This is a genomic window from Planctomycetota bacterium (assembly GCA_018242585.1).
GTDB lineage: Bacteria > Planctomycetota > Planctomycetia > Pirellulales > PNKZ01 > JAFEBQ01.
The window spans coordinates 1-57,671 of record JAFEBQ010000051.1; the positions used below are offsets into that span (position 1 = coordinate 1).

General features: G+C 62.7%; 44 protein-coding genes (1 of these 44 running past the window's edge). 16 read left to right on the forward strand and 28 right to left on the reverse strand.

Translation table 11 applies throughout. From position 1 onward, the window contains the following. The 4 genes from JSS27_21170 to JSS27_21185 form a co-directional block, all read right to left on the reverse strand. The coding region (locus tag JSS27_21170) for a methionine adenosyltransferase (protein ID MBS0211461.1) at positions 1–767 on the reverse strand (767 nt) is incomplete at its 3' end. Between the two features lie 125 nt (positions 768–892). Next, positions 893–1,987 carry a bifunctional diaminohydroxyphosphoribosylaminopyrimidine deaminase/5-amino-6-(5-phosphoribosylamino)uracil reductase RibD gene (gene ribD, locus JSS27_21175; GenBank protein MBS0211462.1) on the reverse strand — a complete coding sequence of 365 codons (1,095 nt, stop codon included), beginning with the start codon at positions 1,985–1,987 and terminating at the stop codon, positions 893–895. Positions 1,988–2,052: 65 nt separating this feature from the next. Then, positions 2,053–4,191, reverse strand: a complete 2,139-nt coding sequence (locus tag JSS27_21180; protein ID MBS0211463.1) for an SEC-C domain-containing protein — start codon at positions 4,189–4,191, stop codon at positions 2,053–2,055. 110 nt (positions 4,192–4,301) lie between these two features. Further along, positions 4,302–5,363 carry a transaldolase gene (locus JSS27_21185; protein MBS0211464.1) on the reverse strand — a complete coding sequence of 354 codons (1,062 nt, stop codon included), beginning with the start codon at positions 5,361–5,363 and terminating at the stop codon, positions 4,302–4,304. Between the two features lie 180 nt (positions 5,364–5,543). Here JSS27_21185 and JSS27_21190 point away from each other — a divergent pair, with 180 nt between their 5' ends. Genes JSS27_21190 through JSS27_21200 form a run of 3 tightly spaced genes read left to right on the forward strand, consistent with a single transcriptional unit; the run spans position 5,544 to position 10,761 of the window. Then, positions 5,544–7,769 carry a hypothetical protein gene (locus JSS27_21190; GenBank protein MBS0211465.1) on the forward strand — a complete coding sequence of 742 codons (2,226 nt, stop codon included), beginning with the start codon at positions 5,544–5,546 and terminating at the stop codon, positions 7,767–7,769. 17 nt (positions 7,770–7,786) lie between these two features. Next, positions 7,787–8,806, forward strand: a complete 1,020-nt coding sequence (locus tag JSS27_21195) for a trypsin-like peptidase domain-containing protein (protein ID MBS0211466.1) — start codon at positions 7,787–7,789, stop codon at positions 8,804–8,806. Beyond that, positions 8,803–10,761, forward strand: coding sequence for a hypothetical protein (locus JSS27_21200; GenBank protein MBS0211467.1), 1,959 nt, complete (start codon positions 8,803–8,805; stop codon positions 10,759–10,761). Before JSS27_21195 ends, JSS27_21200 begins: the two co-directional genes overlap by 4 nt. 273 nt (positions 10,762–11,034) lie before the next feature. Here the strand turns inward: JSS27_21200 and JSS27_21205 are convergent, their stop codons facing one another. The 6 genes from JSS27_21205 to JSS27_21230 form a co-directional block, all read right to left on the reverse strand. Continuing rightward, the gene (locus JSS27_21205; GenBank protein MBS0211468.1) at positions 11,035–12,003 is read right to left on the reverse strand and encodes a TIM barrel protein; all 969 of its coding nucleotides are present in this window, start codon (positions 12,001–12,003) and stop codon (positions 11,035–11,037) included. A 60-nt stretch (positions 12,004–12,063) separates the two neighbouring features. Next, a complete protein-coding gene (locus JSS27_21210; protein MBS0211469.1) occupies positions 12,064–13,569 on the reverse strand; it encodes a sulfatase in 1,506 nt (501 codons plus the stop codon). 355 nt (positions 13,570–13,924) lie between these two features. Next, positions 13,925–14,620, reverse strand: coding sequence for a serine/threonine protein phosphatase (locus JSS27_21215; protein MBS0211470.1), 696 nt, complete (start codon positions 14,618–14,620; stop codon positions 13,925–13,927). A 66-nt stretch (positions 14,621–14,686) separates the two neighbouring features. Next, positions 14,687–15,580: a succinate dehydrogenase iron-sulfur subunit gene (gene sdhB, locus JSS27_21220; protein ID MBS0211471.1), complete on the reverse strand. Its 894-nt coding sequence runs from the start codon at positions 15,578–15,580 to the stop codon at positions 14,687–14,689. 88 nt (positions 15,581–15,668) lie between these two features. Continuing rightward, positions 15,669–17,681 (reverse strand): succinate dehydrogenase flavoprotein subunit, encoded by a 2,013-nt coding sequence (sdhA, locus tag JSS27_21225; protein ID MBS0211472.1) that lies wholly within the window; start codon positions 17,679–17,681, stop codon positions 15,669–15,671. Positions 17,682–17,690: 9 nt separating this feature from the next. After that, positions 17,691–18,584 carry a succinate dehydrogenase gene (locus JSS27_21230; protein ID MBS0211473.1) on the reverse strand — a complete coding sequence of 298 codons (894 nt, stop codon included), beginning with the start codon at positions 18,582–18,584 and terminating at the stop codon, positions 17,691–17,693. 462 nt (positions 18,585–19,046) lie between these two features. Between JSS27_21230 and JSS27_21235 the strand changes: the two genes are divergently transcribed. Continuing rightward, positions 19,047–19,454, forward strand: coding sequence for a response regulator (locus tag JSS27_21235; protein ID MBS0211474.1), 408 nt, complete (start codon positions 19,047–19,049; stop codon positions 19,452–19,454). 39 nt (positions 19,455–19,493) lie between these two features. On the opposite strand, the gene JSS27_21240 is transcribed toward JSS27_21235, so the two are convergent. The 3 genes from JSS27_21240 to efp form a co-directional block, all read right to left on the reverse strand. Beyond that, a complete protein-coding gene (locus JSS27_21240; protein ID MBS0211475.1) occupies positions 19,494–23,618 on the reverse strand; it encodes a DUF1080 domain-containing protein in 4,125 nt (1,374 codons plus the stop codon). Between the two features lie 280 nt (positions 23,619–23,898). Further along, positions 23,899–24,882, reverse strand: coding sequence for an EF-P lysine aminoacylase GenX (gene genX, locus JSS27_21245; GenBank protein ID MBS0211476.1), 984 nt, complete (start codon positions 24,880–24,882; stop codon positions 23,899–23,901). A gap of 261 nt (positions 24,883–25,143) precedes the next feature. Further along, positions 25,144–25,713: an elongation factor P gene (gene efp, locus JSS27_21250; GenBank protein MBS0211477.1), complete on the reverse strand. Its 570-nt coding sequence runs from the start codon at positions 25,711–25,713 to the stop codon at positions 25,144–25,146. Positions 25,714–25,819: 106 nt separating this feature from the next. Here efp and epmB point away from each other — a divergent pair, with 106 nt between their 5' ends. Then, a complete protein-coding gene (gene epmB, locus JSS27_21255; protein ID MBS0211478.1) occupies positions 25,820–26,872 on the forward strand; it encodes an EF-P beta-lysylation protein EpmB in 1,053 nt (350 codons plus the stop codon). Between the two features lie 91 nt (positions 26,873–26,963). On the opposite strand, the gene gap is transcribed toward epmB, so the two are convergent. Then, positions 26,964–28,016 (reverse strand): type I glyceraldehyde-3-phosphate dehydrogenase, encoded by a 1,053-nt coding sequence (gap, locus tag JSS27_21260; GenBank protein ID MBS0211479.1) that lies wholly within the window; start codon positions 28,014–28,016, stop codon positions 26,964–26,966. Positions 28,017–28,220: 204 nt separating this feature from the next. Here gap and JSS27_21265 point away from each other — a divergent pair, with 204 nt between their 5' ends. Beyond that, a complete protein-coding gene (locus tag JSS27_21265) occupies positions 28,221–29,054 on the forward strand; it encodes a methyltransferase domain-containing protein (protein ID MBS0211480.1) in 834 nt (277 codons plus the stop codon). Between the two features lie 295 nt (positions 29,055–29,349). On the opposite strand, the gene JSS27_21270 is transcribed toward JSS27_21265, so the two are convergent. Next, complete coding sequence (locus JSS27_21270; protein MBS0211481.1) at positions 29,350–29,970, reverse strand: thioredoxin family protein; 621 nt, start codon at positions 29,968–29,970, stop codon at positions 29,350–29,352. Between the two features lie 221 nt (positions 29,971–30,191). On the opposite strand from JSS27_21270, the gene JSS27_21275 reads away from it, so the two are divergent. Next, entirely contained in the window at positions 30,192–30,722 is a 531-nt protein-coding gene (locus JSS27_21275; protein MBS0211482.1) for a hypothetical protein, read from the forward strand. 126 nt (positions 30,723–30,848) lie between these two features. Here the strand turns inward: JSS27_21275 and JSS27_21280 are convergent, their stop codons facing one another. From JSS27_21280 to JSS27_21290, 3 genes are read right to left on the reverse strand one after another with little or no spacing between them, the layout of a single operon-like run. After that, a complete protein-coding gene (locus JSS27_21280) occupies positions 30,849–31,109 on the reverse strand; it encodes a hypothetical protein (protein MBS0211483.1) in 261 nt (86 codons plus the stop codon). Continuing rightward, positions 31,102–31,623 carry a hypothetical protein gene (locus tag JSS27_21285; GenBank protein MBS0211484.1) on the reverse strand — a complete coding sequence of 174 codons (522 nt, stop codon included), beginning with the start codon at positions 31,621–31,623 and terminating at the stop codon, positions 31,102–31,104. Before JSS27_21285 ends, JSS27_21280 begins: the two co-directional genes overlap by 8 nt. Then, positions 31,556–32,248, reverse strand: coding sequence for a DUF433 domain-containing protein (locus JSS27_21290; GenBank protein MBS0211485.1), 693 nt, complete (start codon positions 32,246–32,248; stop codon positions 31,556–31,558). The genes JSS27_21285 and JSS27_21290 overlap by 68 nt, the downstream gene beginning before the upstream one ends. A 476-nt stretch (positions 32,249–32,724) precedes the next feature. Between JSS27_21290 and JSS27_21295 the strand changes: the two genes are divergently transcribed. The 4 genes from JSS27_21295 to JSS27_21310 all read left to right on the forward strand — a co-directional run bounded on the left by JSS27_21295 (position 32,725) and on the right by JSS27_21310 (position 40,200). Beyond that, complete coding sequence (locus JSS27_21295) at positions 32,725–33,024, forward strand: small basic protein (protein ID MBS0211486.1); 300 nt, start codon at positions 32,725–32,727, stop codon at positions 33,022–33,024. 281 nt (positions 33,025–33,305) lie between these two features. Beyond that, positions 33,306–34,358, forward strand: a complete 1,053-nt coding sequence (gene lpxD, locus JSS27_21300) for a UDP-3-O-(3-hydroxymyristoyl)glucosamine N-acyltransferase (protein MBS0211487.1) — start codon at positions 33,306–33,308, stop codon at positions 34,356–34,358. A gap of 73 nt (positions 34,359–34,431) precedes the next feature. Further along, positions 34,432–35,358, forward strand: a complete 927-nt coding sequence (lpxI, locus tag JSS27_21305; protein MBS0211488.1) for a UDP-2,3-diacylglucosamine diphosphatase LpxI — start codon at positions 34,432–34,434, stop codon at positions 35,356–35,358. Between the two features lie 288 nt (positions 35,359–35,646). Continuing rightward, positions 35,647–40,200, forward strand: coding sequence for a protein kinase (locus tag JSS27_21310; GenBank protein MBS0211489.1), 4,554 nt, complete (start codon positions 35,647–35,649; stop codon positions 40,198–40,200). A gap of 183 nt (positions 40,201–40,383) precedes the next feature. On the opposite strand, the gene JSS27_21315 is transcribed toward JSS27_21310, so the two are convergent. Together JSS27_21315 and JSS27_21320 are read right to left on the reverse strand one after the other, a co-directional pair. Further along, positions 40,384–41,196, reverse strand: a complete 813-nt coding sequence (locus JSS27_21315) for a hypothetical protein (protein MBS0211490.1) — start codon at positions 41,194–41,196, stop codon at positions 40,384–40,386. A gap of 103 nt (positions 41,197–41,299) precedes the next feature. Next, positions 41,300–42,034 carry a YebC/PmpR family DNA-binding transcriptional regulator gene (locus tag JSS27_21320; GenBank protein MBS0211491.1) on the reverse strand — a complete coding sequence of 245 codons (735 nt, stop codon included), beginning with the start codon at positions 42,032–42,034 and terminating at the stop codon, positions 41,300–41,302. An 18-nt stretch (positions 42,035–42,052) separates the two neighbouring features. Here JSS27_21320 and JSS27_21325 point away from each other — a divergent pair, with 18 nt between their 5' ends. After that, positions 42,053–43,288 carry a DUF1080 domain-containing protein gene (locus JSS27_21325; GenBank protein ID MBS0211492.1) on the forward strand — a complete coding sequence of 412 codons (1,236 nt, stop codon included), beginning with the start codon at positions 42,053–42,055 and terminating at the stop codon, positions 43,286–43,288. On the opposite strand, the gene JSS27_21330 is transcribed toward JSS27_21325, so the two are convergent. The 7 genes from JSS27_21330 to JSS27_21360 form a co-directional block, all read right to left on the reverse strand. Next, the gene (locus JSS27_21330; GenBank protein MBS0211493.1) at positions 43,275–43,472 is read right to left on the reverse strand and encodes a hypothetical protein; all 198 of its coding nucleotides are present in this window, start codon (positions 43,470–43,472) and stop codon (positions 43,275–43,277) included. The genes JSS27_21325 and JSS27_21330 overlap by 14 nt on opposite strands. A gap of 297 nt (positions 43,473–43,769) precedes the next feature. Beyond that, complete coding sequence (locus JSS27_21335) at positions 43,770–46,040, reverse strand: hypothetical protein (protein MBS0211494.1); 2,271 nt, start codon at positions 46,038–46,040, stop codon at positions 43,770–43,772. Next, positions 46,024–47,022 carry a glycosyltransferase family 2 protein gene (locus tag JSS27_21340; protein MBS0211495.1) on the reverse strand — a complete coding sequence of 333 codons (999 nt, stop codon included), beginning with the start codon at positions 47,020–47,022 and terminating at the stop codon, positions 46,024–46,026. Before JSS27_21340 ends, JSS27_21335 begins: the two co-directional genes overlap by 17 nt. A 172-nt stretch (positions 47,023–47,194) precedes the next feature. Then, positions 47,195–47,926: a YdcF family protein gene (locus JSS27_21345; GenBank protein MBS0211496.1), complete on the reverse strand. Its 732-nt coding sequence runs from the start codon at positions 47,924–47,926 to the stop codon at positions 47,195–47,197. Then, a complete protein-coding gene (locus JSS27_21350) occupies positions 47,913–48,605 on the reverse strand; it encodes a hypothetical protein (GenBank protein MBS0211497.1) in 693 nt (230 codons plus the stop codon). The genes JSS27_21345 and JSS27_21350 overlap by 14 nt, the downstream gene beginning before the upstream one ends. Before the next feature lie 79 nt (positions 48,606–48,684). Then, positions 48,685–49,788, reverse strand: a complete 1,104-nt coding sequence (locus tag JSS27_21355) for a tetratricopeptide repeat protein (protein ID MBS0211498.1) — start codon at positions 49,786–49,788, stop codon at positions 48,685–48,687. Next, the gene (locus JSS27_21360) at positions 49,775–52,084 is read right to left on the reverse strand and encodes a polysaccharide biosynthesis tyrosine autokinase (GenBank protein ID MBS0211499.1); all 2,310 of its coding nucleotides are present in this window, start codon (positions 52,082–52,084) and stop codon (positions 49,775–49,777) included. Before JSS27_21360 ends, JSS27_21355 begins: the two co-directional genes overlap by 14 nt. 621 nt (positions 52,085–52,705) lie before the next feature. Between JSS27_21360 and JSS27_21365 the strand changes: the two genes are divergently transcribed. Continuing rightward, positions 52,706–53,638, forward strand: a complete 933-nt coding sequence (locus JSS27_21365; GenBank protein MBS0211500.1) for a hypothetical protein — start codon at positions 52,706–52,708, stop codon at positions 53,636–53,638. 67 nt (positions 53,639–53,705) lie between these two features. Here JSS27_21365 and JSS27_21370 read toward each other — a convergent pair whose 3' ends face one another. Next, on the reverse strand, positions 53,706–54,359 hold the full coding sequence (locus tag JSS27_21370; protein MBS0211501.1) for a peptidylprolyl isomerase: 654 nt from the start codon (positions 54,357–54,359) through the stop codon (positions 53,706–53,708). 358 nt (positions 54,360–54,717) lie between these two features. Between JSS27_21370 and JSS27_21375 the strand changes: the two genes are divergently transcribed. The 3 genes in view from JSS27_21375 to JSS27_21385 are tightly spaced (at most 51 nt apart) and all read left to right on the forward strand, a layout consistent with a single transcriptional unit that may run on beyond the window. Continuing rightward, on the forward strand, positions 54,718–55,686 hold the full coding sequence (locus JSS27_21375) for a hypothetical protein (GenBank protein MBS0211502.1): 969 nt from the start codon (positions 54,718–54,720) through the stop codon (positions 55,684–55,686). Between the two features lie 51 nt (positions 55,687–55,737). Continuing rightward, positions 55,738–56,529, forward strand: a complete 792-nt coding sequence (locus JSS27_21380; GenBank protein MBS0211503.1) for an ABC transporter ATP-binding protein — start codon at positions 55,738–55,740, stop codon at positions 56,527–56,529. 11 nt (positions 56,530–56,540) lie between these two features. Next, on the forward strand, positions 56,541–57,671 hold the 5' portion of the coding sequence (locus tag JSS27_21385; GenBank protein ID MBS0211504.1) for a hypothetical protein. The gene runs 666 nt beyond the window's last position; only the first 1,131 of its 1,797 coding nucleotides appear in the window; the start codon lies at positions 56,541–56,543; the stop codon falls past the right edge of the window.

The window sequence follows — 57,671 nt, forward strand, 5'->3', positions numbered from 1 at the left end:
TAGGTGTCGACGATGATCTTGCGACCCGTCAGACCGCAATCGCCGTGCGGGCCGCCGACCACGAACCGGCCCGTCGGGTTGATGTGATACTTGATCTTGCTGGTGGTCAGCCCCTCGGGCAGCAACGGCTTGATGATCTCGTTCTTGACCACGCGGCTGATCTCTTCGTTCGACACGTCCGGATCGTGCTGCGTCGAGACCACAATCGTGTCGATGGCCACGGCCCGGTTGCCGTCGTACTGAACGGTGACCTGGCTCTTGCTGTCCGGACGCAGCCAGGCGACGCGGCCGCTGCGGCGGGCTTCGGTCAGGGCGTTGGTAATGCGGTGCGACAGGGCGATCGGCAGCGGCATCAGCTCGGGCGTGTCGTTGCACGCATAGCCGAACATCATCCCCTGGTCGCCGGCGCCAATGTCCTTCCCCTTGGTCTGGTCTTCGTTCACGCCGACGGCGATGTCCGGGCTTTGCCGGTCCAAGCAGACCATCACGGCGCAGGTGTTGTAGCAGATGCCCTTGTGGTCGTCGTCGTAACCGACGTCCTTGATCACTTCGCGGACGACGTCGGTGTAGTTGATCGCCGCCTTGGTGGTGATCTCGCCGGCGATCACGGCCACGCCGGTGGTGACCAGGGTTTCACAGCCGACGCGGCTCAACGGGTCTTGGGCCAGCAGCGCATCGAGAATGCCATCGGAAATCTGGTCGGCCAGCTTGTCGGGATGACCCATGCTGACCGATTCGCTGGTGAATAAGTAATTGCCGCTCGCCACGTGGGAACCTCCGTAGTATTGATGCGCGTTCGCCCATTTCGCCCAAAATTATACCGACTATTAACGGGGCGAAAACGGCAAATATGTTGAGAAACGCCGAGGATCGTCAGCCATTTTCGCGCCGTTTATGGCGGCTTGACGCCGGACGGCCCCTGCAAGCGTCCATGCAGGTAGACATCCGGGCCTAGCAGTTCGACTTTCATGGCCGCCAGCCAGCGCGACGCCGCCGGGTCGGCAATGCCGACGCCAGCGATCGGGCTGGCCGCTTTGGCCCCGCCGAACAGCCGTGGAGCAATAAAGGCGTGGACCTCGTCGAGTTCTCCCGAGTCGAACAGCGAGCCCAGCACTTCGCCTCCCCCTTCGACCAGCACGTTGGTCATCCGCCGCCGGCCAAGCTCGTCGAGCAACTCGTGCCAGGCGGCCGTCGGCTCGGCTGACGCCACGCGGAACAATTCACAGCCCGCCCCTTCCAATTGTCGGCAGGCCGAATCGGTCGCGCCGGCGGTCACCACGACCAGCGTTGGCACCTCGCGGGCCGAGGCCACGACCTTGGCCGTCACCGACAGCTTGGCGTGACGATGCAGGATGACGCGCGTCGCCGTCCGCGGCCCCGCCGGACGCGCGGTCAATTCGGGATCGTCGGCGTCAACCGTGCCGCGGCCGACGGCAATCGCGTCGACGCGGCCGCGCAAGGCGTGTACGACGGCGCGCGACGCCTCGCTCGATATCCAACGACTCGCCCCGGTATGCGTGGCGATCTTGCCATCGAGCGTCATCGCCCATTTACCGATCACCCAGGGGCGACCGCGCGTGACCAGCTTCAGATACGGCGCGTTCAACTCGGCGGCCTTGTCGCCGTGGACGCCGCAACTGACTTCGATACCGGCCGCCTGCAACTCGGCGATTCCCTTGCCGGCCACGGCGGGGAACGGATCGAGCTGGGCCACGACCACGCGCGCCACGCCGGCGGCAATGACCGCGCGTGTGCAGGGAGGGGTCTTCCCTTGATGGCAGCAGGGTTCGAGCGTGACGTACATGGTCGCGCCGCGAGCGCGCGGGCCAGCCACGGCTAGAGCTTCGACCTCGGCGTGCGGGCCACCGAACTGGCGGTGCCAGCCTTCGCCGATGATCTCGGCCCCGTGAGCGAGCACACAGCCGACCATCGGGTTCGGCTCGACCAGCCCCTGGCCACGCAGCGCCACGTCGAGCGCCCGTTGCATGTGCCAGGCGTCGAGCGCGGCTCGTTCAGTCAGCACTTGTTCGTCGACATCACCCATCGTGCCGCTTAGTCCATGCCCGGCATCCAAAGGGCTGACTTCTGTTCGCCGCCGGCCGGGGCCGCCGCGGGGCCACCGGGGGTCCACAACTGGTTGGCGGGGGCGGCCGCCGCTTCGGCCGGCGCGGCACCCAAGGGTCCGGCGGCGCGCGTCACCGGGCGGCCATCGGGCCCAATTGCCCCCATTTCGTACAACAACTGCATCAAGGCTTGCCCGACGCCGGGCTCCTGAGCGTGCTTCATCTGCAAGTGCTTGAACAACTCGCTGGCCTGTTGCTCTTCGCCGCGTTGCAGGCGGAGCATCAGCTCCGACATATCGAACCGCGCGCACGACCGGCCGGCTTTGACCGCGGCGGCGCGGGCCTGGCCCAGGTATTCCAGCACCTTTTCCGGCGCTTCTTCCAACTCGGCCAGGATGCCGTACACGCCCGCCATATCAGTTTTCTCGTGGACCTGCGGGCGTTTGAGAATCTCCTGGGCGAACTTCGACAGGGCCAGGCGCATCGACGTGAATCGCGCGCGGCGGAACGAGGTCAGCAAGTCGTCGTCCGACAGCTTCTCGGCGTCCAGGCGCGCCAGCCGGGCCAGCGACAGCCGGTCGAGCACAATGCCCGACGGGTCGATGGGCGCGACAATCGGCAAGCCCAGCCGACCGCGCAGCTCGTCAACGATGGCGGGCGTCGACGGATGTTCCAGCGACATCTCGACCAGCAGCAGTGCCGCTTGGACCTTGAGCTTCAGGTTCGGGTCGGCGGCCGCCGCTTCGGCCGTCTTGCCGCCGAACAGCTTCAGCGGTTGCTTGGGCCAGCGGTTCAACACCGCGTCGCGGCGGCGACGGACCATCAACTGGCGAACTTCGTCCGGCGGCGTATCGGGAGGCAAACGCCAGTCGATCATCAGCGCGCGCTGCCCGGCCGGAATATGGTTGATGACCTCTTCGGCCCCGGGCACGCCAACGGCGTCGCCGGCCAACTCACTCAACAACGCTTGCGAGCCGGCCAAGTGCGGCCGATCGCACTCGCAGACCAACCGCGCCGGCTTGTCGGTCTCGCGACCAAAGACGAACGCCTCGCCCAGCACCGTCGGGACCGCGTCATAGGTGATGCCCGCGCCGGACTTGGGCAGCGGCCGATCGAGCAGGAAGTAGACGGCCCGCGGGGGCACTTCCCCTTCGGGAGCTTGCACCGCTTCGTTCGGAACGCGTTGCAGGCGCGTGTCGCCGGCCAGTCGTTCCAGCACCCGGTCAATGTCATTGATCGGGTATTCCAATCGCAGATCGTCGATCGTGTCCTCGGCCGTGGCCGCGTCGAGCAATTGGGCCTGGGCCTCGGCTTCGATGGCGTCCTGCAATGGCACGCCCGGCACGCTGACCAGCTTGCGTAGCGCGTCGACCGTGCCGGGCACGTTCCCCAAGCGCGCCCGCAACACCGCCAGGTTTTGCCAGATGGGGGCGACGTTGCCAGCGCGGCCACTCACAGCATTCAGCCGCGCCTCGGCCGCGGACCAGTGCATGTGGTCAACGGCGCTCATGGCCGCATCGAATTCACCCTGCCACGGCGCGTCGAACGGCGGGCGCTGCAGCGGCAATTCTTCCTTGAACAAGGCCGGCATCGACGGCAGATTCATCACCCGGGCGATGAACTGGAGCGCCTGTTCATCTTGGGGTTGAAGCTGCAGTTGCATCATCGCGTGGCTGCGCCCCGCCTGCCAATAGCCTTCGGCCAGCAGCATTTCGGCCAGCACGCCCATCGTCTCGTAGACCTGCGGCATTAGCGTGTCGTTGCTGGCTTCGAGCGCGCGTTGCAGCCAACCAATGCCCGTCAGCGAGCCTTCTTGCTGGGCGGCGACAATGGCCTTGTCGGCCAGGGCGATTTGATTGTGCGGGTGCAGGCGGACGAACTCGTTGATTGTGGCGGCCGCTTGCTCGCCCATGCCCAACTGGCTTTGCAGCGTCGCCTTCAATGACAACAAGCAGGCCCGCTCGGGATGCGTCACCAGCAGTCGTTCCACCTGGTCCAGGCAGGCTTGCCGCTGGCCGCCGTCGGCCAGCTTATAGATTTGCTCGAGGTCATGTGCCAGGTCAGCGCAACAGAACTTGAGTTTCTTGCCAGAGCCGCAGGGACACATGGCGTACGGGTCGAGCTGCATGAATCGTTTCGCTTTTCTCTAGGAGTGAAATGAACCCGCGGCGCTGATTGCCGCGCCGCGGGCGTGTTGAACCATAGGATCGCGCGGCCAGTGCGCGACGTGCAACCTGCTTAATGCGCGGCCGCGGTCATTGCCTTGCGCTTCTGCGCCACCAGGGCCAGGAACGCCTTTTGCGGATCGGCGAACTTGACCAGCCCTTCGGACATCAGCGTTTCTTCCAGCTTGACCGGATCGACCAGCCGATCGATCTCGGCCAGCACCTCGGCCGGCGGCAGCTTGTCGACTTGCCGCGTGAAGGTGAGGCCGCTCTTCTCGACGGCGTCGTTGGTGGCCGGCGGGTTGGTTTGAATGTCGCTGCCGGCCAGCGCCTCGACATACTTGGTCGGCGGGTCGGTTGGCTTCTTGGTGCCGGTGCTGGCGAAGATGATCTCCTGGTGCAGCGGCAGCCCCTTGTCGGCCCAGAACTGCTGGTTCTCGGCCCACAACCGCTTGGCGTTGACAATGCCGACCAGGCCTTGCGCGGCTGGCGAAAGTTGTGGCACTGCTTTCTCGGTATAGACGTCCAAGCGCGAGACAAAAATGCTGTACACGCTTTTCAGGCTCTTGGGGTTCGCGCGGCGCTGCGCCCCGCGCCAGACGGCATCGCGCGCCGCCCGATATTGCCGCGCCGAGAAAATCAACGTCACGTTGATCGTCACGCCCGAGGCGGCCAGCTCTTCCAGCGCGTCGAGCCCGGCGGGCGTGGCCGGCACCTTGATCATGCGGTTGGTGTGTCCCTTGGCCCAGCGGCGCCCTTCTTCGATGTAGCGGGCCACGCGCTCGCGGTGGGGCGGGCCGGTCTGCAAGTCTTCGAGCAGCGGGTCGAGTTCAAAGCTGACATAGCCGTCGTCGCCCGCGGTTTGCTGGTTGACGGGCGCAAAGACTTTCTGTGCGTCGGTCACGATCTGGTCGTTCAGCTTCCAGGCCAGGTCATGGTCGTTCAGCCCTTGCTGGATCAGCCGGTCAATGTCCTGGTCAAAGCGACCCGTCTTGATCAGATCGGCGACGATGATCGGGTTCGAGGTGGCGCCGGTGGCGCCAAGCGCGCGATTGCGCGCGACCAGGTCCGGGTCGATCGAATCAAGCCAAACCTTGGTGCCGCATTGGATCAGCGAGCGAATAGGCGAGGTCATGGTGTCGATTTCCTCTGGGTGTGTGGGCGCAGGCTTCCGTCCCCAGTGGCATTCTAGCGATTTTTTGCTGGCATGGTGAGGATTTTCGCATTGCCAAAGCCGGGCACTCTTGGTTGATTTTGCCGGGTAAGGAAAGTAGGCTGAGCCGACGCAACACCCCTTCAGACCAGGATTTCTTGCATGCGATTTCTCTGCGCGCTCGCGGCCTGGCTCGTGCCGGCGGCGCTCTTGGCGGCACTGCCCACCGAGGGGGATGGCTTCCCCGGCTGGCAGGCGCTGCGTGTCATCCATCAACAGGGCAACCCCGACCGGATGTTCGCGGTTGACCTCGACGGCAAAGGTCGACAGGCGGTCGTCGTTGTCAACAAGCGGCAAGGTCGGCTTGATGTCTATCGCTGGACACCCCCCGCCGAACGCGAAGCGGCCAAGCCCGGCGACCCGGCGCGGCCGAACGATTTGCCCATGGCTCCCGACTGGTCACACCACGAAGTGCCGCTCGACGAGCTGCCTTTTGATGCCGTGCCCTATGACTTGGACGGGGACAAGCGGCCCGAGCTGCTGGTCCTGTGCGGCAATCCGATGCGCGTGCTGGCTTTCAAGCAGACCAGCCGCGATCGCTGGGAACGAAACGCCCAATGGCAACTGCTCACCGGCACGCCCGCCGGGCATGACAAGCTGATGCTCGTCCGCCGCCCGGCGGCCGATGCGGCCGAGCTGCTGATCAGCTTTGAGCAAGGGATTCAGGTCGTGCCGCTGGCCGCGCATAGCCGGGCCACCTGGCTATCGCCGCGCGAAAGCCGCAGCCGGTTGAACTGGGGGCTGGTCGATTTGAATGGGGATGGGGCGCTCGACCTGGTCGAATGGTCGGCAACGCCCCATCAAACCATCCGCTGGTTCGAGGCGGTGGCGGGCAAGCTGCTGCCCGCCCAGGTGCTGTACGACCACAACGTACAAGGTTTCGGCGTGTTGCCCCGGTCCAAGGGGGCGGCCGATCTGCTGTTGCTGGGTGGGACGCAAGAAGGACTGCTCCGCCGGTTCGAGCTTTCGCAAGGTGAATCGACCTCGCTCGGTCGCCACGACTCTTTACCCATGCCCGGCGGGACCAAGGCCGCCTGGTGCGGCATCAAGCTCGGCGACCGCGCGGCCATTGTCGCCGCCGACAGTAGCCAGCCGCGCTTGCGCGTACACGACTTAACAGCCAGTGGCTGGCAAACCGAGCAGAGCTTTCCCACGCTGAGCAACGTGAAATCGCTGCTCGCGCCGACAGCTCGGCCGGGCATGCTGCTGTTGTGGATCAAGGACGGCGCCGACCTGCAACAATCGTCGTGGCAGTCGAACCGGTTGAGCTATCCGCAACCCTTCCCGGGCGAGACCGATAGCGACGATCGCAAGATCGTGGCCCTGGAAACGGTTGGGCGGACGACCTGGTGGGCCCAGCGCGTCGGGGCGCACCTCGACTTGTACACTTGGCCCGTCGATCAGGAAAAGCCGACGCGCAAGCGGTTCAGCAACGTCGGCTCAAAGGGAACCGGTTCGTCGTCGGCCAAGATCGAAAAGGTGGTCTGGCTGGGGGGCGCGAAGATCTTGGCCCAGGTCGCCTACGCCACGACGGCCAAGTTGATGAGCGTGGACGACGACGGCAAAGTCACCACGACCGAGCCAGCGAACCTGGCCAAGGTGGACCTGGGCGAGTTCATGCTGTTTGAAAAAGGGGGCAAGCCCGGCGAGTATCAACCGGCCCGGCTTACGGACGGCGTGTTGCAATGGCTGGGGCCGGACTTGAACCCCGTCGATCAGTTGATGTTGCCCGAGGGGCAAAAGCTGGCCGCCTTCGTGCGTCGCGCGGGCGAGACGTCGGGCTGGGCATTGGAACAAGGCGGCGCGTTCATCCACCGGCTCGAACCCGACAAGTCGGGTTTGCTGCGCGTGGCCGAGAGCTTCCGCCCGCCGCACGCCGTGCAGTTGGCCTTTGACGCGGTGCTAGGGTTGGTGCTGATCGACAGCGAGCAGATCATCCGCCTGTCGCCAGGCCGCGCCGTCGAATTGAAGCTGTTGGACAGCATCGACGGCCGCGTCGGTCGTCCCAGTGGCGTGAAAGAGGCGACGATCCATCGCATTCTGGTCGCCGATGTCGAGGGGCGCGGCGAGCCCGACGTGCTGCTGTGCGACGATCGCCGGCATCAATTGACGCTGCTGCGCCGGATGAACAAAGAGTTGAAATCGGTCGCCTCGTGGCAGGTCTTCGACGATCAGGCTTACCCCTACGGTGGCGGTCATGGCGAAGCCCGCGTCACCGAGCCGCGCGCCGTCGTCGGCTTTGATGGCGACGGCGACGGGCAGCAAGACCTGGCCCTGATCTGCCACGACCGAGTGTTGATCTATCTGGCCCGGGAGGGCGTGAAATGAGCATGACTCGTTGGGAAATTATCGCGCGGCATGCGCTGTTCGCGGTTGGGCTGGTGTGGGCATCGCTGCCCGGTGCGGTGGTCGTCGCGGCCGAGCAGGTGACGGTCACGCTGGTCGGCGGGGCCAAGATCACCGCTCCCTTGTTGCGTGAAAACGATGAAGGGGTGGTCCTCGACCTGGGGAACGACGTGCTCCACTTGCCGTCACGGCGCATCTTGGACGTGCAGCGTCAGACCGGCGCGGCCGGCGGCGCGGCAGCCAAGCTCGACGCCGGGCTGTTCACCACCGGCCGGCTCGAAGCGGCCGACGTGCCGACGCTAGTCAAGCGATTTGGCGACGCCGTGGTCCTGGTTCGCAGCCCCGAAGGACTGGGCAGCGGGTTCATCATCAGCAGCGAAGGGCACCTGATCACCAACTATCACGTCGTCGAGCGGCAGACCAAGCTGAGCGTCACGATGTTCCGCCGCACTGCCGCGGGCTACGAAAAGGACGAACTCAAGAAGATCAAGATTCTGGCGCTGCAGCCGCTGCGCGATCTGGCGCTGTTGCAACTGGACCTGACCGAGATGAAAGGACCGGCGCCGCGTCCGGTGGTGATCAACGACCGGGACGATTTGCACGTGGGGAACCTGGTGTTCGCCATTGGCAATCCGCTGGGGCTCGAACGGTCGGTGACGCAAGGGATCGTCAGCTCGACCACGCGGACCATCGGCCACATGCGCTTGATCCAGACCGATGCGGCGATCAACCCCGGCAATAGCGGCGGCCCGATGTTCAATCAGCGCGGCGAGATCGTCGGCGTGGTGTGCGCCGGCGCGACCAGCTTTCAAGGGCTGGCGTTCGGCATCCCCGCCTGTGATTTGATTGATTTCCTGGTCCATCGAGAAAGCTTCCTGTATGACGCCTCGCAGCCGCAAAACGGCGTGACATACCTGCCGCCGCCGTCGTTAAAGTCCGGCAGCCAAGTCGACACGACCGGCGACAAATCAAGATCGAGCCAGCGCGCCACCGAACCCTCGAAGAGAACCAAGCCATGAGCATTCGCCACGATGTTTCCCGACTGATTGTCCGCGCTGGCGTGTTCGTCGCCGGGCTGACCTTGGTGGTGGCCGGCGCGGCCAGCGCCGCGGACCCGTTGCCATCGACGATCGATTGTCTGCCTGAGCGGACGATGGTGGTCGTGCGGATGCCGTCGCCGGCGGCGATGTGGCAGGCGATGAAAGAGCGGACCAAGATCGGCGCTTACATGACCGATCCCGAGCGGCTCGGCAAGCTGACCAAGATCTTTCGCGACGCCATCGGCGACGAATGGGACGAGTTTGTCCAGGACTTGGGAAAGTACCAGCTCAAGGCCGAGGACTTGCCCGGCTTGTTTCATGGCGAATGCTCGCTGGCGGTGATCTATGGCCAGGCCGATGACAAGCTGAGCCACGCGGCGGTGCTGATCACGTTGGAACCGTCGGGGGATGTCGGCGAGCGGTTCGTGTCGGCCATCGAACAGGCCATTGAAGAACAGAAGGAAGACGAAAACCCGATCGCGCGCGTTGACGAGCAATTGGCCGAGCAAAAGGTGATGCGATTGACGCTGCCCGCCGACGCCTTCATCGACAAGGACGACGACGACAAGGCCAAGCGGAACTACATCGACTGGCACGCGTTCATCGCCCGGGTTGGCCCGCGGATTGCCATGCTGTTCACCATGCCGGTCGACATCGACGCCGACGAGTCGAAGCCCGTTGACCAGCGCGCGGCTAGCGAGGCCGAAGCCGAGTTTGGCCGCACGACGCTGGGGCAGTACCTGGCCCAGTTGACCGGCGGGTCGAACCGCGCGTGCAAGCTGTTCAACGCGCCGGGGGCGGCCGAAGTGACGCCCGCCGGCGAGTTGGGGTCGGAATTGGCGATCGATCTGAAGCCGGCCGTCACCTGGCTGACGTCGCTGGCCGCGGAACTCGACAAGCGTGAAAAGGACGAAGACGCGGTCAAGATTTTGCCGGTGGTCAAGGCGGCGGCGCTCGATGGCTTGGGCCCGATTATCTATCGCGCCACGCTCGACGGCGCCGTGGCGCGGGCCGTGGGCTTCGTTTCGGCTCCGTCGCCGCGCGGCGGCGTGCTGTCGGTCCTCGACCAGACTCCGTTGCCCGCGCAACCGGCCGGTTGGGTCGCGGCCGACGTGCTTGACTATGCGCACGTCAGCGCCGACTTGGGCAAGTTGTATCGCGAGGCGAAGAACTCGCTAATCGGCTTGATTGGCGAAAAGGCCAGCGGCGCGTTCGGCGCGATCGAACTGCAATTGCAAGGGGCGCTCAAAACCGACGTCACCACGCTGCTCTCGTCGCTGGGGCAACAGCACGTGCAGGTCAATTTCCCCTTGGAAGGGGGCGCGCCGCCGGCCGGCGATCCGTTCGCCGCCCAGGCGATGAATCGCACGGCCGTGGTCTGGCACGTTAAGGACGAAGACTTGTGGCGGCGCGTACTCGAGACGATTTCCGCGGTCGGCGCCGGCAAGGTGATCGAGGAGCAAGGTTTCACCGGCATCCGCTTTGAACAAGGGGCGCTCAAAGGGGGCGTGTTCGTCGGACAGAACCACTTGGTCGTTGGCGTCGGCTCCGGCGTGCTCGAACCGGTGTTGGCCGGCTTGCGCCGCCCGCCCGAGGGGGCGGACGCACTCGCCGGCAGCGCCGATTACCGCCGGGCGCGCGAACTGCTGCCGGCGCGGAACGGGCTGTTCCTGCAGGTCAGCAACTTGGGGCTACAGTTGCAGAACTCGCGCCAGCAGATGCAGATGGCCGTCGACTTGCTAAAGCACGCCAACCTGGACAAGACCGAAGACGACGCCACGCGCTGGCTGAACGCATACATCGAAGCGATGAAGACGCTGTTGCCGACCGGCGACGAGGCAAAGAACTTGTATGGCCTGCAAGTGATGCAAGGCTCGGCCACCGAACACGGGTTGGTGATTGAAACCGTGCTCGAGATGACGCCGCGCGAGTGATTATTTCCGGCGTCAGGCGCGTTCGGCGCGGTGTTAACCCCTCTCCTCCCGGGAGAGGGTGGCGGCGCTAGCCGCCGGGTGAGGGTCCACGTGGCCCCGTGCGACGCGTTCCACCAGGGCGACGGGGACCCTCATCCGGCCTTCGGCCACCTTCTCCCGAGGGGAGAAGGGTTGCTACGTGCCGTGTGAAGTGAACAAAGCACATATAAAAGAGCCGCCGGCTTGCGCCGGCGGCTCTGGATCGTCTTCAGGCGATGTGGCGCAACTTGCAGTTCACACGTCGCACAGTTGTACGGCCTGCTTCAGGCCGGCTAGCGGGTCGCGGGTGGGAATGAACTCGTGTCCCACGTAGCCTTGGTAGTTGATCTCGACCAGCTTCCGCATGATCGGCGGGAAGAAGATTTCCTGGTGCTCGTCCAACTCGCCGCGGCCCGGGTTGCCGGCCGTGTGAATGTGGCCGATCACGTCCTGGCACTGGTCAATGCGGCGGATCACGTCGCCGTTCATGATCTGGACATGGTAAATGTCAAACAGCAGCTTGGCCCGCGGCGAGCCGACGCGGCGGCAAATGTTCGCCACGTAGTCGATGTCGTCACCCTGGTAGCCGGGGTGACCCTTCATCGGGTGCGACGAGTCGCGCGTGTTGAGGTGCTCGATGCAGACGGTCACCCCCTTCTTCTCGCCGTACAGGGCCAGCTCTTTCAGGCCGCGAACGGTGTTGTCGGCCCCTTCTTCCAAGGAAATCTCGCCGCTCTTGGGGTCTTCGGCGTCGCGCCACTTGTAACCGGTAAAGGCGATCACCGCCGGAAAGCCCGCGTCGGCGCAGTCGTCGATGGTCTTCTTGGTCCGCGCTAGCACTTCTTCGTGATACTTCGGGTTGTTCAGGCCCTTCATGAACGGCGCGCCGGGCATGCCGTTCGGGGCCAGCGCGCAAATGAGCCCGTGCTGCTTCAACACCGACCAATGTTCCGGCGCGATGATCTCGATCGACTTGCAGCCGAGTTGCTTGGAGACCTGGCAGGTCTTTTCCACGTCCCACATCTCGCCGGCGACGTTGAAACACCAGAAGACGACCGAGTGCTTGATGTTCCCCTTCAGCGCAGTCGGACCTTCGGCGGCGTCGGCGTCGCCGGTCAGGGCGGCCGCGCCGATCGAGGCGGCCCCGGCGGCGGCGCCGGCCCGAGCCAGGAAGCTGCGCCGGCTGACATTCGAGCGGCGCGACGATTGCGAACGACGATTCATGACATGTTCCTCGTGGTTGGAAACAAGCTGGTGGTTGATGGCGGCTCGGTGAAATCGAGTTTAGCGAATCTTCTGATCGGGGAGCGTTTGCTTCACTCCTTCGTCCAGCGGCATTACGTCATTGACGATCCCCAGTTGCCCCAGCTGCGCGGCCAGCTCGGCCTGCAGGCGCATGAGTTGCGCCGTGTGCCGCGGGTCGCGGACCAGGTTCTTGCGCTCCTCGGGATCGCTCTTCAGGTCATACAGTTCCGCCAGATGTCGATCGGTCTTTCCGTCGCCGTGCGGGTAGTGCATGTACTTCCAGCGCTCGGTGCGGATGCCGCGGATGTTGGGCGTGTAGGGGAACTGCTTTTCATAGTTGTAATGGTACACGAACGAAGTTCGCCAGGCCGGGTCGGCGTCGCGAACCAGCTTGACCCAGGAGCGGCCGTGAATCTTTTCGAGCGCCGGCGCGTGGCACAACTCCAACAGGCTCGGCGCCATGTCGACCGTCAGCGTCAGCGATTCGACCTGCCGGCCGGGCTTGCCGTTGGTCAGGCCCGCATAGCGGACGATGATCGGAATGCGAATGCTCGGCTCGTGCATGGTCCGCTTGTCGACCATGCCATCCTCGCCGTTCAACAAGCCGTTGTCCCCCATGAAGACGATGATCGTGTTGTCAAGCTGGCCCGTCTTTTCCAGCAGTCCGACCAGCCGCCCCACGCTGTCGTCGACCGAGAGAATCGTTCCCCAATAAGCCCGAGTCATGGCGGCAAAGTCTTTCACCGCGGCGGGGCTGTCGTCGGGAAACTTCTTGCGCCACTCGAACAGCGGGCCATAGATTCCGTGCCAGGTATACAGCCGCTGGCGAATCCAGTCGGGCTTGTCGTCCAACTCGAAGGCGCTCTGGGGGTACCGCACGTCGACCGAATCGAACGTGTGCTCGTACTTCTGCTCGGGCAGGTAAAAGCTGTGCGGCGCTTTGTGACCCAGCATCAACAGCCAGGGGCGGTCGCCGCGCTGCTGGGCGAGCCACTTCTCGGCCAGCTCGGTGACCACCGTGGTGTAGTAGCCGGGCAACGTCCGCCGCGCGCCGTCGACGTTGAACTCGGTGTCGAAGTACTTCCCCTGCCCCTTGTGGGTGACGAAGTAATCGAAGCCAGGGCGCTTCTCGTCGTTCTCCTCACCCATGTGCCACTTGCCGATGTAGGCCGTGGCGTAACCGGTGTCGTGCAGCACGCCCGGGAAATGCTTGAGCGTGTTGGGGAACTCGGTGAAGTTGTTGGTCACGCCGTGGGCGTGGGCATACAGCCCGCCGAGGATCGAGGCCCGGCTGGGCGAGCAGAGGCTCGTCGTGCAAAAGGCGTTGCGGAAGTGGACCCCTTGCTGGGCCAATCGGTCGACGTGCGGCGTCTTCAGGTAAGGGTGCCCGGCGCAGCCGAGCGCATCCCAGCGCAGGTCGTCGCAGAGAATGAACAACACATTCGGCCGCCGCGGCGCATTGGCTGCGGATGCCATTTGCCCGATCGTAAATACGAGCAGTGCGGCGACGAGTGAGAAGACAGTGCGATGAGTTCGATGTGGCATGCAATAACCAGAATTCGATTTCGCAAGGACCGACAAACACCCCTCCCTTTCAGGGAGGGGCTGGGGGAGGGTAAAGACGTAACCAATCAAAGACGCTTCCACCTCACGTCGGCCAGAACCAGCCTTCTCCCCTTGCGGGAGAAGGTGGCCCGAAGGGCCGGATGAGGGGTAAAGAAGTTGTGGGTCGCGCGAGCCTGCGACTTACCCCTCACCCGGTTCGCTACGCGAACCACCCTCTCCCACAAGGGGCGAGGGTAGGGAATGCAGCCGCAATAACCTGTATAGTTGACCGCGCAGGCCGGGGCAACTTGCACGCTCAAGGGGGTCGCATCATCCGCTTAAAGGCGACGAAAGATTACGAACCGCGCCCAACCAGGTGCTCGGCAAGGGTCGAAGTCCGCGTCTCGCCCGCCTGGTTCGCCTGCCAGAACTGTCCGGAGTCGACGTCCAGGCACGTCAGCCAGCCAGCGCCGTAGACCCAAGTGTCAAGGCACACGGCGTGGCCGATGTTCCGCGGCCAGCCCGACGCCTGGTGCGTGTGGCCGCAGATCACCGTCTTGCCCGAGCAGTGGGGCGCCGGGTCGGCGAACTTCATCCACCGCATTGGCGCCACCGGCTGGCGTTCCAGCGGTAGCCGCGGGTCGAGCCCGCCGTGAACGAAGATGAACCGGTCGGTCTCGAACCAATCGGTCAGGTTGGTTTCGAGAAAGTGCCAATGCTCGAGCGGGATGTCTTCAAAGACCGCGCCGCGCTCGCCGGTCTGGTAACTGTCCAGCGTTTCCTGGCCGCCCCACTGAAGCCACTCGTTGATCAAGGTGAAGTTGGTGCGGCATTCGAGCAGCATCTCTTCGTGATTGCCGCGCAGCGGGATCAACTGTCCGCTGGCGTTCAATTCGAGCAATCGCTCGATCACGCCCCGCGTGTCGGGCCCCCGATCGACGTAATCGCCCAGCGTGACGATCCAATCGTCGGGCGTGGGCCGCACCAGGTCCAACAGCGCGTCGAGCGCCCGCGAACAGCCATGAATGTCGCCGATGGCCAGCAAACGAATCGAGTGGCTACCGGACGGCTGCATGGTGCGCTCGGGGCCCTGGATGGCGTGGCGAAGACGATCCGCTTACGACGCGCCAAACCACTTCTTGATCGAGCGCACGGTGGCGGCCCGGCCCACGCGGCCGATCGAATCGGTCAGCGGGATATGCTTGGGGCAGACTTCCACGCAGTTCTGCGCGTTGCCGCAATCCTGAATGCCGCCGGCCAGCATCAGCGCGTCGATCCGCTCGTCGGCGGTCATCGCCCCCGTCGGGTGCGTGTTGAACAGCACGGCCTGGCTGATGGCGTGGGCGCCGACAAACGCCTCGTCGAACTCCTGGCGCTCGCGCGCGGCCAAGGCTTCGTCGGCCTCGCTGGGCTTGCGCTTGACTTCGATCTTGTTGAACTGGGGACAAGCTTCCAGGCAACAGCCGCAGCTCATGCACTCCGACAACGGGTAGCGTTCTTGCTGTTCGGCGGGCGATTGCTTGGGGCCGGGGCCCAGGTTCACATAGCCGTCCACCGGGATCCAGGCCTTGACCTTTTGCAGGGCGCGGAACAGCCGCGAGCGATTGACCATCAAGTCGCGCACGACCGGGAACTTGGTCATGGGGCGGAGTTCGATCTCGCCCGGGTTCTCGGCCAACAACTTGTCGACCAGCGCGCTGCAGGCTTGCCGCACGCGGCCGTTGATCACCATGGTGCAAGCGCCGCAGACCTCTTCCAGGCAGTTCGAGTCCCAGCAGACCGGCGCCACGTGCTCGCCGTCGGCCGTCGTGGCCTGGGCGGCGATCCGCTGCAACACGCTGATCACATTCATGTTCGACTCGCGGGTGACGGTGTGCCGCTCCCAATAGCTGGCGCGGCCCGGCGCGTCTTGCCGCAGAATGCGAACCGCAAAGGTGGTCGGCGCGGCATGCCCATGATCGGCGTGGCCGTGATCTTCGCTGCCGTGATGTCCGTTACTGTGGTGATCCATAGCGAGTAGTTTCGTCCTGAAGCTTGCTGACTCGATGTAGCTGGTGGCAAAGACGATGGTGTGCGGGGAAATCAAATCACGGCGCCGCTTACGACGCGGCACCGGCGGCGGCCGCGTGGGCGCCGGCGCCGTTTGTCGCGCCGCTGCCCTTGGCCTTTTGCTGCCGTTCGTTCCAGACTTCTTCAATCTGCTCGGCGCCGACCAGCCCGTACAGTCGGGGGCGCGGCGTGACGATCGACGTGTCGACCGCTTCGTAGCTCAATTGCGGCGAGCCGTCCGGCGCGAGCGTCGCGATCGTCGTCTTGAGCCACTTGCGGGTGTTCTCTTCAAATCGATCGCACCAGTGCTCGGCTTCGACGCGACGTTCCTGCGGTGTCGCCCCCTTCAGGCCGGGCTCGGCGAAGTCGGGCTTGAAGTGCGCGCCACGGCATTCGTCGCGCTGCAGCGCCCCGAGCAGGATCGTGCGGGCCAGCGGGAACATGTCGATCAGCGCCTTGGTGAAGACCACGTTCTGGTTGGTCCAAGCGCCGGTGTCCGACAGCGAGCACTTGGCGGCCCGCTGTTGCAACTCGCAGACCGTCTGGTACGCCTCGCGCAGCACGTTGTTGTAGCGGACCACCGTGGCGGCCCGGGTCATCACGTCCCCCAGTTGCTGGTGAATCAGGTACGGGTTCTCGCCGCCGGCAGGGCGCTTGAGCAGCGCGTCGTGCGCCGCCTGGTGCTTCTTACGATTTTGCTCGTACAAGGCCGAGGGCTGGTCGCTGGCCGCGCCACCGGGAATGCTCTTGAGCCAGGTTTGAATGCCCGGCGCGGTGACCAGGCCGCTGAAAATGCAGCTCAGCAGTGAATTGGCCCCCAGCCGATTGGCACCGTGGTACTGGTAATCGCATTCGCCAATTGCGTACAGGCCCGGAATGTTGGTGACCTGGTTCTTGGGCGAGCCGATCTGTAAACCGCCGTCGGCCGAGCGCTGATAATCGACCCACAAGCCGCCCATGGTGTAATGGACGGCCGGGAAGATTTTCATCGGGACTTCGCGCGGGTCGACCCCTTGGAACTTCTCGTAGATGTCCAGGATGCCGCCCAGCTTCACGTCCAGCACCGCGCGCGGCAGGTGCGTCAGGTCCAAGTAGACGCAGAAGCGATCCTTCTCGACGCTCAAGCCCTCTTCGCTGCAGACCTTGAAGATTTCGCGCGTGGCGATGTCGCGCGGCACCAGGTTCCCGTACTTGGGATAGCGCTCTTCGAGGAAGTAGTACCGTTCGCTCTCGGGAATCGATTTTGGATTGCGCGGATCCTGCGGCGTCCGCGGCACCCAGACGCGGCCCCCTTCGCCGCGGGCGCTCTCGCTCATCAGACGCAGCTTGTCAGCGCCGGGAATGGCCGTCGGGTGAACCTGAATGAACTCGCCGTTGGCGTAACGCGCGCCGGCCTGGAACGTGCGGCTGGCGGCGCTGCCGGTGCAGACCATCGACATGGTCGAACGGCCATAAATCAAGCCGCAGCCACCCACGCCCAGGATCACCGCGTCGGCCGGGAACGAGCGAATCTGCATGGTGACCAGATCCTGGGCCACACAGCCGCGACAGATGCCGCGCTCGTCAACGATCGGCCCCAGGTAGTCCCAGAACTCGTACTTCTTGATCTTGCCCGTGCCTTCCCAGGAGCGGACTTGTTCATCGAGCGCGTACAGCAATTGCTGCCCGGTCGTCGCGCCGGCGAAGGCGGTTCGCTTGTACAACGTGCCGCCAAAGCGGCGATGATCGCGGAAGCCTTCGACCGTGCGATTGAACGGGACGCCCAGCCGATCCATCAGATCGATGATCTTCGGGCCCCAGTCGCACATCTCCTTGACCGGCGGTTGGTGTTGCAGGAAGTCGCCACCGTAGACCGTGTCGTCCAGGTGCAGGGATTCGCTGTCTCCTTGCTGGCGAGTTTGCTCGTTGACGCTGTTGATGCCCCCTTGTGCACAGACGCTATGCGACCGCTTGACCGGAGTTAGGCTCATCAGGTCGACGTCGATGCCATACTCGGCCAGCTTCATGGCCGCGGCCAGCCCGGCCAGCCCGCCACCGACGATCATTACACGTTGCTTTGCCATTCGATTCGCCTACTTCGATCCCAGGGATGCTTGAGTGCGGGCAGCGGGTTCGCCGCTCAGGTTTTTCCATTCAGCGGCGTTCTTTTCGAGCGCTTCTTGCAGCTCTTTGATGTGTGCATTGAGCTTGGCATTGTCGCCGGTGAGTTGTTTTTCTTTATTCAAATCAGCCAACCGGGTTTCGAGCGTGATCTTTTCCGAGGCCAGCATGGCCCGCTGGTCGACCGTCGAAAACCCGAACAAGGCCGACAAGCCCACCGTCGCCATCATCACGCCAAACGCTCCACAGACCCAGTTAGCCCGGTGCTGCGCGGCGCGGGTGGTCCACACGCCCCAGGTGATGCCCATGGTCCACAGACCGTTGGCAAAGTGGAACACGCAGGACAGCACGCCGATGGCGTAGACAATCTTGGCCCACAACGGCACCAGCGCCGCGTGCGTCGTCGAGGTGGCGACCTCGGGGTCGAACTGGCCGCCCCCCAGCTTGTGAATCGTGGGGCTCGCCCAGTCGGCGTGAATCCAACCGTGCATGTGGAACACGTGGCCAAAGATGAAGAACAGCGCGATCCAGGCCGTGGCCCGTTGCAACGTGTAACGGACGTTGCCGACGTAATTGTACGAAGCGGTGTTGGCCGTGCCGGAACGGACGATCAACACGCCGACCAGGGCGTGAAAGATGATCGGCAGGAAGATGAACGTCCACTCCACCAGGGGGAGCGCCGGTCCAAGCGAGTGAATGGCGTCGACCGCCTCTTGAAATCGCTTGGAGCCGGCCAGCACGCTGGCGTTGGTGGCCAGATGGACGCACATGTAAGCCCCCACCGGGATCAAGCCCGACAGGGAGTGCAGTCGCCGAATCAGAAACTCGTGCCGGGCATAGAACGACGGGGCGGGAAGAGTATCCACCTAAGACGATTCCTTCGCTAACGACGCAGCGGGGGGACAAGCGAGACGAGCGCGGTCGGCACCCGAGCGCTGGAGTGCCGCGCGAACAACGCCGACGGTCGAACGAAGGGTAGTATAAGGGGCATAGGTTTGCTGGCAAGCAGCCCGGCGGATCGCGCGTAACCTCAAACGAGTCTGCCTGTTTGGCAGGTTGTGACGAGCCCCGTTTTTATCCGCAAACGCGCGCTGAATCGCCCAGTTTATCTGTCAGAAATCTAATCTTCTTGTTACAAGATATTAGCCGGAGCATACTTGCATAAAGTGGGCTCCCCAGCCGCAATGTGAATGGAAAATCGCGTTCCCGGCCGGCCCGCAAATTGGCACGAGCTATGCATTAATAGCAATTGCCTCGACATTTGCGGCCGCTTTGGCAGACGCGGCTGGTGGACGAGAGCACGTGAGCCATGACGGTTCGATAGTGCCATGAACCTGAACCCTGTCTCCATCCTGAGCCCTGTCTCTATCCTGATCACTGACGACGACGTCAGTTGGCGTGAAACGCTGCGCGACGTCTTTGCCCCGCCGAACTTCATGCCCTTCTTGGCCGGCGACGGGGAAGAAGCGCTGACGATCATCCGCTCGGGCACCATCCACGTGGTACTGCTCGACATGCACATGCCGCGGCTCACCGGCTTGGAAACCGTCGAGCGGTTGAAAGAGTTCAATGCCCGCTTGCCCTGCATTCTGATGTCGGCCGAGGCGGACGATCGATTGATCGACCAGGCCCGCCGGCTACAGGTCTATGACGTGCTGCGCAAGCCAGTCAGCCGCCAGCGCGTGGTGGCCAGCGTCAGCGACGCGCTCGAACGCGCGTACCGCGAATCGGCATAGCTCGGGTCTTCTCAAGCACCGAATCGCTTCTCCGCCGGATTACTTTTCCATGGTCGGCGGTAAGACTTCCAGGACGAACTTGCGGTAGCGCACTTCGGTTGGGCCGCCTGAGTGAAGTTGCAGCGCGATGATCCCGCGCTTCGCGCCGGCTGGGTCGTCCAAGTCAACGCACAACTGGCCATTGATCCGCGTCTCGAGCTTGCTGCCGTCGGCTTTGATCTCGTACTGGTTCCATTGACCAGGGCGCAGATGCGACTCGCCCGATTTGTTCCACAGCAGCGCGCGGCCATGTTCCTCATACAACTTCCCCCACCAGCCAGGCCCGATGTCGGCCTGGTACCCCTGCACGTCGCCATTGCTCAGAGCCTGACTGCGGAACTGAACGCCTGAGTTCCCTTGGTTGTCAACCAGCAGCACTTCGAACGCCAACTTGAAGTTCGCCACCTGCATGTCGCTGACCAGGAATTCGTTCTTTTTCAGCCCCGTCGTGCGGCCGACGAGTTCTTCGTTCTCGACGCTCCACAGCGCCGTGTTACCGGTCCAGCCCGCCAAGTCGCGTTCGTTGAACAGCGAGCGGGCGTTGTCCGCCGTGGCGGCCACCGGCACTTGCGTCGCGCTGGCCAAGTACGCGACCAGCGAGCGGATTTCACGCTCGCCGAAGGGCTTCAAGATTTCCTCGGGCATCATCGACTTGGTGCTTTCCATCCGCTCATCGATCTCTCGCTTGTTGATCACGACGGTTTCGTTGGCCGTGGCCAGGGTGATCGAGTTGGCGTCCTCTTGTTTCACCAGCCCGGTCAGCGTGCGTCCGTCGGTGGTGATGATCACCTGGGCGATGTAGTCCTTGCCGATCAGCGCGCTGGGGTCGACGATGTTCGACAAAATATAATCCAGGTTCGCCCGGTTCGAGCCGGTCAATTCCGGCCCCACCTTCCCGCCGGCGCCGAACAGCGTGTGGCATAGCGCGCAAGTTTTGACGAACACCGCCCGGCCCAGCGCCGCGTCGGGAGCGTTTTCGCGCTTGGGCTTGGCTTGCAACATTTTGGTCAACTCGACGATCTGCTTGGCCTTGTCGGCCGGCGTGTCACGCGCGGTCCCCCACACACGGGCGATCTCGGCGTCGACCTGGGCGTCCTTCAGATTCCGCAACTGGCGAATCACGTCGGCCGATAGATCGGTGCTCGGCACGCGTTTAGCCTCGACCGCCGCCAGCAGCGCCGTGCCATACGCCGGCCGCGAAGCAAGCGTGTTCAGCGCATCGACACGTTGCGGTTGCGAGAGCCGCGGATAGATGTCGAGCAGCACGCTGGGCGTATGCGGATCGTCGTACAGCGCCAGCGCCCGGATCGCGTTGCCGCACAGGTCCGACTCGGCCACCAGCCGTTGCAGCGACGGCGCTAACCCAGGTGCGCGAATCTTGGTCAGCGCCAGCAACGCCGACAGCCGCTCGACAGTTTTTGCTTTCGGATCATCCATCACTCGCAATTGTTCGCCGATGGCCCGTGTGTCGCCGAACGTCAATGCCAGCGTGGTCGCCTGTCGGCGGACATTGGCGTCGGAACTCGCTGAAAGCTTCTGGTACAAGGCGGACCAATTGTCAGGCATTGCCACTTGGCGAAAGCCGGCCAGCCCTTCGTTGGCGGCGGCCAGCAGGGCGGGCCATTCATCGGGCGTTTCCGCGATTTCGTCGACCATCCACCAACGCGGGCCACGGTCGCCCACGGTGAAATCCTGGTCGTTCGATTGAGCGGCGCGACGCACGATCAGCGCGCGTAGCAGCGGCAGCTTGCCGCGATGCGCGACGTCAATCGCTTCGAACGGCTCCTCAGTGAAGTATCGTTCGAGCGCGTACCAATACATCAGCGGCAAGTTGTGGTCTGTGGCGTCTTCGGCGTGCGAGACCAGATGTTCCAGAATCCCGCCGGCGCGAAAGGCGGGTAGCCGCAATGCCGCCGACGCCAGATACAACCGCTCGACGGGAGTCGAAGGCCGCCCGGCGCGGTAGAAGTAATTCAGCACAAAGTCTTCTTCCTGAGGACGTTCCTGTTCGCATCCCAACTGAATCGTCCACGCGCGCACGTAAGGGCTCTTGTCTCCCAACGCAGCCGCAAACAGGACTTCATGACTCAACAGCCCGGTCACGTGCAACGCCCACAGCGCTCGCAAGCGCCGCGTCTCGTCAGCGTGGGTCTTGAGGATCTCGACCAGTCGCGCGCGTGCGGCCGGGTCGATCTTTCCCTCGCCATTGCTGGCCCGTTCTTGCAGAATCCGCCGGGCGTGCCGCACGTACCAGTCGTTCTTGTGAAGCTGCAGCTCGGCCAGTTCCAGGTCGCTGAGCTTTTTCAGGTCGACCGTCACCGGCTTCGCTTGGCCATAGCTGATCTTGAAGACGCGGCCATTCGAGCGATCGTGCCCGTCGTCGCGACCGTGGTGGCATTGATTGGCGTCGTACCAATCGATCATGAACACGTTGCCGTCCGGGCCGTAGGTCAGATACAGAATCTGCGACCACATATCGTTGGCCTGCAGGAAGTCTGGCGCCCGGTCACCGACATAGCCCGAGCCGCGCGGCGCGAGTTGATCCTGGTTGATCCGCGCGCCGTGGATGTTGTTCATGAACAACTGGTCGCGGTACTTCTCGGGCCAGGCGCCGCCAAGATAGACCATCGCGCCGGCGTGGGCGTGGCCGCCACCGCTGTTGTCCGACGCGCTCCGATCGGCGTTGTTCCACTGGTTGCCGACCCAGTGACGATGCAAGGCAATCGTCTTGATGTCGTCGTAGGTGTAGGGGTTGAAGTGCTGGCCCGCTTGCCGGTGATAGCGACCGCCTTGAATCACATGGAACAGGTGCGGGATCACGCAGGCGGTCAGGAACGCCTGCCCGCGGTCGTTGAAGTCGACACCCCAAGGGTTGCTTGTCCCGTGGGCAAAGACCTCGAACTCGTGCCGCAGCGGCTGATAGCGCCAGATGCCGGCATTGATCGGTACGCGCTCCGCGTCGGGCGTGCCGGGCTTGCCCACGCGCGAGTGCGTGAACACACCGTGACAGCCATACAGCCAGCCGTCGGGCCCCCAGATGAACGAGTTCAACGTCTCGTGCGTGTCCTGAAAGCCGAAGCCGTCGAGCAGCACCTGTGGCGGACCATCCGGCACGTCGTCGCCGTCTTTGTCAGGAATGAACAGAAAGTTCGGCGCGGCGCCGACCCACACGCCCCCAAAGCCGACTTCCAGCCCGCTGACCAGGTTCAACTTTTCAGCGAACACCTTGCGCGAGTCGAAATGCCCGTCGCCGTCGCGATCTTCAAAGATCAGAATTCGGTCTCGGGCTTGGTCTTCGGTGACGTGGCGCGGATAGCTGTAGGCTTCGGCGATCCAAAGTCGCCCCCGATCGTCGATGGCCATGGCGATCGGCTGTTGCACGTCCGGCTCGCCGGCGAACAGATCGACACGAAAACCCTCGGGCACGATCATCGCCCGAGCCGCAGCCACCGGATCGAGGCCGGCGTTCTCGTGCGCCGGCGCGGCTGGCCCCGTGTGACCACGGGCCAGCGCGATCGCCGGCCGGGCATCATGGAAGCGGAAATCGTCGAAGTTGATGTGCCCCCACGGGCCGCTGTCCTCGTCGACCACGCGAATGAACATGGACTTGCCGCGCACGTCCTTCAGGTCGACGATCACCGGTTCCAGGTTTTCGCGATTGCGTCCCGAGATGGTGAAGAAGACCTCGTTGTTGTCCCGACGCACCAGGTCGACGCGCGTCGTCTGGTGACTGCCGCCGGCGACCAGAAAGCTGGCAAATGGCTTATCGACGGCGAACGGGACCGAAGTGAGCGTCCCTTGCGGCGCGTCCTGGCCGCGCTCGAAGGTGCCGATCCAGAAACGTCCCTGATGCTGGCTGGTCATGTCGGCGCGGCCACGCGCGGTGACCGCGTCCCCTTCGATCGGCTGCCCCGTGAAGGCGTCCCCCTCAGCGCGCCAATCGGCCAGCGTGCCGGTCTCGAAGTCAAGGTTCAGCCGGCGTCCCTGGGCGTCGGTCGGCAACTCGCCGCCACGCGCGCGAGCAGGGGATGCGTCGGCCGCATGCACTGGCACAACCAGCGTCGACAAGACGAGCAGAGCAATCGTGCGGCAAACCGAGCGCGCACGCAGGTGGCGATGCGTCATGCGAAAGTCCCTCTCGGGCAGGTGCGGCTAGGCGGGTCCGCAGGGGGCGGGCTTTCGCTTCAGCCTAATCGATCCACCGGCACGGACCATGAAAAAATGCGCAAGCCGGTTGATGTTTTTTACCCGCGAGGGCTCGAATCCCTGCGAAATCTCCGCACACTTCACGGGGTGCCATGCTCAAGCCCTGAAGGCTTGAGCATGCCGTGCGAGCACTCCGCATGCTCAAACAAGAAGTTTGAGCATGGCACCCAAGGAAGATGGTGCGCGGCAGTAAAAGACTTCACGCGCGGTCGAGTGGGAACGGCAGCACGTCGGCCAGTGTCTGCTTGCCGGACACGAGCATCAATAGCCGATCGAAGCCCAACGCCACGCCCGAGCATTGGGGCAGACCGCGTTCCATCGCCACCAGCAAGCGGCTCTCTTCGGGCAGCGGCGCTTTGCCATCGTGAACGCGCCCCTGGTTGTTCACGCGGTTCCGCTCGCGCAGCACGGCAGGATCGAGTAGTTCGTGATAGCCATTGGCCAGTTCGATGCCATCGGCGTACAGTTCGTACCGCTCGGCCACGTCCGGCGGCCCGCGGCGCACAACAGCCAATGCCGCCTGCGACGCCGGGTAGTCGCACAATATCGCCGGCGCGCCGACTCCCAGCTTCGGTTCGATCAACTCGACCAGCAACCAATCGAGCCACAGGTCGCGCTCGTCGCGTGGAAACGTCTCGGGGGGCGTCAGGCCGCGCGCCGCGCCAGCGGCGATCAACTCGTTGACCGGGGTGTGGTGCGGGTCGATGCCGGCATGGCGCGCGAACGCCTCGGCGTACGTCAACCGCTCGGGCCGCCCACGACCGAGCGTCACCTCGACCAGATCGGCCAGCAGTTCCATGCCCGCCGCGTAGTCATCGCCGACGCGGTACCATTCGAGCATGGTGAACTCGGGATTGTGCCGCGCGCCGAATTCACCCTGGCGAAAGGCGTGGCCGATTTGATAGATGGCCGTCGCGCCGGCCGCCAGGATTCGCTTCATGTCGAACTCAGGGGACGTCTGCAGGAACAGCCGCCGCGCGCCGGCGGCCGAGCGGACGTCGGGGCGGAATTCCGCCTCGATCGGGTCCAATTGCCGGTCGACGACCGTATCGGCCGAGAGGACCGGCGTGTCGACCTCGACGAACCCGCGCGTATCGAAGAACTGGCGGACTTGCTGTAACAGCCGGGCTCGCAACTGAATGATCGGCCACGAAGCGCTCGGCAAGTAATCAGCGGAGGACATATTCAATCCCGCCTAGCCGCAACACGATTTACTTCGCCGCAACTCCGCAGGAGTGCGCGCCGCATTTCAACCCTCGCCCCTTGTGGGAGAGGGTGGATCGCGTAGCGATCCGGGTGAGGGGTGCGCCGCGGGCTCGCGCGGCGCACCACCAGCTTCTTACCCCTCATCCGCCCTGCGGGCACCTTCTCCCACAAGGGGAGAAGGGCTCGTGCGCGCTCGGTGATGACTTTCAGACGCCGCACACTTCTCAGATGCAGCGCGTTACTCTTTGACCCGTTCCAGGTACTCGGCCGTGCGCGTGTCGACCTTAATCAGGTCGCCAATGTTGACGAAGGCCGGGCAGATGATTTCGCCGCCCGTTTCCAGCTTGCAAGGCTTGGTCAAGTTAGTGGCGGTGTTGCCGCGCACGGCCGGCTCGCAGTATTCGATCCGCAGCACGACCTGGTTGGGCGGGCTGACGGTGATCGGGAGGTTGTTGAACAGCACCATGCTGCAGATCATCCCTTCCTTCAAATACTTCCAGCCTTCGTCCACTTGCTCGGCCGTCAACTCGTACTGCTCGTACGAGGCATTGTCCATGAACACAAAGTGGTCTTGCTGCCGGTACAGGTATTGCGCGTCGATTTCGGCGACGTCGGCGGCTTCGAGCGAGTCGCCGCCCCTGTAGGTCCGGTCCAGTGTCGTGCCGCGCACCAGGTTCTTGAGCCGGCACTTGTACAGCGCGTTTCCCTTGCCCGGCTTCACAAAGTTGTATTCGACCATCAGGTAAGGTTCGCCGTCGATCTGAACCTTGATGCCCTTCTTGAAATCGCTGGTGTTGTACGAGGCCACGGTGAACTTTCCTTGGTCAGGGTGTATGCTGAACGAATCGTGTAAAAGTCAAATCAGGTTGTCGCGTCGCCGGGCCGGCCCCACGACGCCATTTATCGAGCCGATCATGGCTATCATCGCCGACCCGCCCACCATGCGACCCCTGCCACGACGCTGGCAGCAGGAGTTGAAGGAAGCGATCCGCGATGCCGACCAGTTGTGCCACCGGTTGGGGCTGCCGACCCATCTGGCCCGTGCGGCCCAGGCGTCGGCCCGACAGTTTCCGGTGTTCGCACCGCGCAGCTATGTCGACCGCATGCGTCCCGGCGACCCGGACGACCCGCTGTTGCGCCAGGTGTTACCCCTGGCAGCGGAGGCTCAGCCTAAGTCAAGCTCTGTGCAGCCCGCGGCCGTCCCCGAAGCCGAACGGATCTATCAGTTAGACCCAGTCGATGACCTGGCTGCCGCGTTGGTTCCCGGCCTGCTTAAAAAGTATGCCGGAAGGGCCTTAATGATAACAACGGGGGCTTGCGCCGTCCATTGCCGATACTGCTTCCGCCGGCACTTCCCCTATGACGAAACGCCCCGTTCGCTGGCCGATTGGGAGCCGGCATTCGCGGCCCTGGCGGCCGACCCGACGATCAACGAGGTGATCCTCAGCGGGGGCGATCCGCTGACCCTGGTCGACCCGCTGCTAGCGTCGCTGGCCGAGCGGCTGTCGGGCATTGCCCACCTGCGCCGGCTGCGCATTCACACGCGATTGCCGATCATGATCCCCGAGCGCGTCACGCCCGAGCTGATCGATTGGCTGCGCGGCACGCGGCTGACCCCGTGGATGGTCGTCCACGCCAACCACCCGGCCGAGCTTGATGACACGGTGGCCGAGGCACTGGCGCGCTTGATCGACGCCGGCATTCCGGTCTTGAACCAGGCGGTGCTGTTGCGCGGCGTGAACGACTCGGTCGAGACGCTGGTCGCGCTGTCCGAGCGACTGGTCGAGCTGCGCGTGCAGCCGTATTACTTGCACCAGTTGGACCGCGTGCTCGGCGCGGCTCATTTCGAAGTGCCCGTCGACGCAGGTCGGGCGCTGGTCGCGGCGCTGCGGGCGCGCTTGCCCGGCTATGCCGTGCCGCAATACGTGGCCGAGATTCCCGGCGCGTCGAGCAAGACGCCGTTGTAATAAGCTTTGCGATGCGCAAGAAAAAACGCCGTGGACGAATCCGTCCACGGCGTTTTGATTTTGGCAATCACTTCGCGGTTGGGAAAGACGCTTACTTCACGTCCTTCATCATCACCTTGATGATGTCGACACAGCGGTTCGAGTAGCCCCATTCGTTGTCGTACCACGACACCAGCTTGAAGAACTTGTTGTTCAGCTCGATGCCGCTGCCGGCGTCGAAGATGCTCGAATGGGCGTCATGAATGAAGTCGCTCGACACGACTTCGTCCTCGGTGTAAGCCAAGATCCCCTTCAAATAGGTCTCGCTCGCCTTCTTCATGGCGGCGCAGATCTCCTTGTAGGAGGTTTCCTTGGTGGTCTTCACCGTCAGGTCGACCACGCTCACCGTCGGGGTCGGCACGCGGAACGCCATGCCGGTCAGCTTGCCCTTGACCTCGGGAATGGCCAGGGCCACGGCGCGGGCCGCGCCGGTGGTCGAGGGAATAATGTTGATCGCGGCGCTGCGGCCACCCTTCCAGTCCTTCTTCGACGGGCCGTCAACGGTCTTTTGGGTGGCGGTGTAGCTGTGGACCGTGGTCATCAGACCTTCGTCGATGCCAAAGCCTTCCTTCAGCAGCACGTGTACCACCGGCGCCAGGCAGTTCGTCGTGCAACTGGCGTTCGAGACGATGTGATGCTTGGTGGCGTCGTACTTGCCGCAGTTTACGCCGTGAACCACGGTGATGTCTTCACCCTTGGCCGGGGCCGAGATCAACACCTTCTTCGCGCCGGCGGTGAGGTGACCTTTGGCCTTCTCGGCTTCGGTGAACAGGCCGGTCGACTCGAGGACCAGGTCGATTTTTAGATCCTTCCACGGCATGGCGGCCGGGCCTTCCTTGACGGCTAGGCACTTGATCTTGTGACCGTCGACCACCAGGGTGTCGTCCTCGGCGACCGAGGGGCTCGACTTCTCGCTGTGTACCTGGCCGGGATGACGACCCTGGACCGAGTCGTACTTGACCAGGTAGGCCAGATTGTCGGCCGGCACCAGGTCGTTCACGGCAACGACGTCAATTCCCTTGCCGAGCAAGCCTTGGTCGCAAATCGCCCGGAACACCAACCGACCAATCCGTCCAAAGCCATTGATGGCAACACGAATAGACACGTTCCAATCTCCTCAAAAGATAAAGCTTGAATCGTCGCCCTTGGTTTCGTCGTGATGACGGGCGACGGGCGGTGCAACCGCGTTAGCAGCGCGACATTCTTGTTGGCCGGGCAAACTTCAGTGCGATCGCCCAAACCGATTAGCGGACCCACCAGCGATTCGTTCGTGGGCGCGTGCGGAACAGGGGATTATACTGGCCCCCCCATGCCTGAGCAACCGCCGCCCCCTAGCACCGAAACCCCCGCCGCGCGGCCGCCGCTGCCCCGCTGGCGATTGCCGGTGGGCGTTCCCCGCAGCTTGTGGGATTACTTCCAGTCGCCCCACATCGCGCTCGACTACGACGCCTACTTTCAAGGCAACAGTTTGTTCGAGTTCGACGAGGCTTTCATTGCCAAACACCTCACGCGCCCCGGCTGGCTGGCCGACTTGGGGTGCGGCACCGGCCGACTGCTGGTGCCGTTTGCACGGCGCGGCTTTCGCGGGCTGGCCGTCGATCTGTCGGCCCACATGCTCGGCGTGGTGCGCGGCAAGGCGATGGCCGAGAACTTGCCGATCGATCTGCTGCTGGCCAACCTGGCCGAGTTGGACTGCCTCGGCGACGCGAGCATCGACTACGCGATTTGCATGTTCAGCACGCTGGGCATGGTGCAAGGCGCGTCCCTGCGCCGCCGCGTGCTCGACCATGTGTTTCGCGCGCTGAAGCCGGGCGGAATGTTCATCCTGCACGTCCACAATCGCTGGCATCACTTGCACCAGCACGAGGGACGTCGCTGGCTGTTGGTGAACTGGCTGCGTTCGGTGTTCTTGAAGGATAGCGAGCCCGGCGACAAGTGGTTCGACTATCGCGGCATTCCGCAGATGTACCTGCACGCCTTCACGCGCCGCGAGTTGCGCGCGTTGCTGACTGGCGCCGGGTTCGAGATTGTCGAGATGATGCCACTGGACACCGAGCGGCGGCACGCCCTGCCGCACGCCTGGTTCTTCGAGCGGCTGCGCGCGAACGGCTGGATCACGGCTTGCCGAAAACCTGTGCGTTGATACTGGTTCGACAAACACCCCTCCCTTTCAGGGAGGGGCAGGGGGAGGGTAAGAACGTGGCGAGCGAAAGACGTTTCCAATCATCACGTCGGCGCGAAGCAGCCTTTTCCCCTTGTGGGAGAAGGTGGCCCGCAGGGCCGGATGAGGGGTAAATGAAGTTGCCAATCGCGCGAGCCTGGGGCCGACCCCTCACCCGGTTTGCTGACGCAAACCACCCTCTCCCGCAAGGGGCGAGGGTAGAAAATGCGGCTCGCTGCGCTTGCCGAACCCTGTATGACTGGGAGAGGTAAAACACTCACCGCGAGCGGCGGCGGCGCTCGTAGCGAATCTGACAGCCGATGGCGGCGGTCTCGGCGGGTTGCGGCTTGTGGTCCGCGAGCAACGCGGTGAGCGCGTCACCCAGATAATGCTTGCTGGCCACCGCGGCGTTACTGTTGTCGTCCAGCCCGCCCATGTAGACGATCCGTCGTTCGGCGTTCAACACGAAGAACTCGGGCGTGAACGTCGCGCCGTAGTCCTTGGCGATTTGTTGGGTCGAGTCGAACAGAAAATCGAACGGCCAGTCGTGGCTGGCCGCGCGCTCTTTCATGCGCGACAGGCTGTCTTCTTCGATCTTGTTGACGTTGACGGCGACAAACGCGACTTTTTCGCTGGCGAACTTCCGCGCCAAGGCGATGATCCGGTCCTCGTAGTCGGTCGCCACCGGGCAACTCAGGCAGGTGAAGACCAGCACCACCAGACGCTTGTCCTTCAAGTCCGCGAGCGCATGCCGACGGTCATCGACGCCGATTAGATCTTTCCATTCGGGCGCGGCGTCCCCGAGCTTGAGCATCGGATTGAACTCGCCCGCTTGGGCCGACACGACGGGCGCAACAAACGCGCCCGCCAGCGCTAGGAGCAGCACATACCGAACCATAACCAGACTTCTCCGCCAAGTTCCGCCCGCGGAATCCGGCACGCTCGACGAACGTCGTTGACCTTGCGCGCCGGAGGCCGTTGACCAGCCCATTCTTCCCTACATTCGCTACCATTGGCAAGCTCGCTAATCCACGCTCTAACGGAAACGTAAGCTATGGTTGTTCAATCGCCTCGATCTCGGTCGATCGACGGCGCTAGTGAACGATGTGCGAGCCGATCATGAAATGTTCAGTCGCTTTGTTGAGTGTCCTGCTGTTGTGCCCGGCCGTGGCGGCTTCGGACTTCTTGATGGTTCGGCCGATGATGGACTCGCCCCAGAACCCGGTAGGCTCGGTCGCCCCAGCGGCCAGCGGCACCGGCCCGGTGCGACAATTCTTTCAGAATATCTTCGGCACCGCGCCGACCGCGGCCACGCCGGCTCCGGTAGCGGCGGCTCCCTACGCCGCGCCGGCGGCACCGCCGAACATCGTCCTGCCGACCACGCCAGCACCGGCCTACGCCGCGCCGCCGGTCGTGACGACGCCGACCTATCCGGCCCCGGTCGCGGTCGCGCCACCGGTCGCCCCGGCGCCGCAGCCCAAGCGGTGTCTGCCGCAGCCGCGCATGTGTGCCCCGGCCGCCAGTTGCTCGCCGACGGTCAATTGGCCCGGCTGTTCGCCCCAGACGACGTACGGCACACCGACGGTCATCGCCCCGGCCGCCATGGTGCCGCAGAACGTGGTGATCGCCGCCCCAGCCTACGGGTCGTAATTCGGCCCTGGCCGGCGGCTCGGTAACATCAGCCGTCGCTTGGCTTTTGCGGCTTTCTCGCGTGCATCCCGAGTGGGCCAGCCGCTAGCTGGTGGTGGTGTCGCAACATCGCGTGCAAGGGCTAGCCTAGCGATCGGGGCCAAACTTGGTTTCGCGCACGTTCTCTTGACTGTCGGCATCACGGAACTTGCGCAGGTTGCTCGGCCTGGCGGTCAGGTAGTCGCTCTCTCGAAGGACGCCCAAGCATTGCTTCCGATGCTCCTTGCAATACCGCTCGTCTTTGACTGCGGGCTGGTCACAGAGTTCGCACTTTTTCTTGATCGGGGCCATGGCGGCATTGTAGCGGGTAGAACCGGCAAAGGCCTGCGGCGTGGGCGGTTCAATCACGCGGGCGAAAAGTGGGTGCGGGTTTGATCGGCGCCTTATCGAAAACCGCCTGGTAAAGCTGCGGCCTGTGCCAAGCCATAGTAACACTGCCAGAGTCGGTGACATTCGCGATGAATGGCGACTCAAACTTGTTTCCGAAGAAGTAAATGTGTTTTAGCGCCTTAACTAAAGCTTGGCCAATGGCTGGCCCTGCCATGTTTTTGCCGCTGAATACGAACGCCTTGACGTTGCCGCGAAACAACGCGACAAGTTCGAGATAATTATGCCGGAAGTCTCTGTCGCCGGTAATGACGAGCCAATTGCGCTTGCCAACGACCGGTAGCCAAGCGGTGTCTGGCGAATCGTGTTCGAAGTGGTCGTGATGAACTTCCACCGTCGCGCCTGCGGCGCGCAATGCACCCGGAACATCGAATCGTCCTAGGCACCGATCAACAAACAGGACAACGTCACGCGGCCAAGGCGACGTTGAGTTCGCATCGGACCGCTTCTTCGATGTCGTCCGTTTTGCAGGCATAATCTTTGGCTAAATGGATCGTCGTTTCGCCAGCCTTATACCGTTCAGCGATAATTGCCGTTGGCACATGAATCTTGGCCAGAACCGGACGGCCAAAAGAATAGCGCGGATCGATCACAACTGACTTTGGACTTTCGTCAGTAATGAGCCTTGTAAATGGGTACAAGGCCACAGCGACCTTGTTTTCCCACTTAAGCCGAGTCAAGTATTCTCGGATGAATCCCAGAATCCGTTGTCGTCCCTTCGTTCCCGCATCAACTAGCTCTTTGTCCTGGAGATTCTCAACGAATACAGACGCGCCGCCAACTTTAAACTCCTGCTGGATGAGCGGCCTTTTCCATCCGTATTCTTGCGATACGAAATCCAGCGCGGCCCGAATTGCCGGCATCTTGACGTGGTGGGTTCGACGCAAGGCGCTCAGTACGTGCGCCTCAGCCAAGTTGTAAAAAGACAGCATCAATACTTCAGGGTTTGGCAGATTGATCAGCGGGCAAAAATGCTTTTGGCCTGCAGTTGTCGGGTATTCGCCCCCCTTGACCCAATCGCGCAGCGTTGAAACCGGCAGACGCAGATAATGCGCAGCTAACGGCAAAGAATAGGCCGGAATCTCACGTGGATCTTCCATCGCGAGAAGCGTATCGATTGGGAATCTGAGTTTGGCCACAGGGCACCAAGGCAGGGATGGGCGTCAGCGCGCAATCTTAAGCAGCGACTAGCCTTGCGTCAACGATTTTCCTCGACACGAACAAGCTGATAACAGTTCGCTTATGTGCGCTGTCAAATATTTTTCGACCAATTGCTTGTATGGGCCGCATTAATGTTTGCTGTGTGAGACTGACTGTAGGAATAACAAGAGCGATAAGCTCCCAGAGCATGCAACCAGCCGCTATCAAGTGGTTTCGGCACCCTTGTCGGCCGGGCGATTGCCTCCTAAACTGAGAGGCTTCTTACGTTCCGGCCCGCTGGCTGCTGATGACTCGCCACGGCGGGGGCCAAGGCCCTTTGCGCCGGCCGGGATCGACTTCGTACATTTGCCAACTGTGTACAACTGCCAAGCGTACAACCGCCAACCGCACAACAAACGTCGATAGGGTAACTGCCATGACGATGGACAAGAGCTTACGCATCCGCCGCGGGGCGACCAGCAACCGAAGCGTGTTCAATCGCGCTGAGCGGATCACCAAGCTGAAGGAAGCCGACAAGTGGGCCGACGGCCGCAGCCCGCTGGGGCTACCCAAGGTCCGGGTCATCAAGATGATGATGAAGAAGAAGAAAAAGGCCAAGGAAGAGGGGGCCGAAGGAGCCGCCGCCGCTCCGGCCGCGGGCGCCGCCGCCAAGCCGGCTGCTGGGGCTGCCGCCGCCAAGCCCGCCGCCGCTGCCAAGCCGGCCGGCAAGAAGTAATTCAGGTCCATTCTGTTCGCGGCAGGTCTATCCTTTCCGCAGCAAGCAAGTGCCAGCACTTCCCAAGCCCAGGGGTGGCAAGCCCCTGGGCTTTTTTACGCGCGTGACCGAACAGCACATCACGACCTGCACTGGGACGCGGCTCGCGGTGCTATCGCTTGGCGGTGGCCTTGTCTCGATTCCCCCCCAGCGGTTAGCATGCCGCGGCTCCGGTCTGGACTTGTTGTCAGGATGACCGCCCGATCGGAGCCTCGCCCCGTCAACGGAAAGGATTCCGTCGTATGCCCACCACGCTTGCCACGCTGGCTGAATTGGTCCAAGGCACTCTTGTCGGCGATGGCGACACGCCGATCTCGGGCGCGAATCCGCAGCGCGTGGCAACGCCGGGCGAGATTACGTTGATCGATAGCAGCGAAAAGGCCCAACGCTTTGGCGCGGGTCAGGCCGCCGCCGCCGTCTGCCCGCGCGGCTTCACGCTGGCTGGCGTACCAGTGGTGCAAGTCGACGACGTCCACGCGGCGTTCACCAAAATTGTCAGCTACTTCCGCCCCGCGCGCGCGGCGGCGAAATCGGGCATCGACCCGCGGGCGATCGTCAGCTCGACCGCGCGCTTGGCCGCGAACGTCACGGTGCATGCCGGCGCGACGATCGGCGACGATTGTGAAATCGGCTCGGGCTGCGTGATTCACTCGGGCGTGCAGATCATGGCTGGCTGCCGACTGGCCGAGAATGTCACGCTGTTTCCGAACGTCGTGCTGTACGAGAACACGCGGATCGGCGCGCGCTGCATTGTCCACGGCGGCGCGGTGCTCGGCGCGTATGGCTTTGGCTACAAGCTGGTCGATGGCCAGCACGTCTTGTCGGCCCAATTGGGCTACGTCGAGCTGCACGACGACGTTGAAGTTGGCGCGAGCACGACGATCGATCGCGGCACCTACGGCCCCACGCTGATCGGCGCCGGCACCAAGATCGATAACCAGGTGATGATCGCTCACAACTGCCGATTGGGTCGCGGCAACCTGATCTGCTCGCAGGTCGGCATCGCCGGCAGCACCAGCACCGGCGACTACGTGGTAATGGCCGGGCAAGTCGGCGTGCGCGACCATGTACACATCGGCGACCAGGCCGTGCTGGGCGCCAAAGCGGGCGTCTCGAACGACGTCGGCCCGGGCATCCGGATGCTCGGCACGCCAGCCACGGTCGAACGCGATCAGAAGCTGATGATGGCCACCTATGCCAAGCTGCCCGAGTTGCGGCACCAGATCAAGCACCTGGAGGCGGCGGTCCACGCGCTTGAGAAGCTGCATCAGGAGCCCGGGCAAGCGGCGGCCTGAACCGCGCGTCGGCATGCTCGGTCGCAAGCCGCGCGTCGCGCCACTGGAATCCATCGAACGACGACGGCAGATCATGCTTGGCGCCCTGGCATCACCGACCGCTCGCACGACGCCCCAGGCCAGGCCGCGCGTCGGCCTGGTGGCGGGCTGGGGGCGCTATCCGATTCTGGTGGCCGAGTCGCTGGGCCGAGCCGGGTTCGACGTATTTTGCCTGGGGATCAAGGAACATGCCGATCCGGCGCTGGCCACGCGATGCGCCAGCTTTGAATGGGTCGGCGTGGCGAAGGTGGGCCGGATGGTTCGCCACTTCCAACGGCACGATGTCCGCGACGTGACGCTGGCCGGCAAGATTCACAAATCGCGACTGTTCAACCGCTGGGCATTGGCGCAACTGATGCCCGATTGGCGAACGCTGCGGGTGTTTTGTCAGCATTTCATCTTTGCCACCAAGGACCGGCAAGACGACACGCTGCTGTTGGCGGTGGTCAATGATTTTGCCTCGGCCGGGCTGACGGTGGCGCCGGCCACGAACTTTGCTCCGGAGTTGCTCGTGAAATTCCGTCAACTGACCCGCCGCGCTCCCAACCAGGCCGAGCGCCGCGACGCGATCTTCGGCTGGCAGGCGGCCAAGCAACTGGGGGGCCTCGACATCGGCCAAAGCGTGGTCATCAAGAGCCAGGTCGCGATTGCCGTCGAGGCCATCGAAGGGACCGACCGTTGCATCGAACGGGCCGGCGCGCTCTGCCGGCAGGGGCACTTCACGGTGGTGAAGGTCGCCAAGCCGCAACAAGACATGCGGTTCGATGTGCCGACCATCGGGCTGGGGACGTTGCAGACGATGGTGCAAGCCGGCGGCAGTTGTCTGGCGATCGAGGCCGGTCGCACGATCGTGCTCGACGAAATGGAAGTGGTCGAGTTCGCCGACCAGCACGGCATTTCCATCGTGGCGCTCGACGCCCAGGGGAACTTCCCGACCGACGCCACGCCCGCCGCGGCGTGACGGTTCGTCCGGTCCCGGTCACGACCCGGCTTGCGGCGGTTGCTTTTATTGCGAAACCGTTACTTTTTTATTGGGAGGCAAGGTTACTATCGGGACCAAATTGCTACCCATTGTGAGGGGGGCTAGACTGAGTGCTTCACTCAATCGTTGGGCAGGGCAAACATGTCATCCCCTCTCGAATCGCTGGTCAAGCAACTGACCGATTCGAGCATCATTGCGCGCGGCAAGCTCGAAAACTTCATCCCGCCCAAGGCCCAGCCCAAGGACGCCGACGAACTGATCGCCCAGTTGGTCAAGTCCGGCGACCTCACCCAGTTCCAAGCCACCCAGATCAAAGCCGGCAAGGCCAAGGCATTGATCCTGGGCAACTACACGATTCTCGATCGGATCGGCGCCGGCGGGATGGGGCAGGTGTTCAAGGCCATCCATCGCCGGATGGAGCGCCTGGTGGCGATCAAGATGTTGCCGCCCGCCATGACCAAAGACGCGGCCGCGCTCGCTCGCTTTCAACGCGAGGTCAAAGCCGCGGCCAAGTTGCGCCACACGAACATCGTGGCCGCCGATGACGCCGACGAAGCGAATGGCGTCCACTTCCTGGTCATGGAATACATCGATGGCCGCGACTTGTCGGCCACGGTCAAAAAGGACGGCCCGCTGCCAGTCGCGAAGGCGGTCAACTACGTCCTGCAAGCGGCGCGCGGCCTGGAGTTTGCCCACGGCGAAGGAGTGATCCACCGCGACATCAAGCCGGCGAACTTGCTGCTCGATAAGAAAGGGTCGGTCAAGATTCTCGACATGGGCCTGGCCCGCATCGAGCAACCTGGTGGAGTCCAGGCCGAATTGACCGGCACCGGCGCCATCATGGGAACGGTCGATTACATGGCCCCCGAGCAAGGCATGAGCACCAAGCATGCCGACGCGCGGGCCGATATTTACAGCCTGGGCTGCTCGCTTTACTACCTGCTCGTGGGCAAGGCGATGTACGGCGGCGAGACGGTGGCGGCAAAACTCGTGGCCCATCATACGCACCCAATCCCCGACCTGGGCGAAGGTCGCCCCGACATTCCCGAGCAGCTCGAAACCGTCTTCAAGAAGATGGTGACCAAGCGGATCGAGGATCGCTACCAGACGATGACTGAAGTGATCGCCGACCTGGAGCGGTGCCAGTCAGCGGTCCAGGAGGCCGGTTCGAGCGCGACGAGCGTTTTCAGCGCGTCCAGCACCAACCAGGCTTCGGATATGTCGATCTTGATGCAGCAAGGCGGGCTGCGTTCGATCTACGGCGAAGAATCGCCCCAAGCATTTCCGGTCGCAACACCACCTAAAAGCAAGGCCACGCCAAAAGCATCAACGGGTGGAACGGGGAATAAGAACCGGGGTCTGTTGATTGGCGCTGGCGCCGCTGGGTTCTTGTGCCTGGCTCTGGGCGTGTGGTTCATCTTCAAGGACAAGAGCGGCAAGGAAGTCGCTCGGGTCGAGCTGCCCGCTGGCGGTTCGGTGGAAGTGAAGACGGACAAACCAAAGGCCGACGAAGCTGACATGCCGTCAACATTTCCGCTTGGCGGCGGGCAAAGGATCGCCACCTACAACACACCCGCCTTTAAGAATTGGGTGGCCGTCACGTCCACTCTTTCCCCCGAGAAGCAAATCGCCGCCGTCAGCAAGAAGCTGATGGAGTTGAATCCTGGGTTCGACGGAAAGTTGGCGCATTGGGACGGGAAAGGCCCGCCCAAGATCGAGAATGGCGTGGTCACGGGGTTAGGATTCAATGCTGTCGACGTGACCGATATTTCGCCAGTGCGCGCGTTGATGGGACTGAAGTTTCTGAAATGTTCTGGCAACTACGTGGACAAGAGTAAGCTTTCCGATCTTTCGCCTCTCGCGGGCATGCCTTTGACGAATCTGTCTTGCGACAACACGCAGGTCTCCGACCTGTCACCGCTGCGAGGCATGAAACTGACGATTCTGTATTGCTTCCGCACACGAGTATCAGACCTATCACCACTCGAAAAGATGCCTCTGACGACCGTGTCGATTCACGAAACATTGGTGTCGGATCTTTCGCCTCTGGAAAGCTGCGGCAGCCTGAAATCCCTGCTGGTCAACGACACCAATGTCACCGCCGCCCAGGTGGCCGCTCTGCAAAAGGCTTTACCCAATTGCAAGATCGAGTGGGACGATCCAGCGAAGGCGATCAAGAAGCTCGCCTACCTCGACCCAGCGTTCCAGAAGTGGGTCGCTGAGACGCAGAAGCTGCCGTCCGACAAGCAGATTGAAGCGGTCAGCAAGAAGCTGACGGAGTTGAACCCTGGCTTCGATGGAATTGTAACCGGATTCGACGGGAAAGGCCCACCGAAAATCGAAGGCACTACCGTCACGGAATTAGGATTGTTCGTCAATAACGTGATGGACCTGTCGCCGGTGCGAGCCTTAACAACCTTGAAAGCTTTCAGTATTAAGTCGTCTAAACTAACGCCGGCAAATTTGACCGACATCACACCGCTGGCGGGAATGCAACTTAGCAACGTGATGATCTACAGCACGCCGGTATCGGACCTGACCCCGCTTCGAGGAATGCCCTTGAAGAGACTGCATATCGGGTATACGAAAGTCTCTGACCTCTCGCCCATGCAGGGGATGCAATTGGACTATATCTCAGTCCTAATGACACACGTCTCTGACCTGTCGCCACTGTCTGGAATGCCTTTGCACACCGTTTGGTGCGATCGTTCGCAGGTAACCGACCTGTCGCCATTGGAACAATGCAAGAACCTGACCTATGTGAATGCCAAAGAACTGAGAATCACCGCCGCCCAAGTCGCATCTCTGCAAAAAGCCCTGCCCAACTGCAAGATCGATTGGGATGGTGCGGCGACATCGGCCAAGCCCAAGCTCGCCTATCTCGACCCTGCCTTCCAGCAGTGGGTGTCCGATACGCAAAAGCTCCCGGCGGATAAGCAGATCGAAGCGGTCAGCAAAAAGCTGACGGAGTTGAACCCTGGGTTTGATGGGAAGTTGACGCCCACGATCAAGAACGGAGTGGTCACAAACATGACGGTCCTCACGGACAATGTAACCGACATTTCGCCGGTGAGGGCGTTAAAGGACCTCGACTATCTCGATTGCTCCGGAAGTGACTCCAATTCTCGCAGCAATGGCAAACTTGTCGATTTGTCCCCCTTGGCAGAAATGTCGCTCACTCGTTTGTCGGTCAGCGGAACGCAAGTGACCGACCTTTCTCCGTTAAAAACACTTCCGCTGAACGAACTGAATTGCGGCACATCGCCACTAGTCGACCTCTCGCCGCTTCGTGGCACGAAGATCATGAAGCTGGCGTGTCCCAATACCAAGATCGACGATCTTTCGCCGTTGCAGGGGATGCCGCTGGTCAGTCTTCACGTGCCAAATTGCAGATATATCGATTTGTCTCCCTTGGCGGGACTACCATTGAAGTCAATCGTCTGCGGCGGCCGTGAATCAAAGGTTACGAATATTTCCCCGCTAGCATCCTGCAAGGAATTGCAGCAGGTAGGTATTTATGGCGTAAAGGTCACCCCCGCTCAGGTCGCCGCCCTGCAAAAGGCCCTGCCCAATTGCAAAATCGATTGGGATGATCCGGCGAAGGCGACGACCAAGAAGCTCGCCTACCTCGACCCAGCCTTCCAAAAGTGGGTTGCCGAGACGCAAAAGCTCCCCGCCGACAAGCAGATCGAAGCGGTGCGCCGGAAGCTGGTGGAGTTGAACCCCGGTTTCGACGGCAAAGTTAAGGATGTCAACATTTCGAACTTGCCCGACTCTCAAGAGCAGGTCGTCAAGGGGCTTGGAATTGTTACGGACGACGTGACCGATATTTCGCCGCTGAGGGTCTTGACGCATCTCTCGATCCTTTCGTGCCGCGGCAGCAAGCCGGGCGCTGGTCGATTGTCCGACCTATCGCCGCTCGAAGGCCTGAACCTGAATCACATCGGCTTCTCTCCAGGAATCTGCACCACTGGGATCGACGTACTGCGGCGGATGAAGAGCCTTAACACGGTTGGCATTGGCGACAAGTTCGAGCAAGTTAAGGCCGCCGATTTTTGGAAGCGTTACGACGCGGGCGAGTTCGCCAAACCTGCCATCGCCAAGAAGCTCGCCTACCTCGACCCCGCCTTCCAGCAGTGGGTCACTGATACGCAAAAGCTCTCGGCTGAGCAGCAGATCGAAGCGGTCAGCAAGAAGCTGGCGGAGTTGAATCCGGGGTTCGATGGAAGGATCACGGGGTGGGACGAGGGAACTGAGGCGGCGATCAAGAATGGTGTGGTCACGGAACTTGCATTTGCCACTGACAACGTGGAGGACATTTCCCCAGTGCGAGCGTTAGTGGGGTTGAGGAAAATGGGATGCGATGGCAGCGTTAGGGGGAAAGGCAAGTTGACTGATTTGTCGCCGCTTCAAGGGATGAAACTGTCAAGTCTACGATTCGGAAACACGCAAGTCACCAACTTGTCCCCGCTGCGAGGGATGCCACTAACGAGCGTAGGATGCCCCAATACGCCGGTGTCCGACTTATCCGTTCTGGAAGGGATGAAGTTGACCTTTTTTTATTGCCACTACACACAGGTGTCCGACCTGTCGCCGCTCCAAGGGATGCCACTGACGCAAATGCAATGCGATGGCACACAAGTTTCCAATCTGTCGCCGTTAGAGAATTGCAAATCCTTGGTTTTCCTGAACACCAGAAACACCAAAGTCACCGCAACACAGATCACCGCGCTGCAAAAGGCCTTGCCCAATTGCAAGATCGAATGGGATGATCCGGCCAAGGCGGCGACATCTCAGCCCCAGCCAGCCGCGGCCAAATAGCTCGGTGCAGCATCGATCGCATCGATGGCCTGGCCGTCGGTGCTGCGCGGAACTCCGTGGGCGCGCGCAACTCAAATGAAAACTCGCCACCCGCGCGGGTCGGCGCTCGAGGTTTCTTGCGGCCTTCGGCCGCCCAGGTGCAAGCACCTGGGCCACCCCTGCGCCAGGGTTCTGAGGCCTGCGCTAGTCGTCCGACACCAGGAACTCCACCGCTTCGGGCACCCAGCCGCTGTCCCACCGATGCTTCCGCTGTTGGCTGTTGGAGTAGCCGTGCGGAATGTCCAAGCGTTCGAGCTGCGCGTGCATCGCAAAGGCCTGGTCGCGGAAGTTGTCGTACCCGAACACGCCCAGTTGTTCCCGTTCGCGCAGGGTGACGGCCCGCCGTTCGATGACGCCGGGCAGTTCGTAGTCCAAGAACTGCTCTTCGTTGGTAAAGACGATCGACATGCCGTATCTGGCCGGCGTGGTTTCGGTCAGCGGCGCATCCCAGGCGGCCGCTCGAAAGAACCGTTGCGGATGACGCAGCGCCAGGCTCCAAGCCCCCCAGCCTGATTTGCTGAAGCCGAGGAGCAGGCAGGCGTTCCCTTCGAAGCGACAGGGATAGTTCGCCGTGATGGCGGGGAGCACGACCTTGAGCAGATAGGTTTCCTGCTGCAACTGGGGGTTCGTCGGATGGTCGCCGTACCACGGCAGATTCGAGAACGACGGGCTGATGCAGATGAGTTGATGCTTATTGTGCAGGTCGTGGCGGCGCACTTCGGCCAGACCGTCGCCATACTGGTGCTCTTCCTTGGGTTCCACGGGCAATACCAGCAGCACGCGGTACTGACGCTCGGCGTCGAACTTTTCAGGCAGCAGCACGCGCAGTGACGTTTCGCCCGCCTGATAGTCACAGACGATCGTGTGGCGCAAAAAGCCGTCCTGGTCGCGCTCGGCATTCGAGACTTCGGGGTCCGCGGCCAGCGCGGCCAATACGACGGCAAGGGTGGTCAGCATGGTGTGCGAACCTCGAGCAAAGGGTTGATTGGTCGGCGGCGCTGATGTCCCAGCAAGTCAGCGACATCGCCGGACGCCATCATCGTCAACATTCGTCGCCGGATCAATCGGCGCTTTCGCTGGGCAAATCGACGTTGTGATAGACGTCCTGTACGTCGTCGCAATCGTTCAACATGCTGATCAGCTTTTGAAACATCGCCAGGTCGTCGGCACCAAGCTCCTTATTCCCTTGCGCGAGGAAGGTGATTTCCTGGACTTCCAACTCGGTCTTGGGAAACGCTTGTAGCAACGCCGTCTTCGCTTTGTAGAACTCGCTGGGCGGGGCAAAGATTGTCACGCGATTGTCTTTGCATTCGATTTCGCCCACGTCGACCTCGGCCCCAAACATCGTTTCGAGCACTTCGTCTTCGTTGTTTCCTGGGAACGACAGAATCGCGAGTTGGTCGAACAGATGGGCGACCGAGCCCGTGGCGCCCAATTTGGAGCCGGTCTTGGTGAAACAATTGCGGACTTCGGAAATCGTCCGCGTGTTGTTGTCGGTCAAGCAATCGACGATGACCATCGAGCCGCCCGGCCCAAACCCCTCGTAGCGGGCCGAGACGAAGTCCTCGCCGCCGACCCCGCGCGCCTTCTCGATCGCCTTGTCAATGACGTGGGCCGGCACCTGATCGCGTTTGGCTTTTTCAATCAGGCTCCGCAACGCGGGATTGGCCTCGGGATCGGCCACGCCATTCTTGGCGACGACGTACAGCCGCTTGCCGTACTTGGAGTAGAGCTTCGATTTCTGAGCCGCCGTCTTGAAGATGGCGTTTTTGCGGTTCTCGAAATTTCTTCCCATGAGACTCTTCTTCAGCTGGTGTTCGATGGTCTGGCGTCATTGGACGGTAGCATTTTTCAGCCTGTTTTTCCAGGCGATGCGGCGACACGCCCGACCAGCCGGAAGCATGCCCGGCAGGGACATTCACCAGATTATTACGGTCGGCATCATCTTTCGGCGAGATGTAACACGCCGCACTTGCGCCGAGTACAATGGTCCCTAACTAGCTTTGGAGCGAATCGACCAAAGCGGGATGGGGCGCAAATAGGTTCGAGCCAGCGTGAGTATTGTCAAGCATTCTCCAGCATGCGCGAGGGATCCATGTCCCCTCCTTTTGGTCGTCGTGCGTTTCTCGACCAGACGATGGCGGCCGGCGTTGGTTGCTTGGCCGCGAGTGTCGTCGGGCCAATGGCGCATGCGTGGCCTGGATCAGTCAAATCTCAGCGCTCGCTGTTCGACGGCCGGACATTCGCCGGCTGGCGGCCCATGCCACGATTGCCGATTCCGCGCGACGTGGTGCTAGCGAACCTTCCCCCGGACCAACTCAAGGCGGCCGTTTTTCAATGGTATGAAGAGCACCACCGGGTCGAGGAAATCAAATACCGGGGGCGCTGGGAAGTGAAGGACGGCACGATCGTGAGTGGCCACAATCCGATCGATTCGATGCACGGCGCTTACCTGGTGAGCGAGGAGACGTTCTCCGACTTTGAATTGGAGCTGGAAACTCGTCCCGATTGGCCCGTGGATACGGGAATCATGGTTCGCGCGCACGAACTGGGAAACATGGGGTTTCAGGTGCTCGTCGATCACCGGCCCCACGGCTGCATTGGCGGCGTCTATGGCAACTCGATCGGGGGCTTTATTGCCGCTCCCTTTATCATGACGGGGGATCGGCTGTCCGAGATGCGGGTCGGCAATCTCCGGCAGACAGCGCCGACTGGCAGTGCGATTCCGGTTAAACCAGACTTCGGCGCGAGCTTTGATGATTTTCTGAAGTGCTGGCGCGTGAACGACTGGAATCACTTCCGCATCCGCTGCGTGGGGCAGCTTCCGGTGATTACCACGTGGATCAATGGCACGAAGGTCTGCGAACTCAATACCGCCAAGATCAAGGCCGTTGGTTACGACCCCGAGCGCGTCGCCAAACAGCTAGGAAACGCGGGGCATCTTGCGTTCGAGGTTCACGACGTCAGCCTCAAGAACCCGCTGCGCCGCGACCGCTGGGAAGTGGGAGCCGTTTGCCGCTGGCGAAATATTCGCATCACCGAGCTTTGAGGCGCCTTCGAGCTCGACGCGCCGAGGGATTCTTCACGAAACTGCCTTTGATCCAACCGCCGCCGCCGTTAGAGGCTTCCAGCCAGTCTCCTTGTACGGATTGAATGGTCAGCGCGGTCCCCGCCGAGACCACGTCGACCACCTTGTCTTCGACCTTGATCTCGGAGCGTTGGATCACAATCACCGGCCAGCCAGAATCTGGCTTGGAGGAGCAATTAGCGTCTAGCGATTAGACAAATGCGGCCAGTTGTCAAGCAGAGAGGCTAGGGACTAGGGGAAGACAATCCTTCGATCGCTTAGCCGCCACTCCATAGGAGTGCGCGACGTTCGCTTTCCTTCTTTGCGTCCATCGCGCCTTTGCGGTTCATTTCTCTGCGATTTCTCCGCGCCTCCGCGGTTCAATTGCCTTGCATTTATCCGACGTCGTGACCGTCGTGTCGTCGTGGTCGAATACTCTTCGTCATTCGCGCTTCGGCACTCGTCACTTCGCCTCTTTCGGCGTCTCCGGCGATTCGCCTTCCTTGGCCTTGGCTTCCTCGGGCTTAACCAGCTTGATGTGGCTGGGCAATTCGCCCATCGCCGGTGGCTTGCCGGAGATGATCTTGTCGATGTCGGCTTGGACCAGCCGGTAGACGTGGATCGAGTTGTTGATCTGCACGGCCGGCTCGCGCTCGCGCAAGTACGCGCACATCCGGCAGAAGCGAAGCTGCTCGAAGTTGCTGAACACCGCCTGCCAGCCTTGCGGATTCTGATTGAAGACCTGCTGCTGCGCGCCGGGTTGCCGGCCGGCCGCCTCGAACTGCTGCACGTGGCCGAGCGTCTCCTGATACATCTTTTCGTAGACGTCGTTCCAAGGACCGGGGAACGACGTGTAGACACATTGCACCATCGTGGCGCTAATGCAGTACAGCCCCGGCGTCAGCGGCTGGAGGGGATGCGCGATCTCGAAGAAACAAGGCATTAGTCGCACGTCGATCGCGCCGGCTTGCTCTCGCTTGGCATTCTTGCCAATCCCATAGTAGTCAGGCCGCGCCGTGCCGAAGTACGACAGGTAGACGGGCGAGTTCAGCTTGTTGACGTTCTGCTGGTCGCTGAGCCAGCGCTTCAACCCTGGCAGGTCTTGGCCCCAGTCGAGCGAACTGTCGACCAGGTGCTTGTAAGCGTGGCGCGGGCCGCCGGCGATCAGATTGAAGTACGTCAGGTAGTTGGGCCACGTCGTCAATGACTCGGCCATGTACAACCCGGTCATCACCAACACCCCGATCGCCACCCAAGGATGGGCGAATCGCCCCTGCAGTCGCGCCAGCCAACCGCTCTCGGGGCCGGGCGTTGTTGTGGACTTGGCGGGCGTGGTTGCCGGCGATTCCGCTTCGCTCGGCTCGTCGGGTCGGCGCAGCCAGCAAGCCGCCCCGGCCGCCAGAATGTACAGCGGCGGGTAGGTCGGCATGATGTGCCGATGGCCGATGTTCAAGTGGCTGGCAATGGCCGTTGCCCAGTAGATGAAGAACAGCGACCAAAGGGGCGCCGAGCGGTACAAGTCAGGTTTGGCCACCTGCCAACGCTCGCGCCAGGTGGCCCCTTTGTCCCAGCGCAAAATCAGCCCCACCATCGCCAGCGCCAACAGCACGAACATCTCGGGGGGCGTCTTGGTCAGGAAGCAGTACGGAAAAAAGGTGCGCCAGCCATCGATGCTGAACTCGCCGTTGAAGAACGAGCTGCGCTGTTGGGCAAAGCGAAACGTGTAGGCATAGCCGTACAGATACGCCTCGGGCAGCAAGCGGTGAGTGCGGCACAAGTCGATCACCCGCGACGGCAGCTCGTCCTCTTTGAGCAGCGTTTCCCACGAGCGCGAAGGCTCGTCCTCGGGCGTGGGGTTGACGAGCATCTCGTAGCGAAAGTTGTAGGCCGCCCAGATCAGACACCAGGCCACCACGACGTGTACCGTCGCGACCAGTCCCAACACGACGACCCGGGCGAAGCGATTGGTCACTTCGAACGTGGGGCCGAGCGAAACCTCAAGCGGCCGACGCTCGACCAGCCGCAGGATGACCAGCACGCCGGCCATGGGAATGATTAGCGGCGCGGAAAACTTGGCCAACATGACCGCCGACATGACGACCGAGCTGACCAGCACGCGCCACCAGGTGACTCGCTGCAGAATGGCCCACACCGAACTCTGGGCGCACAGGAAGCAAAGCGACATCACGGCGTCCGAGGTGATCAGGCTGCCGTGGCTGAGCATGGTGGGACAAAACGCGAACAGCACCAGCGCCAACATCGCCGGCCCCGTTCCCCACAGCCGCCGCGCCCAGGTAAAGACGAACAAGCCCAGCCCAACCGTGGCTAGGGCGATCATGGCCCGACCTTGGAACAACTGGCTTTCGGCCGAGACATTGTTCGGGCCGGCGTCAGTGCCGTAGATCAACTGCTCGCCCATTTGCGCCATCGCCGACTTGTGCCAATAGGGCTGGTCGAGCGTGGGAAAGTCGGGCTTCGACCACAATAGCGGCAACGCCGCCCAGCGCTGGGGCAGGTTGCCGTTCTCGGGTTGCAGGCGGAAGTCGCCGTACAGCCAATAGCTGTAGCCCGAGACGAGGTGGAATGTCTCGTCGAACGTCACCGACTTGCCCGACCAGGCGGTCGTGGCGGCCAGAAAGTAGAACAGCAGCAAGCCCGCCACGGCCGCGCGACCCAGCCAACGACGACGGTTGGCCACCAAGGCGGGGTCGGCGGTTTCAAGCGGTTTGGCCATGATGCTCCGGCACGGCGATCGAGTTTCGCGAATCGTGTCCGCGCGGGTCGCCGTGAACTTGCTTGATAATGTACATCGGGCGACGTTTCACTTCGTCGTAGATTCGCCCCAGATATTCGCCCAACAGGCCCATGGCCATCAATTGCACGCCCCCCAGAAACAGCACCACGGTAATCAAGGTGGTGAACCCGGTGGGGGCCGTCTCGTAGCCCAACAGCCGCTTCAGCACGAACGAAACGGCTAGCACAAACCCACACAAGCTGACAATCACGCCGGCGCCGAACATCAGCCTGAGGGGTTTATACGAAAAGCTCAGAAAGCCGTCCATCGCGTAGCGGACCAGCCGCCAGATGTTCTGCTTGGGCTCGCCGGCGGCGCGCAACTGGCGATCGTAAAACACGGTGCGCTGGTCAAAGCCGATCCACGCCCGCAGTCCCGGTAAGAACCGGTTCTTCTCGGGCATTCGGTTCAATTCATTGACCGCCTGGCGCGACAGCAAACCGAAGATGCCGGTCTGATTGGGCAACGGGAAATCGCTGATCCAATCGATGATTTTGTAGAACAGTTCGAAGCCGATCCGCTTCAGCCCTCGTTCGGCCCGATCGCGGCGCACCGCTCGCACGACGTCGGCCCCTTGTCGCCAGCAAATGACCAACTCGGGGATCAACTCGGGCGGATCCTGCATGTCGCCGTCCATCAACACCACGGCGTCGGCGTCGGCCAGCATCAGGCCGGCCGTCAACGCCGGTTGATGACCGAAGTTGCGTGACAACTCGGCCACGCGAAAGCGGGCGTCCTGACGATTCTGCTCGACCATCAGCCGCATCGACTCGTCGCGGCTGCCGTCGTCGATGTACAACACCGAGCAATCAAGGTCGGTCAACTGATCGAACACCGCGCGCAGTCGGCGAAACAACTCGGGCAGGTTTTCCTGCTCGTTGTAGATGGGGATGACGACAGTCAGAGTCGCTCGGTCGCTCATCGGCGGCGGGGTCGCGTTTCAAGGTGTGGCGGCACGCGCAAACACGTGCTCAGGTTTATCTTACCTGCTAGCAAGCGATTCGCACGCGCCGATTGGGCGCTGGCCGACAGCGCGGGCCAAAAACGCTGGCCGCTGGGCACGCTCGTCAGGCCGCGAGGTTCGGTTATGACGATTATGCCAGCGTGCGCCGCGCCGCGCGGCGGCGCCACAGCGCCACGGCGCTGGCTCCCCCCAGCAGCGCGAGCCACCACTTACCGGCGCCGTAGGCGACCCAGTAGCCGGCCAACTTCAGATACTCGCTCAGATAGGCGACGGCCCCCTCGCGCACTTGCCACCAGTTGTCCGGACCATACCAATCGGTCGGCGTCGAGACCATGATGAAGCGATTGGGCAAATCGGCGAAGGCGCGCGAGACGGTCCACCGCGCGCGGCGGGTGTGAAAATCGTTGGTCACGATGGCCACCGTCGCCCGCGGCTCGCGGCGCAAGCGTTCGGCGATCAGCCGCACGTCGTCGGACGTGCTGGCGGTTTGACCGTCGAGGGTTTCGATCTGTTGCTCGGTCAGCCCGAATCTCCGCAGCGTGCGGAGCGTGATCCCGTAGTCGCCAATATCGTACGGGTCGGGCGAATCGGCCGGCAGCGACTCGGTGCGCAGCACCCAAGCCTGCCGAGCCAGGCCGGCGCGGACCCAAGCGGCCGCGACGAACGGACGCGAGTTGTAGTTGCCCGGCAGCGAGACAATGTAATCAACCCGCGTCGGCGGGCTGCCCACGTCGAGCCAGTCTCCCACGGCCAGGAGCAGCGGTCGCCGCGCGGCATAACAGCCCAGCGCCAGCCCCAAGACGATGGCGAACGCGAGCCAACGTCTGATGCGTCGACGCGGCGGCGGTTCAACGAGCGGCACGGAGGCCTCGCTCGTAGGCGTCAAAGTCCCACAGTCGCAGGGGGTAGTCGCGAGCCAGCGAATTCGGCAAGGCCCAATTGATCAGGTTGATGGCCATCGAACGCACCCCATACCGCTCGCGCCACCAGCGATCGTCGTGGAAGCCCTGTTCGGGAACGGCAATCACGAAGACCCTGGCGGCCAACTCCGCCGGTAGGGTCTGCTGAATCGCGGCGCGTAGCGCGCGGCCGCCCAGGTGGTCGGCGGTGATGGCGACGGTCGGCTGGGGATGACGCTCGAGCCAACCGCCGAGCGCCTTGAGGAACCGAAACAGATTGTAGGGTTGTCCGGGAATGATTTCGATCTGGTCGTTTTGCAATCCCATCGACAGCATCACTTGTCGAGACGTTTCGGCGCGGGGCGGCATGATCTGATACTGACTGACGCGCTCGGGAAAGATTTCAAAGATCACGACGTGGTCGGAGCGTCCCGCTTTCACCAGTCCGGCGACGAACCTGGCAGCGCTTTCTCCCCCCAATGGCACAATTGCCGTGACACGAGGGGGGGCGTCGTTGACGACCATGAAGCGCAACAAGGCACCTGGCAACCAGCAACCGAATAACGCCAGCGCGGTCAACAACGCCAGCCCGGTCGTCCAGCGGCGGCGACGTGTTGCAAGACAAGTGGCTGGCCAGCGCATGGTGTGACTTTGGTCTCGGCTTGTCGCGCTTGAACAGGTGACGTTGTGGCCCAGCCGCCAGGCGGAAGGCGGCGCGTGATTATTTGCCAGCTTCGGGCTCGAATATCCGCTGGACGTTGCTCCGCGCGTTGGCGTCCAGGCCGCACTTCACCGCGGCCCAGTAGTCTTCTCGGGCTGGCTCCAATCGCCCCATGTTCAAGCGGGCAATACAGCGCAGGAAGTAAGCGTCGGCCACCTTGTCGTTCTGGAGCAAGACCGTGGTCGCGTCGGCCGCCGATTGCGCGTAACGCTGATTATTCAATTGGGCCAGCGCGCGCCAGAGGTACGCCGCCAGACTTTTCGGATCGAGCTTAATCGCTTGGGACAAGTCGTCGATCGCCTTGCCGTTGAATTTTTGCCGAGTATAAATCGTCCCCCGCTGCAAATAGAGGCCGGCGTTGTGGGGGTCGAACTTGATCGCCAGATCGAAGTAGGGCACCGCCTTTTCCCACTTGCCCTGGGAGTTGTAGATGGCGGCCAGCAACTCGTAGGCGCGGGCGTTCTGGGGGTCGGCGTTGCGCAGCTTTTCGGCCGAGAGAATGGCGTCGTCCATCTTGCCGGCGTTCACCTGCTGATAGGCGATCCGCAGCAGCGTGTCCTCGGGACGTTCCGACGAACGCAAATAGGCCCAGCGCTCGGCTCGCAAGGAGATGTTCGATGATTCGGCCAGCGATTTGGGGACCGCGCTCTGGAACGGGTCGTTGCTGTTCAGTACCGCCGCGATCGGCTCGCCGCCGAGTGAGCCCTCGACCAACGCTCCCCCGGCCCCTGGGCCGGCCGCCATAGCCGTGGTGGACGGCGCAGCGCCCGGCTGGGACTGATGCTTGTCCGCGACAGGGCGCGCGGGACCGAACTTCGAGGGGGCCGTCAGGCTGCCGTCGTCGTTCGCTTGGGCGGGATCGAGCCGCAGCAACTCGGCAATCGAGTGGTTCGAGTCGGGGCCGAACTCGCTGTCGATCTTCACCGGCGCCGGCGCCGTGGAGACGCGGCGCTCGTCACCGCAGCCGGTAAGGTGCAATGTCAGCGCGACAAATACCGCGCCGCCCGCCCATGACAGCTTGCCTGGCGTGCAGGTCGCGTGGCGCGTGGCGCGGCGGGGCGAGTTGGCGCGAACCTGGTCGCGATGCGCGCTAGGCCGAAGCATCGGTCGCCGACTTGGCGGGCACGACGGTTTTGGCTTCGCGGTCTTCGTCTTCGTAGTAGTCGCCATATTCGTAGTCGCGGTAGCCATAGCCGCTGATGGCGTAACGGCGGTAGCCGGTGTCGTGGCCGTAGGCGCGGTGGACTTCGACGCCGTTGACCACGATGCCCACCACCTTGGCCCCCAGGCCGTCGAGCACTTCCTTGGCCCGCACCGCGTTCGGACGCACGTGCTTGGTAATGCGGATTACCAGCAGCACCGAGTCGACGCGCGGCGCCACGGCGCACGGGTCGGTCACCGCCAACAACGGCGGCGTGTCAATCAGGATCGTGTCAAACTTGGTGCGCAGCACGTCAAGCAGTTCCTTGAAGCGATGCGAGGTCAGCAGTTCCGAGGGATTCGAGGGGCGCGGGCCGCACGGCAGCACCCACAGGTTCTCGATCTCCGTTGATTTAATCGCGTCGGGCAACTCGGCCTGGCCGGCCATCACGCTGGAAATGCCGACGTTGTTGTCCAGTCCGAACATGACGTGGATTCGCGAGCGGCGGAAGTCGGCGTCGATCAGGCAGACTCGCTTGCCCGATTGGGCAAAGCTGACCGCCAGGTTGCAGACCAGCGTGGTCTTGCCGTCGCCGGCGTCGGCGCTGGTGACTTGGATGACTTTGTGTTCCTCGCCGCGCGTGCCAAAGTAGATGGCCGTGCGGATCGAGCGGTAGGCCTCCGAGACGTTCGAGCGAGGCCGATGGTGACAGGTAATGATCTCGTCAACCTTGGAGGCCACTTCGCCCGGTTTCTTGTGGCGCTCGCGGCGGGCCGCGACCGAGTCGATGACCGGAATGTGCCCGATGACCGGCAGCCGGAGTTGTCCGCGGATTTCATCCGGCGTGCGGAAGCTCTTGTCGGCCAGATCGATCAGGTAGCCAAAGCCGATCCCGATCAACAGTCCGATCACCGTTCCGGCCGCCAGCGAACGGGGCAGGCTGGGTTCCACCTGGCCACCCATCGCCGGGTCCGACAGCCGCTTCATGGTCACGCCGCTGGCATCGTCGTTGAGGTTCAGTTCCTCGAGTCGGCTATTGAGCGTGTCGAACATCTTGCGTAGCCGGTCGATCTTGTCGATCCAGTCGGCGTTGGCGTGCTCATAGTTCAACAGTTCCTTGGCGGCCTCCCGCTCCTTCTCGTAAGCGGCCTGCATCTCGCGATTCTTCTGATCGAGCACCCGAGATTCGTGGCGCAGCGAGTCGAGATAGACGCTCAGGAAGTGCTGCGGCGAGGTAATGACTTGCTGATCGTTGCCGGCTTGCAATTGCTGGATCAGTTCGATGGTTTTGCGGAGGTTGCGAACCTTGGGGTGGTTTTCGCCATAGGTCAGGGCCAGATCCTGTTCCTGGATCATCAACTGGACCAGCGACTGGTCGACGAAGTTCCCTTTGGCCCCGTCCTTGTCCGGCGCGCGGTTCCCTTGGCGCTCAATGACCATCACCAGGGCCGCATTGGCGGCGGCGTTGCCTTCCTTCAAGGCGTCTTCCAGCATTTGCGTTTCGGCGCGAATGTCGGCCATCCGCAAAGTACCCTTGGACAATTGCGCTTCCAGGTCAACCAGCCGCTGGACGTGCGGGTTCTTGCCATGCTGGTCGAAATAGACCAGCGGGGCGGTCTTGCGCCATTCTTGGTATTCGCGCTTGGCGTTTTCGATCTTTTCGGTCGTGCTCTGGACCGCCTGGGTCAGCAAGCGAATCGTGTCCTTGCTGCTCTGCGACGATCGTTCGGCCAGCAAGTCGGCGTAGGCTTGCAAGATGGCGTCAACGACCTTGGGAGTGTCCAGCGGGTCACTGCTGCGATAGGCCACGGTCAACACCGCCGCGTCCTCGGTGTTCATGGTCGGACCACCCTTGGTCACCTTGACGCCGCCCTGGATCACGCCTGCCGCCTCGGCGGCGGTATTGCAGTTGATCGAACTGAGCTTGGCCAGGTCGGCCTTGGCGGCGGCGCGCTCGAGCACCGCGCGGCTTTGGATCGTCACCAGTTCCGTCGACAGAATGGTCGGCGGCAGCATCGACTGTTCATGCACTTCGCCATAACGCGCCAGGTTTGAATTACGGAACCCCAGCGAGATTTGCGCCGAGGATTGGAACAGCGGGATCGCCTGCTTGAAGTACAACTGGCCACCACCGGCGCCCAGCAGCGCAAACAGAATCACGATCCACTTCCGCCGGACCATCACGGCCAGAAAGTCGCCCCGGCTCCCCGTGTCGGCAGGCAAGGAATCGACATCAAGCTTTTCCAATGTTTGGGTCATTGACCGGCTGGCTCCTGGATGGACAAGTCGACCTTCCTCTGGCGGGCACGACCAGAGTCATGCGGCGTTGCCCGCTGGCGCTTACCCACGGTTACGGACGGCGTGGCGATGAACCGACGAACATGCGATGTAAAAACTTGGCCCGGCGAACCACCAGCAAACACGCGCCGCCAGGCGAGCGACGCGCGTCCGAAGCCACCAGCCAATGCTGGCCCCAGGGAACCCTGGCAGCGGAGGCCCTGACGGCAAGTTTTCATCGTAAGCGAGTCTGCACAGGTCCGCTAGGAATTAGTCGTATCTTCTGGCCAGTTCTCGGCCTGCGGTCATTTGACTGCGCAAGGTTTAGCTATTCTGCCAGCCATACGGATTGTAGGGGGACGGGCAAGAGAATGCTGGCGCAAAGTGTGGTGCGGGATTGCCCTCGATAAAGCTTTGACGCCGCATGCTAACCCCCGGCTAAGCTCTCTCGACACAGTTCAGGGGGAACGGGTATCTTTTGGGCCGATTTGCCGCGTATTGACCGGCCAATGGGGTGGCAGCGCGGACTGTTCAGTTCGACACAAGGCACGTTGGCAAAGTCACTTGTGTCGCCGGTCCCCGGAATACCGAAAGAGGAAGGCCATGAAGTCGTTGGGCTTAACGGATTGGGTACGTTCGACCGTGCTGGCTGTTGTGGCAATTGGCGTGGGCTACGCTCCCGAGCTGAACGCGGCCCCGCCGGTTCCTGGCCAAGGGATCAAGCTGACCGAAGTGGGTGACGATTTCGAGGATCCGGAATGGTCCTGGACGCCGAACCTGCCCAAGAGCAGCAAGAATATCGATTCGCAAATCCGCCAACCGCTGGGCCGCTCGAACAACAACCGCTTTTACGAAAGCTCGCTCCGTGGCCAGCCCGACGTCGTCAAGCGCGTTGAAACTCCGCCAGGGGGCATCGAGGGAAGCACCGGCGCGCTGCTGCTACAAACCACGCGCAGCGGCACCCCCAACTCGGTCAGCAACCAGCACCAGCAAGACGATTTGATCGTCAATTGCGTGTCGCGCTTGAAGGGATCGATGTCCGTGTCGCGGTCCCCCAGCATCGTGGTCCGCGTCTACGTGCCCCCGTTCGACGAGTTCGAGCAGTACGCCTCGGCGTCGTTCGGCTTCCGCGGCGACGCGCGCGGCCGCAAGCCAGGGGGAAGGGAAGTCGAATCGTACTGGCCGGGCTTCTTTATCCAGTACTTCCCAGCGAACGCCAAGCGCGAAACGCCGGCTTCGGCGGCGCTGTTGATTCGCGGCCGCGAAAGCGGCAACGATGTGAAGGTCCGCGACATCACCGGGCCAGGCTGGTGGACCCTGGGCTTGTCGTGCAGCCCCGATGGCATGTTTCATTTCTTCGCTCGCGAAGGGGTCGAAGACCTGCGCGTCGAGGACCGCGTGGCGTCGCACTATCCATACGGCTTCCGCTGCGAGCGGTTCCAGTCGTTCTTCTTTAACATCTCGAACCTGGACAACGGCCGCAACGTGTCGACCGGCTGGATCATCGACGATCCGGCAATGTATCTGGCGCGGTAAGAGTGCGGCGGCTCCCCTGCACAAGTTGCCCAGAGCGCTTGCCGCTAACGATTGCTCGACTCGCTGGCTATCGTAGCCGTTTGGCCGATTCGATCACCACCGCCTGGCGCGGCAACGAAGTGAATTCCCCCTTTTGCTCGACGGGGGTCGCCGCGATGCGATCGAGAATCTCGTTCCCCTCGATCACGCGGCCAAAGACACAATAGCCATACTGCTCGGGCGCGTCGCCCTGGTGGTCGAGCTCGACATTGTCCCCCAGGTTGATCACGAACTGGCACGTAGCGCTGTTGATCGCGCTCGGCACGCGGGCCATTGCGATCGTGCCGCGGGTGTTCTTCAAGCCGTTGTTCGCTTCGTTGCGAATCGGATACCGGCCCGGCCGCTCGACCAGCTCTGACGTGTAGCCGCCGCCCAGCAGGGCGTAACCTTTTTCGACCTGGTGAAAGATCGTGCCGTTGTAGTGCCCGCGCTCGACGTAGGTGAGAAAGTTTTCGACCGTCTCCGGCGCGCGTGGTTGTTCAAGTTGCAACTTGATCACGCCCAGCGAAGTGCGCAGCTCGACGACCGGCAGATCGCTTTCAGTGCTGGCTGCACCGCCAGTCGCGGCTGCGTCGGCACCGGCGGGCGATTTACCACAGCCGACACTCACCACGAACCAAGCCGCCACCAAGGTCAGTCGAACCACCAGCCGACCGATACCGAGCGCTTCCGTGCGCAACATGTCTGTTTCTCCTGAACGGCGACGCGTGATAAAGGGTGCGACAATGGGGTCTCAGGCGCAGATTCTGAGCCCTGCGCAGCGTTATCAATACCCCGCGCAGGCCCTTTCTCGCAAGATCGTTCGGCCCACGGGGCGTCGCTAGCTACGGCCTATGCGGCGATTTATCCCCCAAGCCGGCGACTCTGTCGCCTGGTCCGGGCGGCAAAGCCGCCGGCTTGGTGAATTGGCGGACCATTGGCCCAGCGATCTGAATGCAATCGGTTGAGCCACTGGCGACTTTGGGCACGAACTATCCCAATCTGACGCTCGCAGCCTACAATGCAAGCAGGCTTCGCCTCTCGCGGCTGGATTCGCGCCAATGACCAGCAAGACGTTCAACATTGCCGTCGTCGTGTTCTGGCTGACCTCGATGGCCTGGCTGGTCGATCAGAAGATTCTACCCACGCTGATTGTCGGCGACCCTCCCAGCTACCGGGCCTTGCTGGCCGACAAGGACAAGCCACCCGAGCCAGTCGGTTGGCGGATCACGCTGAACGACCAGCCGCTGGGTTGGGCCATCAGCCGCACGCTGCGCGACGCCGATGGGGGCCAGGAGTTCAACACGCGACTGTTCGCCGAGCGCGTCCCCTTGGCGGCCATGACCCCGGCCTGGATCAACAGCTTCATGCGCGTGTTGCAGCAAGGAGGGCACATCCCCGACTTGCGCCTCGACGTCGATGTCAGCACACGACTGAGCATCGACCCGCTGGGTCGGCCCTTCTCGCTCGACTCGGTGGCCGGGTTGGGCTACCGCTCGCGCAACAATACCTTGGCCGAGGGGTTCCGCATTCGCATGGACGGCAAGATCGACGATAATCGGCTTGATCTGCAAATCCGCTCGGGGGACGCATCGTACGTGACCCAGTTTTACCTGCCGCGCGATTCGTTGGTGTCGGACGCCTTGTCTCCCCAGGCGCGGTTGCCCAATTTGCGCATCGGCCAAAGCTGGTCGGTGCCGCTCTACAATCCATTCCGGCCGCCGAGCACGCCGGTCGAAATGATGCGAGCGGCGGTCGAACGTCGCGACGACCTGGAATGGAACGGGCAATCGACGCCGACCTTGCTGATTGTCTATCGCAGCGACGTGGGCAGCGAATTGTCCAACAAAGACTTGCCGCGCGGCCGCTGTTGGGTGGCGATCGACGGCAACGTCATTCGCCAGGAAATGCAGATGGGGACCGCTCAATTGGCCTTCGAGCGGGTGGCCGCGCCGGTGCCGCCGCACCTGATCACCAACCAGCCGATCGAACCCAACGAGTTGCAGCCCTGGTGGCGTACGAAAGAATAGTCTCGACACCGGCCTGGACCGGTCATCGCACGCGAGCGACCGACACCCGACATGATTGAACTTCACGACGTCACCCGCACTTTCGGTCGCAAAATCGCGGTCAACCAGCTCACCCTGTCGGTGCCGCGCGGCGAGCTGTTCGCGTTCCTGGGCGAGAATGGCGCGGGCAAGACCACCACGATCAAAATGCTGGTCGGACTGCTTCGTCCCAACTCGGGAATCGTGCGTGTCTGCGGCCTGAACGTGTTTGACGCCGACCGAGCGGCCAGCCGGCTGATGGCCTATGTACCTGACGAGCCTCACTTGTACGACAAGCTTTCGGGACGCGAGTTCCTGCGATTCATTGCCGGCATGTACGGCATGAGCGACGCCGAGGCCCGCCGCCGCGCCGACGAACAGATCGAACGACTCGAACTGAATGAGTACGTTGACGAGCTGTGCGAGTCATACTCGCACGGTACCAAGCAGCGGTTGGTGATCGGCGCGGCCATGCTGCACGACCCGGCCGTGATGGTGGTCGACGAGCCGATGGTCGGACTCGACCCGCGCAGCGCCCGGGTGGTGAAAGATCTGTTCCGCGCGCGTGCCAAGGCCGGAGCGACGATTTTCATGTCGACCCACACGCTGGCGCTAGCCGAGGAGATCGCCGACCGGATCGGAATCATCGCCCACGGGCGATTGCGCTGTGTGGGGACGCTCGACGAGCTGCGCCGCGACCACGGCGGCGGCGGCGCGGCGAGTTTGGAAGAAGTGTTTCTGCGCGTGACGCGCGACAGGCCAGCCGTTGGTGATGGCAAGTCCGCTAGTGCTGAGCCAGTCGGCGCCGAGCCAGCTAGTCCCTGAATGAAACGATCATGAGCGAGCACGCGATCCCGACGATTCCGCTGCCCGGCGAGCCGGCCGCCGAGGTGGCGTCGCTGAACGTCGAAAGCGAGGCGCAGTTGTTCTGGTGGATGCGCCGCGTGGCGATCTTCAACACGCTCACCTCCGCCTTGGCCCAAGCGCGAACGCGATTGGTTTTGGTCACGCTGTTGACCTGCGTCTTGTGGCTGGCCTTGTTTCTGGTGTTTGCCGACGGATTTCGCTTCTTGCACTGGTCGATCACTGACCGGACGACGCACGGCGAAACCTTGCGCGCGCTGCTGAACGTCTTTTACGCCTCGCTGACGGTGATGCTCGTGTTTTCGTCGGGCATCTTGATCTATGGCAGCTTGTATCGCTCGGACGAAGTCCGCTTCCTGTTGACTACGCCGACCAGCGACGAGCGCGTGTTTGTCCACAAGTTCCAGGAAGCGATGCTCTACAGCGCGTGGGCGTTCTTGCTGTTGGGCACGCCGATGCTGGTGGCCTTTGGCATTTCCGAAGGAGCGCAAGGCTGGTTCTACTTGATCTTATTGCCGTTGCTGCTGGCGTTTGCCTATCTCCCGGGTTGCGTGGGAGCGATTTGTTGTCTGGTGATCGTGCGTTTCCTCCCGGCCCATCGTCGCAATGTGTTGGTCGCGCTGGGGGGCGTGTTGGCCGTCGGGCTCGTGATCTGGGCCTGGCAAAGCAGCCGCGGCATCGACCACGATTGGCTGTCGACGAGTTGGATTCAAGAGCTGCTGGGCCGACTCGAATTCACCGAACACCGGCTGTTGCCCAACTGGTGGCTCAGTGCCGCGCTGCTCGAAGCGGTGCGTGCCGGCCTCCATTCCAAAGGCGAGCGGGCGGCGCTCGGCGAAAGCGCGCTGTTTGCCGCGGTCTTGATCTCGAACTCCCTGTTGGGGCACGTGCTGGTCGTCCGCGCGGCGCGCTGGTGGTTCCGGCGCGGCTATGCGGCGCTGCAGTCCAGTGGCGCGGCCCAGCGCCGACGCAACGTCGACGTATTGGAACGCGGCGCCAACTGGCTGTTCCGCTGGGTGCGGCCGCAGATTCGTTTGCTGATCGTCAAGGATCTGCGACTGTTCCGCCGCGACCCCGTGCAGTGGTCGCAGTTCCTGGTATTT

What these genes read in the sequence shown, in the direction of transcription:
- lpxI (MBS0211488.1), top strand. Translation starts at nt 34,432, where the DNA reads ATGCTTGGCGCCCTGGCATCACCGACCGCTCGCACGACGCCCCAGGCC.
- JSS27_21335 (MBS0211494.1), bottom strand. Translation starts at nt 46,040, where the DNA reads ATGGCCAAACCGCTTGAAACCGCCGACCCCGCCTTGGTGGCCAACCGT.
- JSS27_21350 (MBS0211497.1), bottom strand. Translation starts at nt 48,605, where the DNA reads ATGCGCTGGCCAGCCACTTGTCTTGCAACACGTCGCCGCCGCTGGACG.
- genX (MBS0211476.1), bottom strand. Translation starts at nt 24,882, where the DNA reads ATGTCCTCCGCTGATTACTTGCCGAGCGCTTCGTGGCCGATCATTCAG.
- JSS27_21205 (MBS0211468.1), bottom strand. Translation starts at nt 12,003, where the DNA reads ATGAATCGTCGTTCGCAATCGTCGCGCCGCTCGAATGTCAGCCGGCGC.
- JSS27_21295 (MBS0211486.1), top strand. Translation starts at nt 32,725, where the DNA reads ATGACGATGGACAAGAGCTTACGCATCCGCCGCGGGGCGACCAGCAAC.
- epmB (MBS0211478.1), top strand. Translation starts at nt 25,820, where the DNA reads ATGGCTATCATCGCCGACCCGCCCACCATGCGACCCCTGCCACGACGC.
- JSS27_21315 (MBS0211490.1), bottom strand. Translation starts at nt 41,196, where the DNA reads ATGCTGACCACCCTTGCCGTCGTATTGGCCGCGCTGGCCGCGGACCCC.
- JSS27_21370 (MBS0211501.1), bottom strand. Translation starts at nt 54,359, where the DNA reads ATGTTGCGCACGGAAGCGCTCGGTATCGGTCGGCTGGTGGTTCGACTG.
- JSS27_21185 (MBS0211464.1), bottom strand. Translation starts at nt 5,363, where the DNA reads ATGACCTCGCCTATTCGCTCGCTGATCCAATGCGGCACCAAGGTTTGG.
- JSS27_21210 (MBS0211469.1), bottom strand. Translation starts at nt 13,569, where the DNA reads ATGCCACATCGAACTCATCGCACTGTCTTCTCACTCGTCGCCGCACTG.
- JSS27_21240 (MBS0211475.1), bottom strand. Translation starts at nt 23,618, where the DNA reads ATGACGCATCGCCACCTGCGTGCGCGCTCGGTTTGCCGCACGATTGCT.
- JSS27_21265 (MBS0211480.1), top strand. Translation starts at nt 28,221, where the DNA reads ATGCCTGAGCAACCGCCGCCCCCTAGCACCGAAACCCCCGCCGCGCGG.
- JSS27_21320 (MBS0211491.1), bottom strand. Translation starts at nt 42,034, where the DNA reads ATGGGAAGAAATTTCGAGAACCGCAAAAACGCCATCTTCAAGACGGCG.
- JSS27_21290 (MBS0211485.1), bottom strand. Translation starts at nt 32,248, where the DNA reads ATGGAAGATCCACGTGAGATTCCGGCCTATTCTTTGCCGTTAGCTGCG.
- JSS27_21270 (MBS0211481.1), bottom strand. Translation starts at nt 29,970, where the DNA reads ATGGTTCGGTATGTGCTGCTCCTAGCGCTGGCGGGCGCGTTTGTTGCG.
- JSS27_21365 (MBS0211500.1), top strand. Translation starts at nt 52,706, where the DNA reads ATGAAGTCGTTGGGCTTAACGGATTGGGTACGTTCGACCGTGCTGGCT.
- JSS27_21340 (MBS0211495.1), bottom strand. Translation starts at nt 47,022, where the DNA reads ATGAGCGACCGAGCGACTCTGACTGTCGTCATCCCCATCTACAACGAG.
- JSS27_21235 (MBS0211474.1), top strand. Translation starts at nt 19,047, where the DNA reads ATGAACCTGAACCCTGTCTCCATCCTGAGCCCTGTCTCTATCCTGATC.
- JSS27_21380 (MBS0211503.1), top strand. Translation starts at nt 55,738, where the DNA reads ATGATTGAACTTCACGACGTCACCCGCACTTTCGGTCGCAAAATCGCG.
- sdhA (MBS0211472.1), bottom strand. Translation starts at nt 17,681, where the DNA reads ATGGCAAAGCAACGTGTAATGATCGTCGGTGGCGGGCTGGCCGGGCTG.
- JSS27_21360 (MBS0211499.1), bottom strand. Translation starts at nt 52,084, where the DNA reads ATGACCCAAACATTGGAAAAGCTTGATGTCGATTCCTTGCCTGCCGAC.
- JSS27_21375 (MBS0211502.1), top strand. Translation starts at nt 54,718, where the DNA reads ATGACCAGCAAGACGTTCAACATTGCCGTCGTCGTGTTCTGGCTGACC.
- JSS27_21275 (MBS0211482.1), top strand. Translation starts at nt 30,192, where the DNA reads ATGAAATGTTCAGTCGCTTTGTTGAGTGTCCTGCTGTTGTGCCCGGCC.
- JSS27_21355 (MBS0211498.1), bottom strand. Translation starts at nt 49,788, where the DNA reads ATGCTTCGGCCTAGCGCGCATCGCGACCAGGTTCGCGCCAACTCGCCC.
- JSS27_21200 (MBS0211467.1), top strand. Translation starts at nt 8,803, where the DNA reads ATGAGCATTCGCCACGATGTTTCCCGACTGATTGTCCGCGCTGGCGTG.
- JSS27_21180 (MBS0211463.1), bottom strand. Translation starts at nt 4,191, where the DNA reads ATGCAGCTCGACCCGTACGCCATGTGTCCCTGCGGCTCTGGCAAGAAA.
- sdhB (MBS0211471.1), bottom strand. Translation starts at nt 15,580, where the DNA reads ATGGATCACCACAGTAACGGACATCACGGCAGCGAAGATCACGGCCAC.
- JSS27_21285 (MBS0211484.1), bottom strand. Translation starts at nt 31,623, where the DNA reads ATGCCTGCAAAACGGACGACATCGAAGAAGCGGTCCGATGCGAACTCA.
- JSS27_21190 (MBS0211465.1), top strand. Translation starts at nt 5,544, where the DNA reads ATGCGATTTCTCTGCGCGCTCGCGGCCTGGCTCGTGCCGGCGGCGCTC.
- ribD (MBS0211462.1), bottom strand. Translation starts at nt 1,987, where the DNA reads ATGCAACGGGCGCTCGACGTGGCGCTGCGTGGCCAGGGGCTGGTCGAG.
- lpxD (MBS0211487.1), top strand. Translation starts at nt 33,306, where the DNA reads ATGCCCACCACGCTTGCCACGCTGGCTGAATTGGTCCAAGGCACTCTT.